Below are 56035 nucleotides of genomic sequence, written 5' to 3' on the forward strand. Positions count from 1 at the left end.
AGCGCACCCGGAAACGGGCGGACGGCGCCGGACGGGTCTCCCGTCCGGCGCCGTCGCCGTACCCTCCGGGGTCCGGCCCGGGATGCGCCCGCCGGTCAGTCGAACGCGGCGGCGAACATGCCCGGCTCGTAGGAGCCTCCCCGCTGGTGCACGATCACGGCGAGCCGGTTGGCCGCGTTGATCAGGGCGACCAAGGAGACCAGCGCGGCGGTCTGGTCGTCGTCGTAGTGCTTGCGCACCTGGGCCCAGGTCTCGTCGGACACGCCGTGGTGGGCGTCGGCGAGCCGGGTGCCCTCTTCGGCGAGCGCCAGCGCGGCCCGCTCGGCCTCGGTGAACACGGTGGACTCCCGCCAGGCGGCGACCAGGTGGAGCCGGACCGCGGTCTCACCGGCGGCTGCGGCCTCCTTGGTGTGCATGTCGATGCACCACCCGCAGCCGTTGATCTGGCTGGCGCGCAGCGACACCAGCTCCTGCGTGGACCTGGGCAGCGGCGACTGCTGGATCACCAGGCCGGCGTTGGCGAACCGCTTGGCGAACTTGGCGGCGACCTCGTTGTCGAACAGGTTGAATCGGGCGTCCATGATCTCGTCCTCACTCGTGGTGTGGCACCGAACGAACACGAGATGCCGGCGCCCCGCTCCTTGTGACGGGACGGCTGTGTGACGTACGCCACCGCTCGTGGGTGTCACAGGGCCGCGGGCACCGGCGTCTTGTGCGCGTGGCATCGTCGAGAGCGAAGAGGCAGGAGCAGCCGGTGAAGAGCGAGCGCGGCGAGCACACGGAGGACGGCGCCGGGCGGCCCGCCGGCGGCCGGCGCACGGACCCCGCCACCGAGGCGTTCGTCGTCCATCGCAATCTGCTGTTCACCGTCGCCTACGAGATGCTCGGCTCGGCCGCCGACGCGGAGGACGTCCTGCAGGAGACCTGGTTGCGGTGGGCGGGTGTCGATCTCGGCACCGTGCGGGACCAGCGTGCGTACCTGGTCCGGATCACCACGCGCCAGGCGCTGAGCCGGCTGCGCGCGCTCGGCCGCCGCAAGGAGTCCTATGTCGGTCCCTGGTTGCCCGAGCCGTTGCTGACCGCCCCGGACGTGGCCGAGGACGTCGAGTTGGCCGACAGCGTCTCGATGGCGATGCTGCTGGTGCTGGAGACGCTCACGCCCACCGAGCGGGCGGTGTTCGTGCTGCGCGAGGTGTTCGACCTCGGGTACGACGAGATCGCCGAGGCCGTCGACAAGAGCCCGGCCGCGGTCCGCCAGATCGCGCACCGGGCACGGGCGCACGTCGCGGCGCGCCGGCCGCGCGGGGTCGTCTCCCCGGCCGAGACCCGTGACGCGTTGGACGCGTTCCAGCGGGCGACCGAGACGGGTGATCTGCAGGGCCTGCTCGACATCCTCGCGCCGGATGTCGTCCTCCTGGGTGACGGTGGCGGAGTCAAGAAGGCCGTCCCGCGGCCCGTCGTGGGGGCCGACAAGGTGGCCCGCCTGCTGGTCGCGGGGCTTGGGAGGGTCAGCGGCGCGGTGTCGCTGCGACCGGCACAGGTCAATGGCCACCCGGCGCTGGTCCTGCGGCTCGACGGCGCGCTCGACGCCGTCGTGGCGATGCGCATCGACGACGGCCTCATCACCGGGCTCTACGCCGTGCGCAATCCCGAGAAGCTGTCGCGCATGCAGCAGCAGACCGCCCTGCGCCGCTGAGCGCGGCGCCGGATGCGGCCCGCGGGAACGGCACCCGCGGCCCGTCATGGGAAAGGAGGCCTTAGTGGCGCCTTAACGGGGCCGTAAAGATCGCCCACGGGTCCTCCGAACAGGGGTTCCGGGTCTTCGGCGGGGCTAGCGTGCTGGTTCGCCGGCGCCCGTCGGCGCCGCGCACGGGGGCGGCGCCGACGGGATTCCGGTGCCGTACGCGCAGGACCGCCACTCAAGGAGAAGCCCACGATGACCGCACGCCGAACGGCCGCCCTGGTCGCCGCCCTCGGAATCGGACCGCTCGCGCTGACCGGCCTGGCCGCGGGACCGGCGAGCGCGCACGGCACCATGGGCGGCCCGGTCAGCCGGGTGCTGACCTGCTACGCGGAGAACCCCGAGAACCCGACGTCGGCCGCGTGCAGGGCGGCGGTCGCGGCGGGCGGCACACAGGCCTTCTACGACTGGAACGGGGTGCGGATCGGCGACGCCGCCGGACGGCACCGCCAGTTGATACCGGACGGCAGGCTGTGCAGCGCGGGCAACGAGGAGTTCGAGGCGCTGGACCTGGCGCGGGCCGACTGGCCGGCGACGAGGATGACGCCCGGGCGGCAGGAGCTGGCGTACCGGGTGACGGCCCGCCACAAGGGCTCGTTCGAGCTGTACATGACGAAGGACGGCTACGACCCGTCGCGGCCGCTGACCTGGTCGGACCTGGAGGCGCAGCCGTTCGCGAAGGTCACCGACCCGGCGGTGCGGGACGGCAGTTACGTACTGCCGGTGGATGTTCCGGCGAAGTCGGGACGCCGGCTGATCTACGCGATCTGGCAGCGCTCGGACAGCCCTGAGGCCTTCTACTCCTGCTCCGACGTGGTCTTCGGCACCGGCGGCGGCAAGGCGCCCGCGGCGCCTGCCACGTCGGGCGCGGCCACCACCAGGGCCCCGGCCACGACCGCCCCCGCGCCCACCGCCTCCGTGCCGAGCGAGGCGCGGATCGCCGCCGGCGCGGACAAGTCGACGGTACGTCACGACCACGCGCACAGCGCGGCCGCCGCCGGCGGCTCGGCGAGCCCGCTCGCGGAGCCCGCCGCGGCGGCGGGCACGTCCCCGGCCGATGAGAACCTCGCGGAGACCGGAAGCAGCAGCACCGGGGCGACCTCGCTGATGGCGGCGGGTGCCGCCGCCGTCTCGCTCGGCGCTTCGGTGCTGCTGCTCGTCGCCCGCAGGCGCCGACCGCGGGTCGGCTGAGCCGGATCGGCCGTGGATCGGTCGTGAATCAGCCGTGGATCAGCCGCGGATCAGCTGAAGACGTCCCCGCAGTCGGTCGACGTGGCGTGCGCCGGGTCGAGGGCGTTGGCCGCCTCGTGGAACACGATGCGGTCGGTCAGCCCGACAAAGACGTGCTCGGACAGGTCGAGCGAGCACAGGTCCTGCAACACGACGTTGTGGACGTCGGGCCCGGACAGGAACTGCGAGGTGTACGGCGTGACGACCTCGTCGTACCTGGTCGCTATCACCGTGTAGTGGATGCCGGGGAGGGTGTCGCCGCCGGCGTTCAGCTTGGTCATGAAGGCCGATCCGGCCATCTGGTCCGTCAGTCCCTGCGGGGCGAGGTTCTGGATGGCCTCGGCCGCCCCGGGGAAGTACGGCAGCAGCTTGAGCAGCCCGTTGAGGTCGGTCCCGTGGTTGCTGGGGGCGATGCCGACGAGCGCGTTCACCTTGGGGGCACCGCCCAGGAACTTCATGTAGTAGCGCGGCATCATGCCGCCCTGGGAGTGCCCGACGATGTCGACCTTGCTCGCGCCGGTGGCCGCGAGGACCCGGTCGACGTAGTCGGCGAGCTGCTGGGAGGACGCGGCTATGGAGCCGAGCCCGTAGAAGAGGGGCACGCCGGACAGCTGGCCGTAGTCCAGGGAGTAGACGCAGTAGCCCCGCTTGACCAGATACGGCGCGAGACCGAGCCAGTTGTCGATGGAGTTGCCGAAGGTGCCGTGGACGAGGACGACGGGCCGCGGGTGGGCGGCGGACGGCTTGCAGGACCAGTTGTTCCAGCCGCTGCTCGCGGTGGCGTCGGCGGCGGTCGCGGCGGCCTTGGTGTCGGACGCGGGGGCCTTCGCCAGTGCGGTGGTGGCGGTGTCGGCCAGAACGGGGGTGGCCACGAGGGCCGCGGTGAGAGTCAGCGCGGAGAGGAGCCGGAGCGCTGATCGCGGTCTGAAGGGCAGCATCGAGCGATCTCCTCGCAGGTGGGGGAATGACTGGCTCCCGGGCGACCTGTGATCCGGATCACAAGAGTGCTGAGCTTCCGTCAATTTACGGAGGAGTAACAAAGGGCGCTAGCTACTGGTCGGTAAAGAATTCATCACATGGACTTCGGGTCACTGTGATGACGGACCGTCATGCCGCGCCCGACAGCGCCGCCGGCATCAGCGCACGCGGTCCGAAGCGGGCCCGCGCCCGGTCCGCGACCGCCTCGATCCGGCGCGCCTTCTCGTCCCCCGGATCCAGGCTGAGCTGCAGCGCGGCGAGCCCGGCGTCCGTCAGCCCCTCCGCGCGCAGTGCGAGACCGCGCACCCGGGCGCGCTGCAGCCCCAGCCCCTCGTACAGCCGGTACGCGGCCCCGGCGAGGGCGGCGCCGTGACCGGTCGGTTCGGGCAGTGCGCGGGTGCGGGTGGTCGTCGAGCGGTCGGCGTAGCGGACGGTGAGGGTCAGCGAGCGCGCGACCCGGCCCGACGCGCGCAGTTGGGAGCCCAGTTCCTCGGTGAGCGACAGCAGGGCGCGGCGGTGCCGGACGGGGTCCAATTCGTCGTGGCCGAAACGGCGTTCCGCACCGGCCGAGCGTGCGGGGGCGTTCGGGACGACCGGGGTCGGGTCGATGCCGCGGGCCCGTTCGTGCGTCCTCCGGCCCACCGCGGCACCCAGGATCCGCTGCAGGGTGCCCGGCGGCGCGGCCGCGACGCGCCCGACGGTGTCCAGCCCGTACGTCCCCAACTGCCGCGCCGTCGCCGGGCCGACGCCGTGCAGCGCCGCCACCGGGCGGTCCGCGAGGAAGGCCGCCACGGCCGCTGGGTCGGTGGGCGCGGCGCGTACCGCGCCCTCCGGCCCGTCCTGTGCCGCCATCCGGGCGAGCAGCGGGTTGGGGCCGACGCCGATCGTGCAGTCCACGCCGTGGAGCGCGAGCAGCCGCACCCGCAGCAGCGTGGCCAGTTCGCCGGCGTCCCGCCCGAAGTAGCGCAGCGCCCCGCGGACATCGGCGAGCGCGGCGTCGGGCGGCAGCGCCTGGACGACGGGGGTGAAGCCGCCGAGCAGCGCGAGGAGCCGCTCGTACAGCGCCTCGGCGGCATGGAAGTGCACGTACAGCACGTGCGAGATCTCCGGTCGGCTGTTCATCGTCCCGCGCTCCCCGGACTGGAGTGCCACAGCTTGCGGCCGGTCGGGATGCCCTCGCCCGCGGGCCGCAGATCGGCCCAGGGGTGCATCTCGTACCCGGTGGACATGCGGACCCGGCGGCCCTCGGGCGCGGGTGCGGGCAGTTCCGCGGGCTCGCCCGGGGTCTCGGCCAGCCGTGCCGCGACCGCCTCCAGGCCGCCCTTCTTGCGCAGTTCGACCAGTTCGGCGAGGTTCCAGGCGGCGGCGCCGACGACGGACAGGCTCTGCGGTCCGCGGCGCTGGACCACCCCGCGGACCAGCAGCAGCCAGGAGTGGAACACGGTGTGGGCGCACGCCTCGTGGCTGTCGTCGAAGAAGGCGAGGTCGACCAGGCCGGTGCCGTCGTCGAGGGTGGTGAAGACGACCCGGCGCCCGGAGCGGATGGGCGGGGTCTGGGTGGCCGCCTTGGCCCCGGCGACGAGGACGGTCTCGCCGTGCCGCACCTCGCGCAGCCGGTTCGCGGGGATCGCGCCCAGCTCCTCCAGGAAGGCGAGGTGATCGTCCATCAGGTGACGGGAGGCGTCCATGCCGAGGACGCCGAGCTCGGCACCGAGCCGCTCGCCGTCGTCCATGTCGGGCAGGCCGGCCGACGCGAACGCCGGCACCCCCTCGCCGCCGGCCAGGGTGAGCTGACCGTCGTACGCGGAGGCCCTGCCCTGCCGGTGCATCTCGGCGACCTGGAGCAGCAGGTCGCGGCGGTTGCCCCCGAAGGGGTCCAGCGCCCCGACCTGGACCAGGCGTTCGGCGGCGGCGCGCCCCGGGCGGGCACGCTGCCACAGGTCCTGGAGCGAGGAGTAGGGCTGCCCGGCGGTGATCCGGGCGACCTCGGCCTCGCTGATGCCGTGCACCTCGGAGAGCGCGAGCCGCAGCCCCCACACCTCCTCGCCACTCCCCTCGCCGGACACCAGTTCGATTCGATAGGCCGCGCCCGACCGGTTGACGTCCAGCGGCAGCACCGGCACCCCGCGCCGCCGGGCGTCCGCGAGCAGCAGCCGCTTGGGGTACATGCCGGGGTCGTGGGTGAGCACCCCGGCATAGAAGGCCGCCGGGTGGTGCGCCTTGAGCCAGGCGGACTGGTAGGTCGGCACGGCGAAGGCGACGGCGTGCGCCTTGCAGAAGCCGTACGCGCCGAAGGCCGAGACGATCTCCCAGGTGTGCCGGATGACCTCGCGGGAGTAGCCGCGGCCCCGGGCCGCGTCCGCGAACCAGGCCCGCAGCCGCCCCTGCCGGGCCTCGTCCGACAACGCGCGCCGGGCCTCGTCGGCGAACGCCCGGTCACAGCCGGTCATGACGCACATGATGTCGATGAGCTGCTCGTGGAAGACGACGACTCCGTGGGTCTCACGCAGCACCTCCTCCAGGTCGGGGTGCGGGTAGTGGACGGGCTTGCGGCCGTGCCGCGCGTCGATGAACGGCCGCACCATGTCGGCGGCGACCGGCCCGGGGCGGAAGAGGGAGATGTCGACGACCAGGTCGTGGAAGGTGCCTGGTTGCAGCCGCCCCACCAGGTCGCGCTGGCCCGGGGACTCGATCTGGAAGCAGCCCAGCGTCTCGGCGGTGCGGATCAGCTCGTACGTCGCCGGGTCGCCCTGCGGGATCCGGTCCAGGTCGATCCGGCCGCCGCCGGTCCGTTCCACCTCGTCCAGGGCGTGGGCCATCGCGGACTGCATGCGCACCCCGAGCACATCGAGCTTGAGCAGCCCGAGGTCCTCGACGTCGTCCTTGTCGAACTGCGACATGGGGAAGCCCTCGCCGCTGGTCGGCACGACCGGCGTGCGGTCCAGCAGTCCGGCATCCGACAGCAGCACCCCGCAGGGGTGCATGGCGACCCCGCGCGGCAGCGCGTCCAGTGCCTCGACCAGTTCCCACAGCCGGCCGTGGTCCTCCCCCGCCACCTGCCGCAGCTCGGGCAGTTCGGCGAGCGCGGCCCGCGCGTCGCGGGCCCGGATGTGCGGGAAGGCCTTGGCCAGCCGGTCGGTCTGCTCCGGATCCATCCCGAGGGCGGCGCCCACATCGCGCACGGCGTGGCGGACGCGGTAGGTCTCGGGCATGGCCACGGTGGCCACCCGCTCGCCGCCGAAGCGGTCCAGGATGCGCCGGTAGACCTCCAGCCGGCGGGCGGACTCCACGTCGATGTCGATGTCGGGCAGGGAGGCACGCCTGCCCGACAGGAAGCGCTCCATGAGCAGGCCGTGCTCGACGGGGTCGGCGGCGGCGATGCCCAGCAGGTGGTTGACGAGCGAGCCGGCGCCCGAGCCGCGCGCCGCGACCCGGATGCCCATCTCCCGCACGTCGTCGACGACTTGGCTGACGGTGAGGAAGTACGAGGCGAAGCCGAGCCGCTCGATGATCCGCAGCTCGTGGTCGAGTCGCGCCCAGTACTCCGGCTCCCGGTCGTGCCCGGTGCGGACCATCCCGGCGGCGCAGCGTGAGCGCAGCACGCGGTCGGCGGTGCGGGCGCCCGCGCCGACGACCTCCGGCTCGGGGAAGTGCACCTGCCCGAGCCCCAGGTCCTCCTCCGGGTCGACGGCGCAGCCCGCGGCGGTCTCCTCGGTGGCCCGCAGCAGCCGGCGGGCGTCGGTACGGGGGAAGCCGGCCGCCTCCATGACCCGTTCGGCGGTGCGCGCCATGTCCCCGGCGTCCTTCAGCCAGCGCTCCCCGCCGTCCAGGCTCCCCGCGTCGCGCACGTCGACGGGCACCAGGCGGCGCGCCGAGTCCAGGACGTCGGCCACCTCCCCCTGGCCGGGGTCGGCGTAGCGGACGGCGTTGGTCAGCACCGGGACGACGCCCTGCTCGACGGCGAAGCCGACGGTGCGGGCGGCCAGCCGCAGCGAGCCGGGCCCGGTGCCGGTGCGGCCGTGGTGCACGGCCTCCAGGCGCAGCGCGTCCCCGTACGCCTCGCGCCAGGGGCGCAGCAGCCGCGCGGCCCGGTCGGGGCGTCCGGCCGCCAGCGCCCGGCCGACCTCGGAGTCCGCGCCGAGCAGCACGTACAGTCCCTCCCGTCCCAGGTCCCCCCATCCGATGCCGCCGCCGGTGTGGGCGGCGCTGACCAGCCGGCACAGCGCGCCCCAGCCGCGGCGGTCCCGGGCGAGGAAGACCGCCCGGTCGGTCGCCTCGGGCACGAAGGCCCCGCCGCGCACCGGGGTGCGCCGCCGGGCGGCCGGCGAGGCGGTCCGAGGGGCGGCGCTCTCCCCCGCGTACGCCGCCGGCACCGCCAGGGACGCGCCGAACAGCGGCCGCACCCCGGCCCGCGCGCACGCCTTGGCGAAGCGCACCACGCCGGCCACCGTGTCCCGGTCGGTCAGCGCCAGCGCGTCCATCCCCCGTTCGGCGGCGCGCTCGGCGAGCCGCTCGGGGTGCGAGGCCCCGTAGCGCAGCGAGAAGCCGGAGACGGTGTGCAGGTGCGTAAAACCCGGCATACGCACCTCCGACCGTTCACGTCTCCCCCCTTCCGGACCCTCCGGAACCCACCATAGACCACTTGTCGAACACATGTACGAAGACACGCCGGATCCCTGTCCTCCGCCACCCTCCGCGTGGTTTCATGCACACGACGTCACCGTCGCTCGCACCCCCGTGGGGAGTCGCCATGCCGATGCTGCTGGTCAAGGGCTCTTTCCAGATAAAGAACACCGAACCGGACGGGGACACCGTGGGCTTCACCCCCACCCGCCACCCCGACTGGTACCGGGTCAAGGGCGGGCTCGGGCTCGACCTCACCAACTCCTGCCGGGGCAAGCTGCGCCTGGACGCCGTCGACGCGCTGGAGACCCACTACGGACCCACCTCGGCCCCGGCCCGCCAGCCGCTGCCGTTCGCCCACGCGGCCCGGGACGAGCTGCTGCGGTGGCTCGGCTTCACCGCCGTGGAGCGCGAGCCCGACGGCGAGCGGGTCGTCGCCGCCAGCCCCGAGAGCGTCCCCGGCTGGATCCTCACCGGCGGGGTCGACGTGCACGGCCGCTGCGTCGCCCTGGCCGGCCGGGGCCCGCTGCCCGAGGGCACGAAGAGCGGCCAGGAGGTCACGGTCGGCGTGCCGCTGCTGCGCGCCACCGTCAACCACCACCTGGTCACCGAGGGGCTGGCCTACCCGACCTTCTACAGCAACCTCTACGAGGACCTGCGGCGGGAACTGACCGACACCGCCCGGCAGGCCCGTGACGCGGGCAAGGGCCTGTGGCCCGACGACGTGAGCACCACCGGGGCGAAGATCACCGGGCTCTCCTCGCTCACCGACGACGCGACAGTGGTCCCCAAGCTCTTCCGGCGGCTCTTCGACTACCTCGCGCTCGGCGAGACCTCCCTCGCCGCCTTCCGCGCCTACCTGGCCGGAGCGGCCGACACGTACCGGATCCTGTCCTCGGACACCCCCCGCACGCAGGTGCGGGGGCTGCACCATGTCGTCGAGGTCACCGGCGACCACACCGTGCGGATGACCCGGCCGATCGAGGACCTGGTCTTCACCGAGGCATGACGACGGGGGCGAGTTCCGCCGCCCACCGCAGCAGTTCCTCGTCCTCGCCGGGCCGCCCGACGACCTGCAGACCCAGCGGCAGGCCGTTCGCGGCGTACCCGGCGGGCAGGCTCACGGCGGGGAAGCCGGCGTTGCTCCACGGCAGGCACATCACCGAGTCGCCGGTGCTGCCCAGGCCGAACGGGGCTGGGCCGGTGGCGGACGGTGCCAGCCAGACGTCGACCTCCCCCATGGCCTCCAGCAGCCGCTCACGGAAGACCCGGCGCTCGCCCACGGCCCGCTCGTAGTCGTCGCGGCCGACGGCGTGGCCCTCGCGGATGGCGGCGACCGTCTGCTCGCGGTACAGCCGGCCGTGCCGGGGGAACCAGTCGGCGTGCGTACGGGCCACCTCGTAGCGGTTCATGACGTACAACTGCCGCACGACCGCCTCGAACTCACCCGGGCCCGGCATCAGCGGCACCTCGCGCACGGTCCAGCCCGCCGCCTCCAGCCGCTTGGCCCGCGCCGCGAAGGCCTCCCGCGCCTCCGCCCCCGCACGGTCCAGGTACGGGCCGACGGGTATGCCGAGCACCGGCCGGCCGTCGTCGGCCGGCTGCTCCCGCCAGTCGTCGCACAGGACGGAGGCGCCGCGCGCCGCGGCCGCGACGTCGGAGGCGAGCACGCCCACCGTGTCGAAGCTCGGGGCGTTGGCGATCACCCCGTCCACCGGGACGCGTCCGAAGGTCGGCTTGAAGCCCACCACTCCGCAGAACGCCGCGGGGCGGATCACCGAGCCCACGGTCTGCGTCCCGATCGCCAGCGGCACCATGCCCGCCGCCACCGCCGCGGCCGAACCGCTGCTCGAACCACCCGGGGTGTGGGCGGTGTTGTGCGGATTGCGGGTCGGTCCCGGCGCGGTCACCGCGAACTCCGCCGTCACCGTCTTCCCCGCGATCAGCGCCCCGGCCGCCCGCAGCCGGTCCACGAGCGGCGCCTGCGGTCCGGCCAGCGCCTCCGGCGGCACCGCCGACCCGGCCCGGGTGTCCATCCCGTCGATCCGGACGATGTCCTTGACGCCCACCATCACCCCGGACAGCACACCCGGCGGCGCCGCGGCCGCCTCCGCCGCGAGCCGGCCCCGCCGGTCCGGCTCCCGTACGAACGCCTTGATCCTGCCGTCGAGTCGGTCGATACGATCACATGTCCGCGTCACCAAATCCGTCACGGCGGCCACGCTACGCCGAGAAGCCGCAGAAAAGCTCTGGCCTTCCTCAAGCCGGGCGTCATCGCCCTCCCCGCGGGCACACCGTCCCCAGGGGGTGATGGGACATGTCATGGCTCGCATGGACATATCTGGCGATCGCGACGGGAGTGCTCGCCGTGGCGGCCGCGCTGCTGCGGACGCCGCGCGCCACGGCCGACGAGTTGACGGACCCTTACGCGGCGGCCTATCTGCGCGACGGCCGCCGGGGGGCGGTGACCGTCGCGCTGATCGCGCTGCATCTGCGCGGCACGGTGGACGCCGGCCCGCCCGGTACCGCGCGCATCACCGGGCCGATGCAAGGGGTGTCCCAGCCGTTGCAACTGGCCGTGTACGGGGCGCTGTACCGGCCGTCGGGGGTGAACACCGTCGCCGCGTCCCGGCCGGTGCGGCGCGAGATGGACGCCCTGCGCGAGCGCATGGCCGAAGCGGGGCTGATCCGCCGCAACCGCCGTTGGCGCACCGCCCGCGTACTTCTGTGCGCGGCCGTGCTGACCGTGGTCTGGGAGCTGATGTCCAGCCCCCTGATGGCCTGGAACTCCCCGTTCCAGATGGCCGTCTCCGCGGTCCCCGTGGCGGCCGCCGTCGCGCTGTGGACGGTACCCCGCCGCACCCGGGCCGCTCGCCGGCTCCTCGAGCGGGCCCGCGAGCGCTTCCCGCGCCCGCGGACCCGGCGCGCGTCCCCCGAGTCCGTCCTGATGGCCGTCGCCCTCCACGGCGCGCCCGCCCTGCGGACGGCGGCACCGCACTTCACCCGCGACGCCCACCTGCTGGCCCGCCGCGACCGCACCGAGAGCCTCTACGGCGTCAACCACTGGAACAGCGGGGGCGGGGGCTGCGGCCTCTCCTGCGGAGGGACGAGCGCGGGCATCTGAGCGAGGCGCTCGCTACGCGGCCCCCCGCACGGCCCAAACACCGCATCGGTGCGAGATTCGTCACTTCCCGATGTCACATGCGTACTCGTGCGTCCCGTAGGTCAACGGGTGTCACGCACCCGTCACCCGGTGGCTCCTCAGGGGTTGCGAAGGCAAGGGGACGGCACGATTTACTGACCGCCATGACGGCGACCGACACCACTCCCAGACCCGTGGCGCACCCCGGACGGCTGCGCATGGTGAGCCACCTGCGCCGCCTGGCGGCCGCCGGTCTGGTGGAGCCGCCGTGCGCCGCACGGCCCCAGCAGCACCGGGCCGATGACGGCGAGGACGCCGAGGTCTGGGACGACTTCCGGCACCGGCTGGCGGCCCTGCTGGTCGGCCTGCACGAGGAGGCCAAGGCCCCGCGCCCGGCGCGCCGGGCCGTGCACGTCGGCGCGACGGTGATGGCCTTCCCCCTGCACCGCCGGGCCCGCTGAACCGGCCGGATCCGCCACCTCCACGGATCCGCCGCCTCCACGGATCCGCCGCGCCGCCGCCCGACGCGCGTGTCGCACAGACAGGCCCCGGGACTCCGCCGTAGTCCCGGGGCCGGTCCGAACCGCGTGACGTCAGCCGAGTTCCGCCCCGACCGCGGCCAGCGCCGTGGTCACCGGCTGGAAGAAGGTCTCCCCACCCGCCTGGCAGTCCCCGCTGCCGCCGGAGGTGAGGCCGATCGCGCTGCCGTCACGGGTGAACAGTGCGCCCCCGCTGTCCCCCGGCTCGGCGCAGACATCGGTCTGGATGAGGCCGGTGACGGTGCCCTCCGGGTAGTTGACCGTCGCGTCGAGCCCGAGGACGCTGCCCCCGTGCAGCCCGGTGGTGCTGCCCATCCGGAACACCTCCTGGCCCACGGCCGCCTCCGCCGCCCGGTTGATCGGCAGCGCCCGGCCGTTGCCGAGGTTGACCTGGCTGGGCGCGTCGGCGTTCGGGTCGTCGTACGTCACGAGGGCGAAGTCACCGTCGCCCGGGAAGGTCGCCTGCTGCACGGTCGCGATGAGTGCCCCGCCCTGGCTGTCCGACCAGTTCGCGAAGGCGACGCCGCAGTGGCCCGCGGTGAGGAAGGCCGGGGCGCCGTCCTTGACGACGTTGAACCCGAGCGAACAGCGCGCCCCGTCGGCGAAGATGGCGTCCCCGCCGGCCACGAGGGTCTTGAACTCGCCCGCGGACTTCTGGATCCGGGCCATGCCGGTGCCCAGGGAACGCACGGTGGACTCGAGGGTGTCCCACTTGCCCCCGGTGACGGTGCTGTCCGCGGTGACCAGGATCTGGTCGGTCCTGGGGTCGACGGCCCAGGCGGTGCCGGGGATCGTGGCCCGCTGCTTCAGCGTCCGCGCGGCGGTGGTCAGTTCGGCGGCGCTGTTCTCGACCGTCCGGGTCGCGGCGCCTGCCCTCCGGGCCTGCGCGATCACGTCGCCGTTGTCCCCGGCGACCACGTTCACGACGAGCTGCCCGCTCGCCTTGTCGTAGTACGCCCCGGCGACGGACGGGCCGAACCGCTCGCCGAGGCTGGAGGCGAGCTCGGCGGCAGACGCGGCGCCGAGCTTCTTCGGCGAGGCGGCTTCCCGGTCCTGCGACGGAGACTGCGACGCGTTGGCGTTGGGCAGCACAACGGCCGCTGCCGCGATGGCGGCGGCACCGGCCGTGGCGAACACGATCTTCCGTTTGGCTATGTGTTTGTGCTTCAACTCATGACCTCCTGTGGGGGGATACAGGTCGGATCGTCGGGCGCAGGGGGAAGCGTTCGTTCCGCCTGACATACGGAGGCCGGCCCCGTGGTGTTCACGACGGCCAATTCGCTCGCCGTCACGGCCGCGGTTGTGGTGGAATCCGCCCGATGAGCACTTTCGACCCCTCCCCCGTGGCGCAGGAGTACCGCGCCGCCTACGACCGTCAGCTGCGCGCCCGTGTCCCCGCCGACCTCTCGCGGTTCCGCTCGATGGAGCGCGACGGCCCGCTGCTGCGCAAGACCTACGAGCACGGGGAGGCGGGTTTCCTCGACTACCGCGACCTCGGCGGCCTGGACGGGCCGGAGCTGGACGCCCTGATCGCCCGGCAGCGGGACCACTACGCCGCGCTCGGCATGCCGGTGGAGTGGAAGTACCACGCGCACGACCTGCCCTCCGGGCTGCCGGACCGGCTGGTCGCGGCCGGCTTCGTACCGGAGGAGCCGGAGACCGTGCTGGTCGGCGAGGCTGCGGCGCTGACGGCGGCACCGGTGCTGCCGGAGGGCGTCACGCTGCGGGAGGTCACGTCACGGGCGGACTTCGAGCGCATCCGGGTCATGGAGGAGACGGTCTGGGGCGAGCCGCACGACTGGCTGCCGGGGATGCTGGAGAGCGAGGTGTCCGGGCCCGGCGATCCCTGCGCGGTGGTCGTCGCGGAGACCGCCGACGGCACGGTGGTCTGCGCCGGGTGGGCCCGCTTCCACGAGGGCACCGACTTCGTGTCGCTGTGGGGCGGCTCCACCCTGCCGCGGTGGCGCGGGCAGGGCGTCTACCGGGCGACGGTGGCGCACCGGGCCCGCCTGGCGGTCGCCGCGGGTCACCGCTTCGTGCAGGTCGACGCCTCGGCGGACAGCTCCCCGATCCTGGCCCGGCTGGGGCTGGTACCGGTGGCGGTGACGGTCCCGTACGTCTGGCGGCCGGACCTGACGCAGGCGGAGGGCGGGGTCAGCTGACGTCGGGCGGCCGCTGCGGCCGGACGATGTCCAGCAGCGGGTCCGCCGCGAGGGCCTCGCGGAGGTCGGCGGGAAGTTCCTCGGCGGGCTCCTTCAGGGTTCCGTCCGCCAGGGGCCCGTCCGCCAGGGGCGGGTCGGCGGCGGCCGGCGCGGCCCCGGCGGGCGCCGAGGGCGCGGATACCGGCGGCGCGGACGCGGGTGCGCGCTGCGGTTCGACCGCCGGGTACGGGGGGCCCGGCTGGGCGCGCTCGAGGAAGCGCAGCAGCTCCACCGGGAAGGGCAGGACCAGCGTGGAGTTCTTCTCCGCGGCGACGGCGACGACCGTCTGCAGCAGGCGCAGCTGGAGCGCGGCGGGGGTGTCGCTCATGACGCGGGCGGCGTCGGCGAGCTTCTTGGAGGCCTGGAACTCGGCGTCGGCGTTGATGATCCTCGCCCGGCGCTCCCGCTCGGACTCGGCCTGGCGGGCCATCGAGCGCTTCATCGTCTCCGGCAGCGAGACGTCCTTGATCTCGACGCGGTCGATCTGCACGCCCCAGCCGATGGCCGGGCTGTCGATCATCAGCTCCAGCCCCTGGTTGAGCTTCTCGCGGTTGGAGAGCAGGTCGTCCAGGTCGCTCTTGCCGATGATCGAGCGCAGCGAGGTCTGCGCCATCTGCGAGACGGCGAAGCGGTAGTCCTCGACGTTGATGATCGCGTCGGCGGCGTGGACGACCTTGAAGTAGACCACCGCGTCCACCCTGACCGTGACGTTGTCGCGGGTGATGCCCTCCTGGGCGGGCACCGGCATCGTCACGATCTGCAGGTTCACCTTCCGCATCCGGTCGACGATCGGAACGATCATGGTGAATCCGGGGTTCCGCACCCCGCCCCTGACCCGGCCGAGCCGGAACACCACACCCCGCTCGAACTGCTGCACCACACGGGCCCCGGCCACGAAGTACAACGCTCCTGCCGAGAGCACGGCGGCTATCAACTCGACGACCATCACGGCCCCCTGGGGTCCGGAATCGCAGTACTTCCACGGTACCTCGCGGGTAACCCGCCGGATACGGGCCGGGATGCCCCGTTACGGGCGACGGCGGCGGCCTACCGCGGCTCCCCCGCCGCCCGCGCGAGGCGGTCGGCGACGACCCGCAGCCGTTCGGCCAGCTCAGGCGGCTCCTGCACCTCGAAGTCGACGCCGAGCATGCCGATGTAGACGGCGAGCGCGTCGAGGGACTCGGAGCCCGTGCGCAGCACGCAGGTGTCCGGTCCGGTCGCCTCGACGGTCGCGTAGCCGTACGAGGTGTACTCGGCCATCGCCTCGGCGGGGGCGTGCAGGGTGACGACGGCCTGGTGGCGGTAGGCCCGCGAGCTGACACCGCGGGCGACGTAGGAGGCGGCGTCCGTCGGGGGCCGCCGGGGCTCGAAGCGGGGACCGGTCGGGGCCTTGGGGTCCATCCGGTCCACGCGGAAGGTGCGCCAGTCCTGCCGGTCGGTGTCCCAGGCGAGCAGGTACCAGCGGCGGCCGTGGTGGACCAGGCTGTGCGGCTCGACGGTGCGGCGGCTGGCGGTGCCGCCGTGCGCGAGGTAGTCGAAGCGCAGCCGTTCGCGGTCGCGGCACGCGGCGCCGATCGCGGTCAGCACGTCCTGGGCGACGGCGCTCGGCAGCGGCGCCGCGGGCCGGGACACCGCGACGGCCTCCATCGCCTGAGCCCGGCGGCGCAGCCGGGAGGGCAGCACCTGCTCCAGCTTGGCCAGGGCGCGCAGCGAGGTCTCCTCGATGCCCTCGACGCTGCCTCCGGCGCCGGTGCGCAGGCAGAGCGCGACCGCGATCGCCTCCTCGTCGTCGAGCAGCAGCGGGGGCAGCGCGGCGCCCGCGCCCAGCCGGTAGCCGCCGGCGGTGCCGGGGGCGGCGTGCACGGGGTAGCCCAGGGCGCGCAGGCGCTCCACGTCGCGGCGCACCGTCCGGGCGGTGACCTCGAGGCGCTCGGCGAGTTCGGGGCCCGTCCAGTCCCGCCGGGACTGGAGCAGGGACAGCAGGCGCAGCAGTCGGGCGGAGGTTTCCAGCACGGCATCAGTCTGTCAGCCGTCGCGGACGGTTCCTGTCCGCATTCGCTCCTACCGTGAGTTTCATGGAGACGATCCCCGAGGGCACCGTACTGGACCGCCGGACGCTCAACCGCTCGCTCCTGGCGCGCCAGTCGCTGCTGGCCCGGGTGCGCGCCGGCGCGGAGGAGATCATCGAGGGGCTGGTGGGCTGCAGGCGCAGGAGCCGCAGGACCCCTATGTCGCGCTGTGGTCCCGGATCGAGGGTTTCGCGCCGCGGGAGCTGTCCGCGATGCTCGAGGAGCGGCGGGCGGTGCGGATGTCCCTGCTGCGGTGGACCGTGCACCTGGTGACCGCGCGGGACTGCATGGCGCTCCGGCCGGTCGTGCAGGACGTGATCGAGCGGCGCCTGCTGGGGCAGTTCCGGCGGCAGCTGGCGGGGCTGGACCCGGCGGAGGTCGCCGAGGCGGGGCGGGCGCTCCTCCGGGACGGTCCGCTGCCGGCGAGCCGGCTCGGGGACGGGCTTCGGGAGCGGTGGCCGGACCGCGAACGGCTGCCGCTCAGCCTGGTCGTCACGGCGCGGGTGCCCACCGTGCAGCCGCCGCCGCGCGGGCTGTGGCGCGCCTCCGGGGCGGCGTTGCAGACCCCGGCCGACCGGTGGCTCGGCCGGGACTTCGACTTCGCGGGCGGCTCCGCCCCGGACGCCGCCGTCCTGCGCTCCCCTCCTACGCGGTCATGCGGTGCGTCGCGGAGTAGTCGACCACAGGCCGAGCGGACAACAGGGCCGTACGGGCCGTGCCCGGCGGCCGCGAGGCCACCGGGCACGGCCCGTACGGAAGGGAGGGCGTGGACCTCCCGAAGGTTCAGAAGACGCTGACGCCGTAGACGCTGAGCGCCTCCGTCACCGGCTGGAAGAAGGTCGTGCCGCCGACGCTGCAGTTGCCGCTGCCGCCGGAAGTCAGGCCCAGCGCGATGCCGCCGGAGGTGTACAGCGCGCCACCGGAGTCGCCGCCCTCGGCGCACACGTTGGTGCGGATCATCTGGTAGACCACGTCGCCGCCGCCGTAGTTGACGGTGGCGTTGAGGCCGGTGACCGAACCGCTGTGGATGCCGGTGGTGGACCCGTCACGCAGGACGGCCTGGCCCACGAAGGCGTTGCCGGCGCTGGTGATGTCGGTGTTGCCGGCCGTGCCGCTCTTGGTCACCGAGGTGTTGGTGTACCGGACCAGCGCGTAGTCGTTGGTCGGGAAGCTGTAGCTGACGTTCGTGCCCAGCACGGTGGACTGGCTGGAGTTGGAGTACCAGGTCGAGGCGACCTCGCCGCAGTGGCCGGCGGTCAGGAAGTAGTTGGTGCTGCCGCTGCGCACGTTGAACCCGAGCGAGCAGCGGTAGCCGCCGCCGTAGATGGCGTCGCCACCGGCGATCAGCCGCTTGAAGGTGCCGGCCGTGCGGCGGAAGGTGACCGCGTCGCCGTAGGCGGCGGTGGCCTTCCGCATCTTGCCGAGCTCGGCGCCGGTGACCGTGCTGTCGGCCGTGATCTCCAGGCGGTTGGACTTCGGGTCGACGACCCACGAGGTGCCGGCGATGTCCGCGGCGAGGGCGGCCTTCCCGGCCTTGTTCAGCTGGGCGGTGCTGTGCGCGACGAGCTTCGGCACCGCGCCCGCGGCGCTGACGGCCTGGGCGGCCTTGGCGTTGGTGACGTTGACGACCATGGCCTTGGCCTTGGCGTCGTAGTACGAGCCGGCGGTGGAGGAGGTGCCGAGGGACGTGGTGAGCGCGGCCGCGGCCTCGGGCGAGGCCTTGGGCGCGGGGGCGGCCTGGGCGGCGGGCAGGGTGAGCGCGGTGGCCGCCAGCAGACCGGACGCCACGGCGATCAGCCGTATGCGTCTCGAAACGGGGGTGTGGGTGGTGCGCTTGATCCTCACTCTTTTCCTCCTGTGGGGGAACGGAAGTTGACCCGCGTAGCGCGAGCCTGTGAGGCGCAGCGAGGGCGCCGCCGGACTGTGGGGAGTGGCGTGCCCCTGACAAGTGCTGCGCACACGGGAGTATTCAGAGTCACGCACAATCGCACAAGGGCGGGTTTCGGCCGCGTGACACTCCCGAAACGCGGCCACGGCCGCCGGGTCCCCGCACGGTGACGGCGTATCACCCGGTGAGCCCGTCGCGTGCCCCGGCCGCCGGTCCGGCCCACGACGGACCGCCGGTTGGCGGGAAGGAACGGCTGACGGCACGCCCCGGCCCGGGCCGGCCACGTCGCGTGAGCCCGGCCGCCCGCGAAACGCCTGACGACCGGCGCGGGACGAGCCGGCAGGACAGCGCACGGCCGGGCCCGCGCCGTCTCCGGCAACGGGACGCCGCGCCCGCCGGCCGGCCGCCGCCCGCGGTCGCCGCCGGCGCGCACAAGCCGGTACCCACCGACTGCGCCCGGCGGGGACCGCCAACCCGCCGGACGACCAACGGCGCATCGGCCCGCCGTCGCCCACCCCCCTCCGCAGAAAGGCACACAGCGCCGCACCGGCACGCCACTCGGTCACGAACGGACCCCGTCCGTTCTGCGGCCGCAGCCACAACCGCCCGCGCCCGGCGGGCCGGTCCCGAGCCGGTCCCGAGCCGGGCCCGGACCGCCCCCGAGCGCGCCACTCGGCGACGACCGGACCCCGCCCGTTCAGCAGTCGCAGCCGCAGCAGTCGCAGTCGCAGCAGCAGCCGTCCCCGCAGCCGCAGTCGCAGCCGGAGCAGTCGCAGCCGGAGCAGTCGCAGTTGGAGCACAAGCCCTCGCGGCGCTTGCCGTTCCAGGGGTCCTCGTAGTGGTCCCGGCAGCAGATCTGGCAGGTGCAGCACAGCCCCGCCCACACCGCGCAGCCCGCGAGCAGCCCGCGGCGGGGGCCGGGCCGGTGCGGCGGCCCGGGGGTCAGCCACGGCGACTGCTCAGGCGTCTTGGGGCCGCCCGGGTGGTGCGCGCACGAGGCCCCGAAGGCGCGGTCCACGGAACGTCGCAGTTCGTGCGCGAGCAGCAGGTGGGCGAGCGCGCCGTCGGTGAACTCCGCGTCCCGCAGCGCCAGCCGGACCCCGTGCACGGCGTCGTCGCACAGCCGCCGGGCCTCGTCCAGGCCCGTGCCGGTGGCGGTGAGCGGGTTCCACGCGCCCGCCGCGGTGTCGGCGTCGAGGTCCTCCACCGCGTCCAGCAGGTGCGCGAGGCGGCCGAAGAGCCGCCCCGCCTCCTCCAGCGGCGCCCGGTTGGCGGGACGTCCGGCCAGCACCGCCGTGTGGCCGAACGCGGCGGCGGTGGCGGTCTCGGTGGGCTCGGTGACGGTCAGCAGGGGGGTGCCGGCGCCCGCGGCCGCCTCGACGGCGGTCTGCCGGCCGACGGCGTCCACCAGGACCGCGGTGTCGAAGCCGACCCCCGCCCCGGTCGCCGCACCCGCCCGGTCCCAGCGCCGGGCCACCGTGCGCGCGGCCGCCGCCACCGGGCGGCGGGCCAGCAGCCCGTCCCCGTCGGCCGCGTGGTCGCGCATCTTCGCGGAGGCCAGCACCAGAGAGACCGCGGCGGCCAGCCGCGCGCCCTCCCCCTTGGCGACCGGCGCGGTCCGCATCGCGCGCAACGGGCACGGCCCGGCGGTCCTGCGCCCGCCGTCGTCCCGCGGGGCCTGGGCCTCGACGAGCACCGAGATGATCAGCCCGTCGTAGTTGGTGGCGATCCTGGCCAGTTGCCCGTGGTCGTCCCGCAGGGCGAGACACAGTCCGCACAGATGCGCCAGCCACGATGCGGCCAGTTTCTCCGGCAGACGGTGCCTGCATGGTCTGACGATTCCGAACATCGCAATCCCCCGTACGTCATGCGCGGTGATGGAGCACGCCATCGGCTGGTCGTTCGCTGCGCCGGCCGTTCGGCTGTCCGGCGGCGCCCCGTCACTCTACCGAGCGGGATCCTTTCCGATGATCCGTCAGAAGCCTGGTTTATCGGGGTGATCTGGGGGCCACTAGTGCGATTTATGCACCAGGTCTGTCACGAATCCACCCCACGGTGGGTATCCGCTTGGCGCATCATCCGCATCATGGACGACCATAGGGGTGCGGACGGCAAACTGACCGCGTGTGAGAGGAGGCGTCCATGGGATCGGTACGACGGGCGAGCGCCTGGCTGGGACTCGTCGACGACAACAGCGCCGAGGAGTACTACGACGAGGACTACGCCGACTACGGCGACGGCGCCGAGACGTCCTCCCCCGACTCCTGGGTCACCGACCCCCGCGTGCGCGTGGCCTCCGAATCGGCCGAGGAGCAGGGCCGCCGGATCGCCACGGTCACCCCGGACGGATTCCGGGACGCCCGCGGCATCGGCGAGCTCTTCCGGGACGGCGTCCCGGTCATCGTGAACCTGACGGCCATGGAGCCCGCCGACGCCAAGCGGGTCGTCGACTTCGCGGCCGGCCTCACCTTCGGCCTGCGCGGCTCCATCGACCGCGTGGCCAACCGTGTCTTCCTGCTGACACCGCCCGACTACCTGGTCGTCAACGCGGACAGCAAGCGCGGCGGCGACGGCTTCTTCAACCAGAACTGACCCTCGGCGGCGGCGACGGTGCCGGCGCCGCCGCCGAGGGCTACCGGAACGCGTCGAGGCCGGTGAGCGCCTTGCCGAGCACGAGCTGGTGCATCTCGACCGTGCCCTCGTAGGTGAGCACGGACTCCAGGTTGGTCGCGTGCCGCATGACGGGGTACTCCAGCGAGATCCCGTTCGCGCCCAGGACGGTCCGGGCCGTGCGGCAGATCTCGATCGCCTCGCGCACGTTGTTGAGCTTGCCGAAGCTGACCTGCTCGGGCCGGAGCGTGCCCGCGTCCATCCGGCGCCCGAGGTGGTGGGCGAGGAGGATGCCCTTGTGCAGTTCGAGCGCCATGTCGGCGAGCTTGGCCTGGGTGAGCTGGAAGCCGCCGATGGGCCGCCCGAACTGCTCGCGGGTGCGGGCGTACTCCAGGGCGGCCTCGAAGCTGCTGCGCGCGGCGCCCATCGCGCCCCAGACGATGCCGTAGCGGGCGTGGTTCAGGCAGCTGAGGGGGCCGCGCAGGCCGGTGACCTCGGGGAGGACGGCGTCGGCGGGGAGGCGTACGTCGTCCATGACCAGCTCACTGGTGACGGAGGCGCGCAGCGACCACTTGTGCTTGATCTCCGGCGCGGAGAAACCCGGGGTGTCGGTGGGCACGGCGAAACCGCGGATGCCCTCGTCGGCGCGGGCCCACACCACGGCGACGCCGGCGACCGAGCCGTTGGTGATCCACATCTTGCGGCCGTTGAGGATCCAGTCCGAACCGTCCCGCTTGGCGTGGGTGCGCATGCCGGCCGGGTCGGAGCCGTGGTCGGGTTCGGTGAGCCCGAAGCAGCCGATGACCTCGCCGGCGGCCATCCGCGGCAGCCACTGCTGCTTCTGCTCCTCCGAGCCGTAGCGGTGGATGGCGTACATCGCCAGCGAGCCCTGGACGGAGACGAGCGAGCGGATGCCGGAGTCGGCCGCCTCCAGCTCCAGGCAGGCCAGGCCGTACTGGACGGCGGTGGCGCCCGCGCAGCCGTAGCCGGTCAGGGACATGCCCAGCGCGCCGATCGAGCCGAGCTCCCGGGCCAGCTCGCGGATCACCGGCAGCTCGCCGCGCTCGTACCACTCCGCCACGTGCGGCAGCACGCGGTCGGCGGCCCAGCCGCGCACCGTGTCCCGCACGGCGCGGTCCTCGTCGCCGAGCAGGTCGTCGATGCCGAGCGGGTCGTGCGGGTCGAACTGCGGCTTTCCAGCGGACATCGTCGTCCCCTCCGGTGATCACTGCGCTTCGCGCACGAAGCTACTTCCGTGGCGGGAGCACGTAAAGCCCCCGCCGGTGCTCAGCGTGACGCGTCCGCCCCGGCCAGGGCGTGTTCGCGCGGCGTCGGGATCCCGGGGGCGGTGGGCCGGGAGGCCGCCGCCGTACCGCACTCCATGCGGCGGGGCAGCCGCAGCGCGGCGACCGCGCCCAGGAGCAGCAGGCCGGCGCTGACCAGCAGGGTGATGTGCATCCCGTGGACGAAGGCGTGCCGCGCGGCGTGGCGCAGGGAAGCGCCGGCGGAGCCGCCGAGGTGGCCGGAGACCTCGTAGGCCTCGCCGAGGGACTTGCCGGCCGAGGCGCCGGCGGCCCGCGGCACACCGGGAACCCGGGCGACGCCGGGAGCGTAGGCGGCGTTCATGACGCTGCCGAGCAGGGCGATGCCGAGGCCGGCGCCGAGCTGGTAGGAGGTCTCGCCGATCGCGGCGGCGCCGCCCGCCTGCTCGGCGGGGGCGTCGCTGAGCATGGACTCGTACGCGCCGAAGAGCGTGACCTCCAGTCCGAAGCCGAGGAGGACGAAGCCCGCGGTCAGCACGCCGGGGCGGTCGTGCTGACCCATGAGGGTCAGGGCGGCCACCGCGCAGGCGGTGAGGACGAAGCCGGTGCTGACCATCACGCGCGGCCCGAAGCGGCCGAGCATCCGGGAGCCGAGGAGGCCGGCTCCCATGGCGGCGAAGGTCAGCGGCAGCAGCCGCAGACCGGTCGCCAGGGGGCTGAGGCCGAGGACCAGCTGCAGGTACTGGACGGCGATCAGCTCCAGGCCGACGAGGGCGAGCATCGCCAGCACGATGCAGCCCACGGAGGTGCCGAACGCGGGGCGGCGGAACATGCCGATGTCGATCAGCGGGTGGGCCCGTCCGCGCTGCCGCCGTACGAACAGCACCAGCAGGGCCAGGCCCGCCAGCAGTGGGACGAGCGCGGAGGGGGCGTACGGGCTGGCGCCGCCGCCGATCTGCTTGACGCCGAGGATGGCGCCGAGGATGCCCAGGGCGGCCATCACGGCGCCCAGGACGTCCCAGGGGCCGTCCAGCTCACCGCGGGACTCCGGCAGCAGCCAGCGGGCGACCGGGAGTATCACCGCCATCAGCGGGATGTTGATCAGGAAGACCGAGCCCCACCAGTAGTGCTCGACGAGGAAGCCGCCGAGGACCGGGCCGACGGCGGCGCCGACGGCCGCCACGGCGCTCCACACCCCGATGGCGACGGCCCGCTCACGGCGGTCCGGGAAGACCTGCCGGAGGATCGACAGCGTGGCCGGCATGATCATCGCACCGCCGACGCCGAGCAGGGCCCGGGCCGCGATGAGCACGCGCGGGTCCGGCGCGAAGGCGGCAACCGCCGAGGCGGCCGCGAAGATCGTGTAGCCCAGCAGCAGGATCCGGCGTCTTCCGACACGGTCGCCGAGGGTGCCGAAGAGGATCAGCAGGGATGCCGCGACGAGTGGGTAGGCGTCGACGATCCACAGCAGCTCTATCGCGCCGGGGCGCAGGTCCTCGCTCACCGCGGGAACGGCGACGTGCAGCACGGTCGCGTCGAGGGCGACGAGCAGCAGACTGACGCAGAGGACGATCAGCACGGTCCAACGGTTGACCGGCCGAGTGTGCTGTGGGACGGCAGCCGGCCCGGGAATGCCGGCCGAGGACGTCCCTGCCATGTACGTACCTCCCAGCGGTGCGCTCGCGGTGTCCCTGGGCAGGACGAGGGGACGATCCCGGGGGAACCCAGCGACGAGGGCGAGTGAAGTCGTCAGACTACGCGAGTCCGGGCCGCCGGTACGTGGCGTGGGTCACGTTCCGACGTGGCGGTCGTCACGTGACGGCCATCCACCGGAGACCTGCCGGACATTTCCGGTGGCCGCCTACGCATGATCGTCGCGGCTTTCCGGTGCCGTTCCCGTACCGGGCGCCCCGCCGGGGGCCGGATCTCCCCGTCCTCCGACTCAGTGCCGTGTACCCGCCGGCTCCGGCCGTACGCACCGGTGGCGCGGTGTGCCCGCGTCCTTCAACACACGCGCCCCGGAAGGGTTCAGCACGCTCCCCGGATCCGGAATTCGCCCACGTCAACCGCCCGCCCGGGACCGGTGACGTGGGCGTTCACAGGAACCGGCCCACCGGGCGAACGGCAGGGCGAACCCCAGGAGAAGTGACGGGCAATCAAAGATAAACGGAGAGCACGGAAATCGAACGCGAGATTTTCCAAGATCCTCCACATGCACTTCGAAACATAAAATCAAGGAGTTCCCGCATTCGGCTCAATGAGTCCGTCGGCACTACAGCCAATGGATGGAGTGAGACGCAATCCACATCACATCGTCATTACGAACCCCGCCTTCCGGCCGAACTCCGCCATCACACGCTGTAACGTCGATTGAGTGCGTACCGATGACAAGCTTCGCCTCATGGAGGAGCCCGAGACAGCCCAGGCGCCACCGGGCATGAGCCGAACACGCGTGCTGCTGTTCGGCTCGACGCTGGTGGCCTATGTGGCCATCGTCGTAGCCGTCCTGACCACGTCCAAGCTCGTGACCCTGGACTGGCAGGTCATGATGTGGCGGCCGTACAAGCAGTGGCCGCAGATCCACGCGTTCCTGGACTACTTCGTGGTCCTCGGCCAGCGCGGCCCGACCGCCGTGATCGTCGCCGCCTGGCTCGGCTGGCGCGCCTGGCGCCAGCGCACCCTGCACCCGCTGCTGGTGCTGGGCACGTCGCTGCTGCTGCTCAACGTCACCGTGGGTTCGGTGAAATACGGCCTCGGCAGGCTCGGCCCGCACTACGCGACCAGCGCCGGATCGGCCGAACTCTTCGCCGGCGGCGATATATTTCCCTCCGGTCACACCGCGAACGCCGTGGTGACCTGGGGCGTCCTGGCCTATCTGGCCACCACCCCATGGGTCCGCCGGGTCACCTCCGTGATCGCGGCGCTGCTGGCGCTGGGCGTCGGCATGACCACCATCTACCTCGGCACCCACTGGGTCAGCGACGTCCTGCTCGGCTGGGCGGCCGGTCTGCTGATCCTGCTGGCGCTGCCCTGGTTCGAGCCCCTGATGGCCTCGGCCGAGCAGTGGATCACGACCGCTTGGGCGCGCCGCCGCGGCACCGGCGCGGTGCCCGCCGCGACCCCTCTCGCGAGCACGGCCACGGCCTCCACCCAGCTCGCCGACCACCCGGACGGCGTACTCGAGCCCGTCGTTCTCGGCGGCCGCGCGACGACTCCCGCGTCCGGGATACCGCACCACCCGGCACGCCCGCACACCACCCGGCACGAGCGCACCCCGGTCACCCCGGTCGGCAGCCGCCGCCCGCCCGCCGACCGCCCGGCCCGCCCGGCACCGCTCGGCCAGGCCGGCGTGGCCCGCGGCCGCGGAGCCACCGGCTGACCGGCGGCGGGGCAGGTACGCACGCCTCCCGCCCCGCCCTCCGCCCGCACGACGGCCCCGGCGCTCCCCCAGGGAGCGCCGGGGCCGTTGTCGTACGCGGGCCGCACGGCGGGCGTTCAGCCGCTCCAGCAGCGGGTCACCCGGCCGTCCGCGACGGTGAAGTTGAGACGTCCCACGCGGTACTCCATGGTGATGATGGCGCCCGGCGGAAGGGCGCGCACCGTGCTCCAGCCGCGCTCGGTTGCCCGGCGCCCGGCCTCGTCGGCGGGGAGGCCGACGTAGGCCTCGGGTTCGTCCTGCGGTTGCCGTGCGGGAGTCCGATCGGTTGCCATGTGAGCAACCGTAGGCGCACACGAGCCGTGACGGAAGCGGCGGCGGACTTGATCGTCACACTTCTGTCACAGAATCCCGAGTGGCGTTTGGCGTGCACCGTTCACTCTTTGGGGGTGACTTTTCCAATCGGCCACCGAATTTGCGGACCCGACCGCCGAAAACCGGCCGGGCCGACTTCCGGGGAATTCCGGGAAACGGCCCACACACTTCCCTCACATCACATCCCCAGCGTCGCCAGCTCCTCGTCCGTCAGCAACCGGGACCGAATGAGAAACCGGTTGCCCGTCGGCGCCTCCAGTGAGAAGCCGCTGCCGCGCCCGGGCACCACGTCGATCGTCAGATGGGTGTGGCTCCAGTACGCGAACTGGTCGCGCGACATCCACACCGGCACCGGATCGATGCCCAGGACGTCGAGGTCGCCCAGATGCACGTCGGAGTCCCCGGTGAGGAACTCCCCGAGCGGATAGCACATGGGCGAGCTGCCGTCGCAGCAGCCGCCGGACTGGTGGAACATCAACGGGCCGTGCTGGTCGGCGAGACGCCGCAGCAGCCCCGCGGCCTCCTCGGTGACGGCGACTCGGCCGGCCCTTGGTGCGATAGAGGTCATGCCGTCAGAGTGCTCCCGCCGAGCGCCGCCCGCCAGACCCTCCCAGGACATGTCTGCGGGCGGAGCCGACCGTCGACTCCGCCTCGCGCTCCGACAGGCCGGTGCTGACCGCCGCGCCGACCATCTCGGCGGCGACCCGGTCGCCGTGCCCGTTCTCGAACGCCCGGCAGGCGGCCCAGAAGAGCCGCTCGTTGCGCTCCCCCACCGCCGAGCCGAGGACGAAGCGGATCAGCGGCTCGGCCGCGCCCCCGCTCGCCCCGGCGCCCGCCGGCGCGCGTGCCGCCCGGCGCTGCGGGGTCGTCAGCAGCAGCCGCAGCAGCCGTTTGGGCACGGCGGCCGGCGGCATCGACGCCGTCGGCGGATCCCAGCGGTAGAGCCCGCCGGTGGTGACCGAGCCCGGGCCGACGAGATAGCCGCCGCTGCCGCGCACGTCGATGCCGCCTCCCAGCCGGCGTACGGAATTGGGCACGATCACCTCGGCGGGGCCGCGCAGCCACAGGTGCCGGCCACCGCTCGGGGTGATCACCGTCCGCGTCCACGGCACGGCGAAGCCGTACCGCGCCGCCAGGTCCACCAGATCGGTCACACCGTCGACGCCGTCCTTGCGGTCCAGGTCGAGGCCGATCAGATAGTGCGGCGAGCGCCCGCACGCGATCCCGTAGCCGGTGGCCCAGGGGGCCGCCGCGAACAGCTCCGCTATCCGGGCGGGGTCGGTGGCGGCGTCGTGGACACCGTGACCGAGCCGTCCGCACTGCCCCCGGCACATCCCGCGCCCGGTCTCCCCCCGGTGCGGCGAGCGGACCGCCGGAAGCTTGGTCCGCGACAGCGGGATGACGGGGAAGCCGCGCCGTGCGGCGGCGAGCGCGCACTCCAGCGCGCGGTCGTGGTCCGGGTGCGTCACGGGGTGCCCCCTCGCTGCGCTACGGCATGACCCCTTTATCGTACTTTCGTTCGACCACCCGCTCAATGCCGCCCCGAACAGGTCCCCAACAGGCCCGGGGCCTCCGGGGAGCCGTCCAGGGAGCCGTTCGCCCCCGTCAGGCACCAGGTGCCTGACACGCCCTCACGTACGCGTTCCTCCGGGAGAGCCACCTCCATGGTGCCGCTTCCCGGGCCCGCCCGGCTACGACGCGCGATGGCCGTCCCGTACCGGTACGTCACATGATGGGTCGTCTGCCCGAGACTGTACGAAAGGTCGACTGCCGGCAGGATCTCCTACAGCGAGGGAGCGCGCGGATGGGGACGTACGCGGCGCGGACCACCGCCGAGCGGGCGGCGGCACCGCGGCGACCGGGACGGCTGGTGGTGGACTGGCTGACCACCACCGACCACAAGAAGATCGGTCACCTCTACCTGGTCACGTCGTTCGGGTTCTTCCTGGCCGCAGGAGTCATGGCGCTGCTGATGCGCGCCGAGCTCGCCCGTCCCGGCCTGCAGCTGATGTCGAACGACGAGTTCAACCAGCTGTTCACCATGCACGGCACGATCATGCTGCTGCTCTTCGCCACCCCGACCTTCGCGGGGTTCGCCAACGAGATCATGCCCTTGCAGATCGGCTCGCCCGACGTGGCCTTCCCCCGGCTGAACATGCTGTCGTACTGGCTCTTCCTCTTCGGCGGGCTGATCGTGCTCGGCAGCTTCCTGACCCCCACCGGCGGGGCCTCCTTCGGGTGGTTCGCCTACGCGCCGCTGAACAGCCTGACCCGCTCGCCGGGGATCGGCGCCGACATGTGGATCATGGGGTTGGTACTGGCCGGCTTCGGCACCATCCTCGGCGCGGTCAACTTCGTCGCCACGATCGTCGGGATGCGGGCGCCGGGGATGACGATGTTCCGTATGCCGGTCTTCACCTGGAACGTGCTGTTCACCTCGGTGATGGTGCTCATGGCCTTCCCGGTGCTGGCGGCGACGCTGCTGGTGCTGGAGGCGGACCGGCGCTTCGGCTCGGTGGTCTTCGAGCCCGCCAACGGCGGCGCGCTGCTGTGGCAGCACCTGTTCTGGTTCTTCGGCCACCCGGAGGTCTACATCATCGCGCTGCCGTTCTTCGGCATCATCACCGAGATCATCCCGGTGTTCTCGCGCAAGCCGATCTTCGGCTACATGACGCTGATCGGCGCGACGATGGCCATCACCGGGCTGTCCATGGTGGTGTGGGCGCACCACATGTTCGTGACCGGCGCCGTGCTGCTGCCCTTCTTCTCGCTCCTGTCGTTCCTGATCGCGGTGCCCACCGGAGTGAAGTTCTTCAACTGGATCGGCACGATGCTGCACGGCTCGCTGTCCTTCGAGACGCCGATGCTGTGGGCGGTCGGCTTCCTGGTGAGCTTCCTCTTCGGCGGCCTCACCGGGGTGGTCCTCGCCTCGCCCCCGCTGGACTTCCAGGTCAGCGACTCGTACTTCGTGGTGGCCCACTTCCACTACGTGGTCTTCGGGACGGTGGTCTTCGCGATGTTCGGCGGCTTCTACTTCTGGTGGCCGAAGTTCACCGGGAAGATGCTCGACGAGCGGCTGGGCAGGATCCAGTTCTGGACGCTGTTCACCGGCTTCCACACCACCTTCCTGGTCCAGCACTGGCTGGGCGTGGAGGGCATGCCCCGGCGGTACGCGGACTATCTGGCGGCGGACGGCTTCACCGTGCTCAACACGATCTCGACGATCGGGGCGTTCCTGCTGGGCCTGTCCACCCTGCCGTTCCTCTACAACGTCTGGCGGACCGCCAGGTACGGACGAAGGGTGGAGGTCGACGACCCCTGGGGGTTCGGCCGTTCACTGGAGTGGGCGACCTCCTGCCCGCCGCCGCGGCACAACTTCACGACGCTGCCGCGGATCCGCTCCGAGTCCCCCGCCTTCGACCTCCACCACCCGGAGATCGCCGAGCGGGCCGAGAAGCGGGGGTGACCACGGGGAACGGCCTCGGCCGGTCCCCGGGCGGCCCGGCTAGGCACCGTCCTCCGCGGCGCCCTCCTGGGCCGCCCGCCTGCCGAGTCCCGCCGCCACCTTGGCCCTCAGCCGCTTGCGGACCCTGCGGGCCCTCCGCTGCGCCTCCCTGGCGAGGTCCCTGCCCGAGTACACCAGCCCCAGCCCCATGCCCGCGACGTACAGGCTCCCCGCGTGCAGCCGGCCCCTGGGGCCCGAGCGGCGCTCCAGCAGTTCCTGCAACAGCCTCTCGCAGGCACCGGCGACCTCCGCCGGGTCGTACCGGACGCCCTTCTCCAGGGCCGCCCGGCCCATCCGCTTGCGCAGTTCCCCGTCGTTGATCAGCCGGAGCAGCGCGCCGGCCAGCGCGTCGGTGTCCCCGGGCGGCACCAGCAGGCCGTCCACCCCGTCGCTGATGATCTCGCCCGGGCCCAGCGGGCAGTCGGTGCTGACCACCGGCAGCCCCACCCGCATCGCCTCCACGATGGTCATGCCGAACGACTCGAGGCTCGAGGAGACCGCGAGCAGCGAGCCCTTGGCCATCTCCGGCTCGATCGGCGCCGCCATGCCCATCAGTTGCACATGCTCACCGAGCTCCAGCCGCTCGATGAGCCGCTCCAGCTTCTCCTTCTGGGCGCCCGAACCGTACAGCCGCAGGCCCCAGTCCGGGCGCTCGGCCGCGACCTTGGCGAAGGCCCTGATCAGGTCCCCATAGCGCTTCACCGGGGCGAGCCGGCCCGCCGCGACCACGTACTTGGCGTCCAGCGTGCTCGGGGCGACCCCAGGGTCGGGGCAGCTGTTCGGCAGGGCGGCCACCCGTACACCGGGCAGACGGAGCCTGCGGCGGTACGCGGCGGCGTCGGCCTCGGTCGTCGTGGTGACCGCGTCCAGCCGCGGGTAGAGCCGGCGCAGCCGGAGGATCAGCGGCGTGGAGTGGGTCTCCAGCGTCAGGTGTTCCTGGGCGACCCGCACCACGTGACGCGGCGCCTGCAGTGCGATGTGGACGTTCAGGCCGGGACGCGTGCCGATCACGACGTCGGCGTCCAGCGCCGCGAGATGGGCCGCGATCCGCTGGTCCGTGAGGCCGTTGTACTGGCCGTAGCGGTTCTCGCCGGACGGGAAGACCTTGGCCGGCCGCTGGTACAGCGGGTCGTCCAGGTCGCACGTCGCGCTGCCGCGGCGCAGGTCCACAAGGTGGCGCAGTACCACCCGCGGGTCGAGGCCGAGTACCGGATCCTTCCGGTGACGGAAGACCGAGACGATCTCGACCTCGTGCCGCTCGGCGAGCGCCCCGGCCAGGTTGAAGGTCGTCCGGATGGTCCCGCCCACCCCGTACGCGTTGTGGATCAGGAATGAGATGCGCATCCGTCGTCCCCGTGTTCTCCGCCCCGCCACGGACTCGACGTCCGCTCCTCGTGATCAGCAAGACCGGGTGGTTGACCCTCGGGTTGCATACGTTCACCTTCCTGTGTTCCCACTGTGTCCGGGCTGTGATATTTGGCGCGACCGTGCGGCGTCCTTCCGGGATCGCACCTCTCAGGCGCGATAGGGCGGCTGCGGCACGTCGAAGCAATTGCGCTCCATATCGTCTCCGTTGGCGATCCAGGCGTCCCCGCCGCCGTCCGCCGTGTCACTCCACCGGGCTACCGACAGACAGGCCCGCCGGGCGACGGGCGGCTCGGCGAGCGCCCTGAAGCGCACCGGGATCAGCAGGCCCCGCGCGTCGCAGGGGGCGCCGTGCCCGACGAAGCGCTCGACGCAAGCGCGGGTGGGCTCGGCGCCGGCGGCGGTGCAGGACGCGAGGGCGTCGGCGAACCACACGGCCCCCGCCCAGCCCTCGAGTTGCCACTGGGACAGCCTGCCCCCGTCCTCGGCGGCGAGCCGGGTGAGCTCACCGCGGCAGGCGCAGCAGTGTTCCGGGAGTGAGCTGCCGGGTCGGGTCCGACCCGATCACGTCCTGGTTCGTCCGGTACAGCTCGGCCGCGCCTCCGCTGATGCTGAAGCGCCGGGCGATGCTCTCCAGGGTCTCGCCGGGCTGGACCGCGTGCGCCCGGCCGGACAGCCGCAGCCGCTGCGCGCAGGTCGGCCAGGCCTCCCAGCCCTGGTCGCGCAGGATCTCCTCGGCGACGGTCATCTGCTGGTCGGGAGTGGCGCGGTCGGGCCTGGCGGCCAGGTCGAGGCCGCCGTGCTCGACCCAGGTGGGCTGGAAGATCTGCAGCCCGCCGTAGAAGCCGTTGCCGGTGTTGGTGTTCCAGCGGTTGCTGCTCTCGCACGTCGCCAGTTCCAGCCAGACAGGAGCGTGCCCGTCGGCGTTGGCGGCCCCGGGAGCGAGGGCCGCCCAGGTGGCGAGCAGAACGAACGCGGTCACCGCGAGACGGCGGGGACGGGACATGGGGGCCAGAGTAGGGACGGCGTGGCGGGCGTCGCCGCCCGCCACGCCATGTGCGCGTCAGGCCCACCCGGTCGGAGCACAGCCGCCGGGGTGGGCCGGTGATGCGCGGAGGATCAGACCGACAGGCGCTGACCGGGGTGGATCAGGTTCGGGTCGGCACCGATGACGGACCTGTTGACGGCGTAGAGCTTCTTCCAGGTCGTCCCGTGGGCGGCCGCGATGCCGCTCAGGGTGTCGCCGGGGCGGACGCCGTAGTCGCCGTGCCCCTTCGCACGGTTGCGGCCGCGGTCGGCGTGGCCGGTCGCGCCGCGCGCGGGCGCGGGCGCCGAGGTGCTCTGCCGCTTCGCCTCGGGCGTCGCCGGGGCCGTGCCGCGGCCGGGCGCGCTCCCGTAGGCGCCGGCGCGGGCGGAGCAGGTCGGCCAGGCACCCCAGCCCTGCGCCCGCTGCACCTTGGTGGCGACGGCGATCTGCTGCTCCCGGCTCGCCCGGTCAGCGGTCGCCGCGTACGCGGTGCCGCCGTAGGCGCGCCAGGTCCCGGCCGAGAACTGGAGTCCTCCGTAGTACCCGTTGCCGGTGTTGATGTGCCAGTTCCCACCGCTCTCGCAGCTCGCGATGCGGTCCCACACCCCACTGCCGGCGGCCTTCGCGGGTCCCGCGACGGCCATGAGGGCCAGCGGGGTCAGCACGGTGACGCCGGCCATGACTGCGGACTGACGGTACTTGGCTGATACGGCCATGGAATCCCTCTCCACGGACCCGGGGTTCCCCCTTGGCGCCGTACCCGCGGTACGGCACCCGACGGACGGGGGCCCCACGCATCCGGCGCGGTTCCCGTCCCCTTCGCCCGCCGGCCGATGACCTTCCGATTCACCGTCACCCTCCGTGCGAGCTCTCCCGGGCGGTGCTCTCTGCACACGGCGGGCAAATCTAGGCAGCGTCGCGTTCAGTCACCAAACAAATTCCTCTCATCGCAGGCCACTTGAGGGTTACCTGAAGTAAGAACCTATTCTGGACACCGGATTGATGGCGTTTTTTACGGCATATCAGTGCAGTGCATATGCGCCATGTGACCCGTCTCATAGGCACGGGGGCGTCCCGCGGTGAAAGGTGGGACGGGGAGTGACCGGCTCCGCACCGCCGTTCACCCTCCGCACGCGGACACATGAGCGCGCGCGAAGAAGGCCGTGACTCCCGCCACAGATCGGCCGTTGTCACTATGTGCCGGGCGAGGCCCGGCAAAGGAGCCCGTAGCCGTACATTTCCAAGGAGGCTTCAGTGCCGCCCATGCTCGACGTCAGCGACGAGGTACGAGCCGAGATCGGCGATGAGGAGGCGGCACGCCTGCTGGCCGGCGAAAGCGCGCCCGGCACGTACGACTGCACTTCCTGCCGCACCCCCGGTGACACCTCCAAGGAGCGCACCAGCACGGTGCTCTTCGTCGGGGAGGAGACCGCCGTGCTCGCCTTCGCCCACGCGACCTGCATCCCCTCCCAGGTCGTGCCGGTCTCGGAGGAGCAATTGCAGGGCGCGGTGCAGAGCATCGCCGGCGAGGACCAGGCCGGAGCCGCCGAGGCGGCCGCCGCACCGCGCCAGGCGGTGCTCGGCATCACCTGCGGACTGGTCCTGGTCAAGGACGAGGTGTGCCCGGCCCTGGTCATCGAGCCCACCGGCCCGATCGCCCGCCCCGGCGAGACCGGCCCCGGCGACGACTTCCTGCCGATCCTCATCGAGCAGGGTTTCCTCCCGGTGAGCGACATGACGACCCCGCCCTCCCCGCTGCCCGGCTGGTCCGTGCTGCTCGCCATGGGGCAGTTGCACGCGATCCTGCAGCCGGGCTCGGCCGGGGCGTGGTGGCAGGCCCACCAGCCGCTCGCGGTGAGCGAGGGCTGGCGCCAGGCGGTCAACAAGTCCAACGAGGTCTACGTGTACGCCGCCCCGCACGGCTCCATCGGCCAGCAGCCCCGCGAGGACCTGCTGCGCGACGCCCTGGAACGCGCCTGCGGACACGGACTCCTGGTCGCGGCGACGATGCCGCTCTCCGGTACCTGATCCGTTCCGGCTCCGGTCAAGGCGCGTACGGCTGCCCGTACGCGCCTTTGGCCTGTGGCAGTGCATATGCGTGATTCATCCGTACGACCCGCATCCCCGCAGATGAGCCGCTCGTTGGCACGACGTGCACACCTTTGACGCTTCCTCACGAGCCCAGTACCGAAGCCCCATTCCCCCCATGCGCACCGCGCAGGAGGCGTCCGCGAGTGAGGGCACGCCGATCTACGACGCGCTCTACTCGGAATACCGCAGGCTCTTCCGCACCCTGCCCGGCGACCGCACCGGCGAGGAGGACCTGCAGTTCAACGGCTTCGCCGACCGCGGGGGTTCCTCCTCCCCCTACCGCTCCGGCCGCCACCGCGGCGACCTCCCGGCCCTCCCCCCGGGCCTCGCCGAGAACCGCATGCACGGCCTCTAGTGCCGTACGACGAACCGCCCGCCCGGACGCCCACGCTGGGGCGACCGGGCGGGCGGCATCATGTCCGGCCCTGACGGGGCTACTTCTTGCGGCCGCGCTTCTCCCGCACCCGCACCGAGACCTGGATCGGCGTGCCCTCGAACCCGAACTCCTCACGCAACCGGCGCTCGATGAAGCGGCGGTAGCCCGCCTCGAGGAAGCCGGAGGCGAAGAGCACGAAGCGCGGGGGCTTGGTGCCGGCCTGGGTGCCGAAGAGGATGCGGGGCTGCTTGCCGCCGCGGATCGGGTGCGGGTGGGCGGCGACGAGCTCGCCCAGGAAGGCGTTGAGGCGGCCGGTGGGGACCCGGGTCTCCCAGCCCGCCAGGGCGGTCTCGATGGCCGGGACCAGCTTCTCCATGTGGCGGCCGGTGCGGGCGGAGACGTTGACCCGGGGCGCCCACTGGATCTGGACGAGGTCCTTCTCGATCTCGCGCTCCAGGTAGTAGCGCCGCTCCTCGTCGAGCAGGTCCCACTTGTTGTAGGCGATGACGAGGGCGCGGCCCGCCTCCACGGCGAGCGAGATGATCCGGGTGTCCTGCTCGGCGAGCGTCTCGCTGGCGTCGATCAGGACGACGGCGACCTCGGCCTTCTCCAGGGCGGCCGCGGTGCGCAGCGAGGCGTAGTAGTCCGCGCCCTCCTGGAGGTGGACGCGGCGGCGGATGCCCGCGGTGTCCACGAACTTCCAGGTCTTGCCGCCGAGCTCGATGAGCTCGTCGACCGGGTCGCGGGTGGTGCCTGCCAGCTCGTTGACGACGACGCGCTCCTCGCCTGCCACCTTGTTCAGCAGCGAGGACTTGCCGACGTTCGGGCGGCCGATGAGCGCGACCCGGCGGGGGCCGCCGATGGTGTTGCCGAAGGACTGCATCGGCGCCTCGGGGAGCGCCTCCAGCATCGCGTCCAGCAGGTCGCCCGTGCCGCGGCCGTGCAGCGACGAGACCGGGAAGGGCTCGCCGAGGCCGAGGTTCCACAGCATGGCGGCGTCCGCCTCGCCCGAGGGGCCGTCGACCTTGTTGGCGCACAGCACGACCGGCTTCCCGGCCCTGCGCAGCAGCTTGACGACGGCCTCGTCGGTGTCGGTCGCGCCGACCGTGGCGTCGACCACGAAGACGACCGCGTCGGCGGCCTCGATCGCGAACTCGGCCTGGGCGGCCACGGACGCGTCGATGCCGAGCACGTCCTGCTCCCAGCCGCCGGTGTCGACGATCTTGAAGCGGCGTCCGTTCCAGTCGGCCTCGTACGTGACGCGGTCGCGGGTGACGCCGGGGCGGTCCTCGACGACCGCCTCGCGGCGGCCGATGATCCGGTTGACGAGCGTCGACTTGCCGACGTTCGGGCGGCCGACGACCGCGACGACCGGGAGCGGGCCGTGGCCCGCCGCCGCGAGGTCACCCGCGACGTCGTCGAGGTCGAAGCCCTCTTCGGCGGCGAGCTCCATGAACTCGGCGTACTCGGCGTCGTCGAGCGCGCCGACTTCGCCGTACTCGTTCTCGATGTCCATGAAAGCTTCTCCGTCGATCGTCAATGTGCGGGGGGCTGCAAGCCCCAGTGTGGGACAGGCCGGCGCTACGACGCGCGGCCCGTGGTACGCCGGGCGTACTCGAGGTGGCCGGTCAGGTGCTTCTGGATGCGCACGGTGGCGGCGTCCAGCGCCGTACGGGTACGGCGCCCGGTGCCGTCACCGGCGTCGAACGGGTCGCCGAAGACGACGTCGACCCGGCCGCGCAGCGGCGGCAGGCCGCGGATCAGCCGCCCCGGCCGGGACGTGCCGAGGACCGCGACCGGCACTATGGGCGCGCCGGAGCGCACCGCGAAGTACGCCAGGCCCGCCCGCAGGTCGGCGAAGTCGCCCTCGCCCCGGGTGCCCTCCGGGAAGATCCCGAGCACCCCGCCGCGCTCCAGCACGCCGAGCGCGGTCGTCACGGCGGTGCGGTCGGTGCTGTGGCGGTCCACCGGGAGCTGGCCGATCCCGCGCAGGAACGGGTCCAGCGGCCCGACGAACGCCTCCTTCTTGATCAGGAAGTGCACCGGGCGCGGGCAGGTGCCCATGAGCACCGGACCGTCCACGTAGTGCGAGTGGTTCACGGCCAGGATCACCGGACCCGTGGCGGGCAGCCGCCAGCCGCCCAGCACCCTGGGGCGCCACAGGCCGTTGATGATCCCGATGCCGAGGCGGCGGCCGACCGCCGCGCCCCTCGGCCCCGGAACCGCGGAGGTGCCGCTCACGAAGCCGCCCGCTTCTCCTCGATCAGGGTGACGACGCACTCGATGACCTGGTCGAGGGTGAGCTCGCTGGTGTCGACCTCTATGGCGTCCTCCGCCTTCGCCAGCGGGGAGGTCTTGCGGCCGGCGTCGGCCGCGTCACGCCGCACGAGGGCGTCCCGGGTCGCCGCGAGGTCGACCTCGGCGCTGCCGGTGGCCTTCAGCTCGCCGCCGCGGCGGGCGGCGCGGGCCTCCGGGGAGGCGGTGAGGAAGATCTTCACGGTGGCGTCCGGCAGCACGGTCGTGCCGATGTCGCGGCCCTCGACGACGATGCCCTCGGCTGCTCCGGCCGCCGCGTCGCGCTGCAGCCCGACCAGGCGGGTGCGCACCTCGGGCACCGCGCTGACGGCGCTGACCGCGGCGGTGACCTCGTGCGTGCGGATCGGGCCGGAGGCGTCCAAGCCGTCCACCGTGATCGTGGGCGCCGCCGGGTCGGCCCCGGAGACGATCACCGGCTTCTCGGCGGCGGTCGCCACGGCGGCCGCGTCGTTCACGTCGACGCCGTTGCTCAGCATCCACCAGGTCATCGCCCGGTACTGGGCCCCGGTGTCGAGGTAGCTCAGGCCGAGCTTGGCCGCGACCGCCTTCGAAGTGCTGGACTTGCCAGTGCCCGAGGGGCCGTCGATCGCGACGATCACCGGATTCGACACAGTCGGGGGACCTTCCTTGTGCGCGGAGCGAAGACTCGGTTGGCGCAATGCCATCCCCACAAGGTTACCGGCCCACCCATTCGGCTCCGTACCATCGAATTCCGCGGGCTCCCCCTCAGACGCGCGGCGACCGGCCCCGCTCCCGCAGCGCCACCGACAGACGCGCCGCCGCGTCCGCGAAGAGCGGCGCGAGCTTCCCGGGCCGGGCCCCATCCCCCGACGCCGCACTCGCACCACTCGGCCCCGAAGGGGCCTCCCGGGCTTCGCAGGCTGCGCCGCACTCCGTCCGCCGACCCCCTCAGACGCGCAGCGACCAGCCCCGCTCCCGCAGCGCCACCGACAGACGCGCCGCCGCCGCGGGCTCCACCATCAGCTGCACCAGACCGGCCTGCTGCCCCGTGGAATGCTCGATCCGCACATCCTCGATGTTGACCCCCGCCGCCCCAGCGTCCGCGAAGAGCCGCGCGAGCTCCCCGGGCTGGTCGCCGATGAGGACGGCGACGACGTCGTAGGCCTTGGGCGCGGAGCCGTGCTTGCCGGGGACCTTGGCCTGGCCTGCGTTGCCGCGGAGCAGCAGGTCCTCGATGCCGGAGGCGCCGTCGCGGCGCTTGACGTCGTCGGCGGACTGCAGGGCCCGCAGGGACTCGACGGTCTCCGTCAGATCGGCGGCGATCTCGGCGAGGACGTCCGCGACCGGGCCGGGGTTGGCGGAGAGGATGTCGATCCACATCCCGGGCTGCGAGGCCGCGACACGGGTCACATCGCGGATGCCCTGGCCGCACAGGCGCACCGCGCTGTCCTCGGCGTGCTGGAGACGGGCGGCGACCATGCTGGAAACGAGGTGCGGGGTGTGCGAGACGAGCGCGACGGCACGGTCGTGGGCCTCGGCGTCCATCACCACCGGGACGGCGCGGCAGAGCGCGACCAGCTCCAGTGCGAGGTTGAGCACCTCGGTCTCGGTGACCGGGGTCGGGGTGAGCACCCAGGGGCGGCCCTCGAAGAGGTCGGCGGTCGCCGCCAGCGGTCCGGAGCGCTCACGGCCGGACATGGGGTGCGTGCCGATGTACGAGGTCAGGTCGCAGCCGAGCGCCTCCAGGTCGCGGCGCGGCCCTGCCTTGACGCTGGCGACGTCGAGGTAGCCGCGGGCGAGCCCGCGGCGCTGGGCGTCGGCGACGGTCGTGGCGACGTGGGCCGGCGGCACGGCGACGATCGCGAGGTCCACCGGTCCGGCCGGGGGCTCGTCGGTGCCCGCGCCGAGCGCTGCGGCGGTGCGCACGGCGCCCGGGTCGTGGTCCTCCAGGTGGACCTCGACGCCGCGCGCGGCGAGCGCGAGGGCGGCGGAGGTGCCGATCAGGCCGGTGCCGATGACGAGAGCGGTTCTCACTGGGCGATGTCCTTGCGGAGAGCGGCCGCGGCGCCGAGGTAGACGTGGGAGATCTCGCCCTTGGACAGGTCGGACTCGACGTGGGCGAGGATGCGCACGACGCGCGGCATGGCACCGGCGATGTCGAGTTCCTGCGCGCAGATCAGCGGCACGTCGGTGATGCCGAGCTTGCGCGCGGCGACCGCCGGGAAGTCGCTGTGCAGGTCGGGCGTGGCGGTGAACCAGACGCTGATCAGGTCGTCCACCGCGATGCCGTTGCGCTCCAGGATGGCGGTGAGCAGCTCGGCGACCTGCTCGTGCATGTGCTCGGCCTCGTCCCGCTCCAGCTGGACGGCTCCGCGGACCGCTCGTACCGCCACGTCATCGCTCCCTGTGTTGCTGCGCGTACGTACCTGGTCAGCGTAGTCGCGGTGGACGGGGCGCGGCGGACACGCCCGCCCTGCGAGACGCCGGGGGTGCTGCGGTACACCATGAAGCATGATCTTCCACCTGGTTCCGCTGGACGACTGGCTGCGCGACCCGGACCGTCCGTACGCGCCCGCGTCGCTCGCCGAGGACGGGTTCGTGCACTGCGCGCCCGACGAGGCGGTCGCGCTCGCCGTCGCCGACGCCTTCTACCGGGCCACCCCGGGCCCGCTGATGGTGCTGCTGATCGACGAGGAGGCCCTGGAGGCCCGCGTGCTGTGGGAGGAGGCCGATCCGGTGCCGCCGCCGGGGGTGCCGGAGGAGACGCGCTTCCCGCACGTGTACGGGCGGATCAACCGCAGCGCGGTGGTCGGGATGCTGGAGGTGCAGCGCGACGCGGAGGGCCACGCCGTGGCGCTCGTGGTGTGGTCGTAAGCGCCGCTTTGTCCTGACACGCCCCTGGACGCGAGGGCCGCCGATCCGCTTCGATGGTGCCCTGACCGCGCGGCCTCGGGGGAGGCGGACATGCAGCGTTCCGGACCGCTCTACACGCTCTTCGCGGGGCTGGCACTCGCACTGATCATGATCTCGCTCAACGCGACGACGAGCACCCGCCCGGTGGTGGACGTGAAGGAGGGCGGCAAGCCGCCCGCGACCCGGTCGCCCGCGTCCGCCCCGGCGTCCTCCGCCGCTCCGCCGGCCTCGGCTTCGGCCGCCCCCTCCCGCACGACCCGGGCCCCGCGTCCCGACGCGGACTACGCGGGCCGCACCGGCGACGGCGCGGCGAGCGTCGCGATCGCGCTGCGCAAGGGCAAGGCCGTCGCGTACGTCTGCGACGGACGCACCAAGGAGGCGTGGCTGCGCGGCGACGTGGAGGACGACGGCGCCATGCGCCTGACCGACGGCCACGGCGCCCGCCTGGACGGCACCCTCAAAGGCGCCCGCATCACCGGCGAGGTGCGGCTGGCCGGCCTTGACCAGCCCTTCCGCGCGGACCGGGCGGTCAAGCCCTCCGGGTTGTACCGGGCGACGGCCTCCGTGCGCGGGGCTCGGGTCGTCGGCGGCTGGATCGTGCTGCCGAACGGCAAGCAGGTCGGCATCGTCTCCCGCGACGGCGAGCCGTCCGCGGCGCCCGCCATCGACACCGCCACCGGCGCCGTGACCGTCGACGGCGAGCAGCTCACCGCACGGCCGATCCCCTGACCCCTCCGTCCGTCCGCAGGCAGGAGCAGGAGCGTCCCATGAGTGTGGACCCGAACGCCGCCACCACGTCCTTCCCGGCCCCGCCGCCGCGCCCCTCGGGACGGCGGGGCGCCGTCGTCCACCTGGTCCCCGCGCTCACCGCCGCGGCGGTCGCGGTCGCCCTGGGCGCCTACGGCAAGGTGCACGATCCGGCGGGCACCGCCTTCAATCTGGCCGGCTTCTCCAGCACCGGCGCGGTCAAGTCGTGGCTCGCCACCGCCGCCTTCGCCTTCGCCCTCGTGCAGCTCGCCTCCGCCCTGGTGATGTACGGCAAGGTGCCGGGCGTGCGCGCCCCGTCCTGGACCGGGGGGCTGCACCGCTGGTCGGGGCGGATCGCCTTCCTGCTGGCGGTGCCGGTCGCCGTGCACTGCCTCTATGCGTTGGGCTATCAGACGTACAGCAGCCGCGTAATGTGGCACTCGCTGCTCGGATGCTTCTTTTTCGGGACATTCAGCGCAAAGATGCTGCTGTTGCGGGCCGAGCGACTGCCGAACTGGTTGCTGCCGGTCGTCGGCGGGCTGGTCTTCACTGCGCTGACGGTGCTGTGGCTGACGTCCGCGTTGTGGTTCTTCCGAACGGTCGGGGTGACGACATGAAGCGACGCGTGGTGCTGCTGTCGACGGTGGCGCTGGCGGGATGCAGCAAGTACGGCGACGAGAGCGCGCCGCAGGCCGCGGCGACCTCGGCGCCACCGGCTTCGAAACCGGCCTCCGCGCCGTCCTCGGCGCCGGCGTCGGCTCCCGCGTCCGCGGACGGCGAGGTGCTGGTGAAGGCGGCAGACGTGCCCGTGGGCGGCGGCACGGTGATCAGGGACAAGAAGATCGTGGTGACCCAGCCGGTGGCCGGCGAGTTCAAGGCCTTCTCCGCCGTCTGCACCCACGAGGGCTGCCTCGTGAACAGCGTCTCCGGGGGCACCATCAACTGCCCCTGCCACGGCAGCAAGTACCGGATCACCGACGCCTCCGTGGTCGCCGGACCGGCCCCGAGGCCGCTCCCCGCCGAGGCGATCACCGAAAAAGGCGGCGCGATCCTCCTCGCGTAGCCCGTACGATCCGCGTTCATGCGCGACCACGACCTCGTACACCACCACACCGTCTACGCCTGCGTGATGGGCTCGCGCGCCTTCGGACTGGCCACGGACGGCAGCGACACCGACCGGCGCGGGGTGTACGTCGCGCCGACGCCGCTGTTCTGGCGCTTCACCAAGCCGCCCGGGCACGTCGAGGGCCCGGCCGAGGAGCAGTTCTCCTGGGAGGTGGAGCGCTTCTGCGAGCTCGCCCTGCGCGCCAACCCCAACATCCTGGAGTGCCTCCACTCCCCCCTGGTCGAGCACGCCGACGACACGGGGAGGGAACTGCTCGCCCTACGCGGCGCCTTTCTCTCCCGGCAGGTCCACGAGACCTTCGGCCGCTACGCCACCGGCCAGCTGCGGAAGCTGGAGGCCGACGTCCGCACGCACGGCGCGCCCCGCTGGAAGCACGCCATGCACCTGCTCCGGCTGCTGATCAGCGCCCGCGACCTGCTGCGCACCGGGGAACTGCGCGTCGACGTCGGGGAGCACCGCGAGCGGCTCCTGGCCGTCAAGCGCGGCGAACTCCCCTGGGCCGAGACGGAGTCCTGGATGCTCCGCCTGTACGACGAGGCCGACGCCGCCGCCCTGCGCAGTCCGCTCCCGGCCGAGCCGGACCGCGCCCGGGTCGAGGACTTCCTGATCCGCGTCCGGCGCGCGTCAGCCGCCGGCGCCGTCCCAGAGCGCGCCGAGGGCCAGTAGTTCCTCGCGGTACTCGATGCGCTGCACCCACTCGTCCGGCCAGGCCGCCAGACCGTGGTGCGCGCCCGCGAAGGCGCCCGCCAGGCAGGCGATGGAGTCGGAGTCCCCGGAGGAGCACGCCGCCCGCCGCACGGCCGTGACCGGCTCGTCGGGGAAGAGCAGGAAGCACAGCAGGCCGGTCGCCAGGGCCTCCTCGGCGATCCAGCCGGCTCCCGTGGCGAGGCACGGGTCGGCCTCGTGGTCCGGCGCCGCCAGCGCGGCGTCCAGGCGGTCGAGCACGGCGAGGCACTCGTCCCAGCCGCGGCGGATGAAGTCCACCGGGCCATGGTCGTGGGCGAGCCGCCACAGGTCGCCGAGCCACCACTCGTGGTACGTGTCGCGCTGGTCCGCCGCGTAGGCGCGCAGCAGACCGGTCAGCTCGCCGGGGGCCGCGCCCTGCGCCAGCAGGTGGACCGTGTGCGCCGTCAGGTCGCTCGCCGCCAGCGCGGTGGGGTGGCCGTGGGTGAGCGCGGACTGCAACTGCGCCGCACCCGCCCGTTCGTCGGGCCGCAGCCCGGGGGCGAGACCCACCGGGGCCACCCGCATGTTCGCGCCGCAGCCCTTGGAGCCGGTCTGGCTGGCCTCCTGCCAGCACGTGCCGTCGTGGTTCAGCTTCTCGCAGGCGATCAGGCAGGTGCGGCCGGGGGCTCGGTTGTTGTCGGGCGAGTGGTACCAGTCCACGTACTCCTCGCGCACCGGCCGGGCGAGCCGGGACGGCGTCAGCGGGCCGCGCTCCATCGCGGTGCGCAGCCCCCGCGCGAGGGCGAGCGTCATCTGCGTGTCGTCGGTGACGAAGGCCGGGCGGGGCAGCTCCATCTCCCGCCACGGGCCGCACTTGGCGAGGATCGACGGGACGTCGTTGAACTCCGTGGGGAAACCGAGCGCGTCGCCGATCGCCAGCCCGGCCATCGCCCCGGAGGCGGCCAGGGTCACGCGGCGGCCACCCGGGTGCGGACGACGAGGTCGTGGAGAGCGTCGTAGGCCGTCGGCTCGGCGGGCAGGCGGGAATCCCGCTGGGCCTCGTCCAACGCGGCCTGGAGGGCTTCGACGTCGGCCTGGACGCGGCGCGGGTCGAGGTCCATGGCGAGGCCGTGCTCGGCGACGGCCTTGTCGTGGATCAGGTCGCGGACGTACGCGGGGGCGGCGACGTGCTCCAGCAGCGTCGGCAGGTGCGCCTCGACGGTGCCGCTGCGCATGAGGTGGATCCCGGTCAGCAGCACCCGGAAGGTGTAGAGCAGCGGCTTGAGCTCGCCGGTCTTCTCGTACAGCTCCCACTGGGTACGGGCGAAGCCCCGGTAGTGGTGGGCGTGGTGGCTGGTGACCACGCCGGGGGCCAGGTCGACCAACTGGGCGTGCACGCCGCTGGTGTGCACCACGAGCGGCGACAGCAGCTGCTCCAGCACATAGCCGTTGCGCCGAAGCATGAGCCGGGCGAACTTCAGCAGGTCGTGGGTGACCAGGTCCAGTTCGAGCCCGTCCTGCTCCCACATGCGGGTCTGGGTCTCCTCGCCCTCCCGCAGCCCGATGAGGTCGGGCAGCGGGAGGAGGTGGACACCGCGCAGGTCCACGTCCGAGTCACGGGACGGAAAGCCGTACAGGTGCGCACCGGAGACGGTGGCGAACAGCAGCGGGTGTCCCTGCTGGGCGAGGACCGGGGAGAGTTCGGGCAGCCCGGCCTCGCGCAGACGGTCGGCGTGGATGGTCATGGCGCCATCCTTCCCGGAACCACGGCTTCCGGGAAAGCCTTTATGCGATGAGAAGTCGGTCAGAAGGGCGATCCGGGACCAATCGGCGGCCGACCGGCGCCCTGCCGGAACCGGTCAGGGCCGGTCGGGACCGGTCGGGCTCAGAGGTCCACCTCGCGCATCAGCATGCCCACCTCGGTGTTGGTGAGCCGCCGCAGCCAGCCCGACTTCTGGTCGCCGAGCGCGATCGGGCCGAAGCTGGTGCGGACCAGCTTGTCGACCGGGAAGCCCGCCTCGGCCAGCATGCGGCGCACGATGTGCTTCCGGCCCTCGTGCAGGCTGACCTCGACGAGGTAGTTCTTGCCGGTCTGCTGCACGACGCGGAAGCTGTCGGCGCGGGCCCAGCCGTCCTCCAGCTCGATGCCGTTCTTCAGCTGCTTGCCGATGTCGCGCGGCAGCACGCCGCTGATCGCGGCGAGGTAGGTCTTCTGGACGCCGTAGCGGGGGTGGGTCAGGCGGTGGGCCAGCTCGCCGTGGTTGGTGAGCAGGATGATGCCCTCGGTCTCGGTGTCCAGCCGCCCGACGTGGAAGAGCCGGGTCTCGCGGTTGGTGACGTAGTCGCCGAGGCACTGGCGGCCCTCGGGGTCCTCCATCGTGGAGACGACGCCGGCCGGCTTGTTCAGGGCGAAGAACAGGTACGACTGCGTGGCCACGGTCAGCCCGTCGACGCGGACCTCGTCCTTGTCCGGGTTCACGCGCAGGCCCTGCTCGGTGACGATCTTGCCGTTGACCTCGACCCGGCGCTGCTCGATCAGCTCCTCGCACGCGCGGCGCGAGCCCATGCCCGCCCGGGCCAGGACCTTCTGCAGCCGCTCGCCCTCCTGCTCGGCGCCGGGGAAGGTCTTGGGGAGGTTCAGCTTGGGCTTGCTGTGCCGCTCGCGGTTGCGCTCCTCGATCTGGGCGTCCAGCTCGCGGGGGCGCGCCGGGGCGGACTTGCGGGGCTTGCCGGAGGCACCGCCCGGGTTGCCGCCGGTCCTGCCCTTCCCTGCCCCGCCCGGGGCGCCGCCGACGTCGTAGCGGCGCTCCTCGGGACGCGGCCGGCGCGCACGCTTCTGCTGGTCGTCGCGCTGCCCCCCGGTCCTCGACCGGGAGCTGCCCCCATCGGCCCCCCGGGAATTCCGGTTGCCGCCACTGTTCCTGCCGCTGCCGCTACTGCTTCGCATCAAGTATCCGTCGTCGAGTCCGGGTCGAATGAGGGGACGCCCTCCAGGGAGTCCGCCTCGACGGCGTCCGCCTCCGGGAGGAACGGGGCGAGCTCGGGCAGCTCGTCCAGGCCGCGTAGGCCCATCCGCTCCAGGAAGTAGTTCGTCGTCCTGTACAGGATCGCACCTGTCTCGGCTTCCGTCCCACTCTCCTCCACCAGACCCCGCTGCAGAAGGGTGCGCATGACGCCGTCGCAGTTGACACCGCGCACCGCGGAGACCCGCGAGCGGCTGACCGGCTGCCGGTACGCGACGACCGCGAGCGTCTCCAGCGCGGCCTGCGTCAGCCGGGCCTGCTGGCCGTCCAGGACGAACTTCTCCACGGCGGGCGCGTAGGCGGGCCGCGTGTAGAAGCGCCAGCCGCCGGCGATCAGCCGCAGGTCGAAGCCGCGTCCCTGCGCGGCGTACTCCTCCGCGAGGTCGTGGAGGGCGACGGCGATCTCCCGCCGCGGGCGGTCCAGCACCTTCGCGAGGGTCTCCTCGGTGACGGGCTCATCCACGACCATCAGGACCGCCTCCAGGGCGGGCCGGAGCTCCAGCTCCGCCACGGACAGCAGCCCCGCGGGCGCGGCCTCCGTCGTTTCCTCGGTCATTCCTTCCCGTCCTTCCCGGCGGCCGGCTCCTGGTCGAATTCATCGGTGACGAGCGGCTGGTCCGGTGCCTCCTGGCCGCCCGTCCAGCGGACCTGGAGCATACCCAGGGCCTCCTCCTGGTCGAGCGCGACCGCCTTCTCCCGGTACAGCTCCAGGAGCGCCAGGAAACGCGCCACGACCGTCAGCGTGTCAGGGGCGTCGAAGGTGAGCTCGCGGAAGCTCGCCTCACCGCGCTCGCGCAGCATGGCGATCACGTGCTCGGCCTGCTCGCGGACGCTCACCAGCGGCGCGTGGATGTGGTCCACGTACACCTGCGGCTTCGGCTTCGGCTGCATCGCCTTGACGGCGAGCTGCGCGAACCGCTCCGGCCCGATGCTCAGCACCACCTCTGGCAGCAGCTCCGCGTGCTGCGGCTCCAGCCCCACGGTGCGCGGGTGGTGCAGCGCCTCCGCCTCCAGGCGCTCGGCGAAGATCGCCGCGATCTGCTTGTACGCGCGGTACTGCAGCAGCCGCGCGAAGAGCAGGTCCCGGGCCTCCAGCAGGGCCAGGTCCTCCTCGTCCTCCACCTCGGCGGCGGGCAGCAGCCGCGCGGCCTTCAGGTCCAGCAGCGTCGCCGCGACGACCAGGAACTCGGTCGCCTGGTCCAGGTCCCAGTCCGGGCCCATGGCGCGGATGTGGGCCATGAACTCGTCGGTGACCTTGGAGAGCGCGACCTCGGTCACGTCCAGTTTGTGCTTGGAGATCAGCTGCAGCAGCAGGTCGAACGGCCCCTCGAAGTTCGCCAGCCGCACGGTGAACCTGCCGTCGCCCGCGGCGGCGTTCTCCGTCTCCTCCGTCTCCCCCGCGTCCGCCGCCTCCCCCGCAGACGGCGGTTCGGCCTCCGGGGTCTTCGGCGCGGGCGCGACCAGGACGCCGGCAGCCACCACGGACGCCGTGTCCGCCGGCGTCGCGGGAGCGGGCGGCACGGCACCGGCGGGCTCCGCCCCCGCCGGGGGCGTCCCCGTCCCGGGCGCGAGCAACCGCCCCAGGGCCCGGCCTGCCGCCTCCACGGCACCTGGTGCGGCGAAGAGGTCCGCCGCGGCCGGGACGGACACCCCGGACGCCGCTTCCCCGGTGGAGGGAGTTTCGCCCCGCGACTCCGGGTCGGGCTCCGCGTCGGCGGGTGGGGGCTGCACCGGCGGGGTGTCCGCCGTCGCCTCGGGCGCGGAAGGGGTGTGGCCGAACTCACTGCCCGCGTCCCCGGCGCCCTCGTCGGCCGCGGCCGGGGACGGTGGAGGGGTCGCGCCGGGACCGCGGCCGAGGAGGCGGCGGGAGCGCTGCGGGCTGGAGCTGTCGTCGGGGGGCATCGGGGTCCAGGTGGTGCTGACGGGGCCGTACGGAGGACGGCACCGTATCGCGCGGAGCGCGTCAGCGGCCCCGCAGGCGGCGTACGAGGATGCTCGCGTCGCCGCGGGACTCGAGGTCGGCCAGGACCACCGCGACCGCCTCGCGGACGATCCGCCCGCGGTCCACGGCGAGCCCGTGCTCCCCGCGCAGGACGAGGCGGGCGTGCTCGAGGTCCATCAGCTCCTCGGCGGAGACGTAGACGGTGATCTTCTCGTCGTGGCGCTCGCGTCCGCTGGGCCGCCTGGGGGCCCGTCCGGACTTGCGGCGCGGCTGTGGGGGCTGCGGCGGCTGCGGGGCCGCCTGGGGGCCCGTGGAGCCCGCTGCGGGCGGCTGCAGGCCGCGCCGCACCGGCGAGTTGGACGGGCCCGCCTGCTCGGGGACCGAACGGGCCGCCGGGGCGGTCGTGGCGCCGGGGTCGGTGTCGGTGTCCCGGCCCCCGTGCTCGTCCGCCTCGGCGGGCGCCGCGGATTCCCGTACCGGTGCCTCTTCCGGCGCCGGCTCCTCCGCGGGGGCCGGCACCGGCCGCAGCGGGCGTTCGGCGGCGGCGGCGGAGCCCGGGCCGGTGCCCGCACCCGCGCCTGTGTCCGTGCCGGGAGTCTCGCCGTTGGCGTGCTGCCGCGGCGTCGAGGACTGCAGCCCCCGACCCCCTGTGGTCCGGAACAGTTCGTCGGCCCCCGGGAGACTCACTCGGCGTGACACCGGGCGAGCACCTCCCTGGCGAGCTGGCGATAGGCGGCGGCTCCGACCGAGTTGGAGGCGTAGGTGGTGATCGGCTCACCGGCGACCGTGGTCTCCGGGAAGCGGACGGTCCGCCCGATGACGGTGTGGAAGACGTGGTCGTCGAAGGCCTCGACGACACGCGCCAGCACCTCGCGGCTGTGCACCGTGCGCGAGTCGTACATCGTGGCGAGGATGCCGTCCAGCTCCAGCTCGGGGTTGAGCCGCTCCCTGACCTTCTCGATGGTCTCGGTGAGCAGCGCGACACCGCGCAGCGCGAAGAACTCGCACTCCAGCGGCACGATCACCTGGTGGGCCGCGGTCAGCGCGTTGACGGTCAGCAGGCCGAGCGACGGCTGGCAGTCGATGATGACGTAGTCGTAGTCGGGCAGCAGCGGCTTCAACGCGCGCTGCAGCGAGGACTCCCGCGCCACTTCGCTGACCAACTGGACTTCCGCGGCCGACAGATCGATGTTGCTGGGCAGCAGGTCCATGCCGGGCACCGCGGTCTTCAGCAGCACCTCGTCGGCCGAGAGCCCGCGCTCCATCAGCAAGTTGTAGACGGTGACGTCCAGTTCCATCGGGTTGACGCCGAGGCCGACGGAGAGCGCGCCCTGCGGGTCGAAGTCGACCAGCAGCACACGGCGGCCGTATTCGGCGAGCGCGGCACCGAGGTTGATGGTCGACGTCGTCTTGCCGACGCCGCCCTTCTGGTTGCACATGGCGATGATCTTCGCCGGGCCGTGGTCCGTCAGCGGGCCCGGGATCGGGAAGTACGGCAGCGGGCGGCCGGTGGGGCCGACGCGCTCGCGGCGCTGGCGCGCCGCGTCGGGCGCGAGCGTGGCCGCGTACTCGGGATCGGGCTCGTACTCCGCGTCGGGGTCGTAGAACTGACCGTCCTGCAGCTCTTCTTCGTAGTGCGCCATGGGGTTCGCGTTGCGCGTCTCGTTGTCTGTCCCGGTCCGGCGCGCCTCGAACGTCCGGACGGCCACGGAGGCCACCGGTTCGAGCCGCGCGGAGCCCTCGGTCTGCACGGTCATTCCTGGCTGACCACCCCCGGGAGCAAATGTCGACTCATTCACAAGTCGTCTTACCTCCTTGGTGACCAGGAAACTTCTCAATAGGTCAGCGTTGCAGCATGCCGACGGTTGGCGACTCTATGGCGTGTCGGTGGTTCACAGCAACACAATCCACCGGACACGGCACGATGTGTCGGCAACCGAACGTCTCGCTGTCAAGGGTGTAACGACGACGCCGCGGATGTTTCGCCGGGGTACGAATCGGCAAAACAGTACGGTTCCACGCGAACGGCCGGGCCTTGAGACTCAAGGCCCGGCCGCGCGTACCGGATTGGCGACATGTTGACGCCAACGCGAAAATCGATCAATCGACCAGTCGGCCGTCAGCCGTCAGCCGTCAGCCGTCAGCCGAGAACGGTGGCCGGATCCACCGCGTCCAGGCCGTGCGCCTCGGCGACCGGACCGTAGACGACCTGGCCCTCGTGGGTGTTGAGGCCCTTGGCGAGCGCGGCGTCGCGGCGCAGCGCCTCGCGCCAGCCGCGATTGGCCAGCTCGACGATGTACGGCAGCGTCGCGTTGGTCAGCGCGTAGGTGGAGGTGTTCGGCACCGCGCCCGGCATGTTGGCGACGCAGTAGAAGACCGAGTTGTGCACCGTGAAGGTCGGCTCGGCGTGCGTGGTGGGACGGGAGTCCTCGAAGCAGCCGCCCTGGTCGATGGCGATGTCGACGAGCACCGAGCCAGGCTTCATGCGGGAGACCAGCTCGTTGGTGACGAGCTTGGGGGCCTTGGCGCCCGGGATGAGGACCGCGCCGATGACGAGGTCGGCGTCGAGTACGGCCTTCTCCAGCTCGAAGGTGTTGGAGACGATGGTCTGCACCTTGGTGCCGAAGATCTTGTCGGCCTCGCGCAGCTTGTTGATGTCGCGGTCGAGCAGGGTGACATGGAAGCCCATGCCGATGGCGATCTGCGCGGCGTTCCAGCCGGAGACGCCGCCGCCGATGACGACGGCCTTGGCCGGGGCCACGCCCGGGACGCCACCGGGGAGCACGCCGCGGCCGCCGGCCGAGCGCATCAGGTGGTACGCGCCGACCTGCGGGGCGAGCCGGCCGGCCACCTCGGACATCGGGGCGAGCAGCGGCAGCTGGCGGTTGGCGAGCTCGACGGTCTCGTACGCGATGGCGGTGGTGCCGGACTCCAGCAGCGCGTCGGTGCACTCACGGGACGCGGCCAGGTGCAGGTAGGTGAAGAGGGTCTGGTCCTTGCGCAGGCGGTGGTACTCCTCCGCGATCGGCTCCTTGACCTTCAGCACCAGGTCGGCGACGGCCCACACCTCGTCGGCGGTGGGGAGGATGGTCGCGCCGGCGGAGACGTACTCCTCGTTCGGGATGGACGAGCCGATGCCGGCGTCCTGCTCCACGAACACCTCGTGGCCGCCTCGGACGAGCTCGTGCACGCCGGCGGGGGTGATGGCCACGCGGAACTCGTTGTTCTTGACTTCGCGGGGGATGCCGACCTTCACGTCGATCACGGTCCTGTTCACGGGAGTGGAGGGTTTTTGCAGGTCTCCGGACATGTCACCCCATTGCGGGGTACGTCGGACCTGACCGCGATGTTCCGCGGTGTGACCAAGTGTAGTGAAGGAAGAGTCGCTGTCCAGCCTTACAAAGTGACTACTTTCAGCGAAGACATTGGCAGTTTCGTAGGTGCACGTGGTGGATGGCGTGATGTGACGGCCCCCGCACGGTCCTTGGGGCCCTGGAATGCCGGGCGCTCAGTCCTCGTCGGCCTGCGGAATCTCCTCGGCGGGCAGCAGCCGCCGTGCCGCGGCACGCTGCAGCCGGGCGCCCGCCGTGTCCCCGAGGCGGTCCAGCGTGTCGGCCATGCGCAGCAGCACCGCGCCCTCCAGCCGCCGCTCCCCCGCCTGCCGGGCCCAGTACAGGGCGTCGCGGCAGGTCCGCAGCGCGTCCTCGGGATGACCCGCGTACTCCTGGACCCGGGCCACCTCGCTCAGGGCGCGGGCCTGCGCGGGCAGGTCCTTCAGCCGGCGGTGGGCGGCGGCCGCGGCACGCCACTCGCGCAGCGCGTTCCCGTAGTGCGCCGCGTAGGTGAACAGGGCGCCGAGCCTGGCGTGCAGCCGGGCCTGGTGGACCAGCTCCCCACGGGCCTGGCGCAGGGCCAGCGCCCTGCCGTACCAGTCGGAGGCGCGCTGCGGGTCGTCCAGCTCCAGATAGGTCCCGGCGATGGCCTCCAGCGCGCGGCCCTCGGCATCCCCGTCGAAGGCCTCCCGGGAGGCCACCAGCGCGGCCCGGTAGCGGTCGAGGGCGTCCAGCGGCCGGGCCGCCTCGACGTCCAGGTCACCGATGTTCAGCAGGGCCGCCGCCTTCTCCCGGTGCAGCCCGCGCCGCTCGGCCACGTCCAGCACCAGGTGGTGGAGCCGGTAGCGCTCCGGCGCGGTCTCCCCTCCGTCGGGGTCCGCGGCCAGGGCCCGGACGAGCGCGGCCATGAGGCGGCGGGCCAGGGTGTCCAGCTCCCCGTCCGCGACCGCCAGCCGCGCCGCGGCCAGCAGCACGGGCAGCCGTACGCGCAGCCAGCCGGCGGCGACCGGACGGCTGGGGAAGCGCAGCGACTTCGGCAGGCCGTCCGGCTCCTCCTCGCCCTCCAGGCACAGCCGGCACGCGTGCAGCAGCCGAACCGTGCGCTCCAGCATCCGTGCGCGGGCGAGCTGCACCTCGGACGGCTTCTCCGTACTGTCCAGCAGCGCCCGCAGCGGCGGGGTCAGCCAGCCGGGCACCCGGTACAGCGCCGGCAGTCCGCCGGTCACCGGCTCGGCGTGCAGCAGCCCGCAGCCGGTCAGGTCCTCCAGCGTGGCCTGAGCCGTCTCGACCGAGCAGCCGCCCAGCGCGGAGGCGGTCTGCGCGTCGGTCAGGCCCGAGGGGGCGAGCGCGAGCAGGCGCAGCATGCGGGCCACCGCCGGGGACAGCGCGCCGTAGACGAACCGGAAGGCGCGCAGCAGCTCCGGAGCGGCGGTGGCACGCGGGGCGGGCCGCGCCGCGGCGCCGCCCTTGCCCTCCCCGTCCCGGGAGTCCCCGGAGCCGTGGGCATTCCCGCCGCCCTTGGCGGACGGCTCCGCGGGCGCGCCCGCCCGGCGCAGCACGCGGGCCTGACCGTCCACGGCCACGCCGCGCAGCGCCTCCGGCAGCGGGTGGCCGCCCGTACGGTGCCCGACGTCGGCGCGCAGCGTGCCGGCGCCTCGGCTGGCCGTGCCCTCGAAGGCCCCGGAGGCCCCCGGGGTCGCGGGTCCCGCGGCCGCGGGCTCGGCGGCGTCGGCGCGCAGCCTGCGGGTGGCCTCGGCGACGGAGATGCGGGGCTGGGTGGCGAGCCAGGCGGCGACGAGCCGCAGTGCCGCGGGATGGCCGCCGCACTCCTGCGCGAGGCCCTCCGCCGCGCGGGGGTCGTTGGTGATCCGGACCCGGCCCACGGCCTCGGCCAGCAGATCGACGCAGGCGGCCGGGTCGAGCCCGCCGAGGGTGCACGGGCGCACGTCGGGGACGCCGGACAGCGGCCCCTCGGACGTGGCGACCAGCAGATTGCCGGAACCCTTGGGCAGCAGGTCCAGCAACTGCCGGGAGTCCACCACGTCGTCCAGGACGAGCACGGCCTTGCGCCCGTTCAGGGCCGTGCGCAGCGCGGCGAACAGCTCCTCGCGCTCCGCGCCCGGCTCGGCCTCCACGTCCAGCGCGCGCAGCAGCGCGCGGGCGGACTGTTCGGGCGGCACCGGCTCGCCGTCGTTCTCGCTGAGCCGTACGTAGAACTGGCCGCCGGGGTAGCGGTCTGCGACCTCGTGGGCGAGCCGTACGGCCAGTGCCGTACGCCCCGAGCCGGGCCGGCCGGCCACCAGGAGCACGCGGCTGCCGTCGGGCGACCGGCCGCGCAGGGTGGCCAGAGACGGCCGGTCGATGTCGGCGCGCAGTTCCTCCAGCTCGCGGCGGCGGCCGACGAAGGCCGGCAGGCCGGGGGGCAGCGTGCCGTGTGCCGGGGCCTGTGACGCCGGCCCCCACAGGCCGTCGTCAGAGGCCGCCGCCGATGCGTCGGCGTCCAGCACGTGATCCGCCACGGGCCCACTCCCGTTCTCCTACGAACGGGATGAGCCTAGTTCACGGTGCAGGTCCAACCCCCGTGCGCGACGCGGCGGATCCGGCCAATGATCACCCTCTCGGACGATCCGATGGTCAGACCGAACGGGTCATGCGGAGTACGGCCGCGCCGGCCACTCCGCCTCGGCCGGCCGCAGCGCCTCCAGCCCGTCCCCGCTCCGCGCGGCGTGCAGCGCGAGCACGCCGACCACGAGGCAGTTGTTGTGCAGTTCCCCCGCGAGGACGCCCCGGACCAGCTCGTCCACCGGGACCCGGGCGAACTCCATGTCGGCCTCTTCCTCCGACACCTCGAAACGCTCGCCCTCCACGTCGGACAGGCCGCGGGCGAGGAAGATCCGCACGGCCTCGTCGCAGCCGCCGGGCGTGGTGTACACGTCCGTGAGCACCCGCCACTCCTCGGCCTTGACGTGGGCCTCCTCGTACAGCTCGCGCTGGGCGGCGTGCAGCGGGTTCTCGCCGGGGACGTCGAGCAGCCCGGCGGGGATCTCCCAGAGCTTCATCCGTACGGGGTGGCGGTACTGCTTGAGGACCAGCACCCGGTCCCGGTCGTCGAGGGCGAGCACGGCCACCGAGCCCGGGTGGACCTGGTAGTCGCGCCGGGCGACGCTGCCGTCGGGCATGACGACGTCATCGGTGCGGACGCTGGTCTTCTTCCCGGTGAAGGGGGTGGCGGTGGCGGTGACCCGCCACTCCTCGGGAGTGTCCTTCAGCATGCTGCCCTCCGTACGCGGTGCCGGGCGGGCCGTCGGCCGGCCCACCCCCGCAACCGTATCGATCAACCCTGGCGGCGCTTGACGGCGGCCGCGACCAGACCCGCGAACAGGGGGTGCGGACGGGTCGGGCGGGACTTGAGCTCCGGGTGCGCCTGAGTGGCCACGAGGTACGGGTGCACGTCGCGGGGGTACTCGACGTACTCGACCAGCGTGTTGTCCGGGGAGGTGCCGGAGAAGAGCAGACCGGCCTTCTTCTCCAGCTCGCCGCGGTAGGCGTTGTTCACCTCGTAGCGGTGGCGGTGGCGCTCCTCGACGTAGGGCTCGCCGCCGTAGACCTCGCGGACGATGGAGCCCTCGGCGAGCTTGGCCGGGTACAGGCCCAGCCGCATGGTGCCGCCGAGGTCGCCCTGGCCGGCGACGATGTCGAGCTGCTCGGCCATGGTGGAGATCACCGGGTGGGCGGTCGCCGGGTCGAACTCGGTGGAGTTGGCGTCCGGGATGCCGGCCAGGCTGCGGGCCGCCTCGATGACCACGCACTGCAGGCCCAGGCACAGGCCCAGGAGCGGGATGCGGTTCTCGCGGGCGTAGGTGATCGCCGAGACCTTGCCCTCCACGCCACGGTCGCCGAAGCCGCCGGGCACGCAGATCGCGTCCACGTCGGCGAGCTGCCGGGCGGCACCGGCCGGAGTCTTGCAGTCGTCGGAGGTCACCCACTTGATGTTGACCTTGGCGTTGTTGGCGAAGCCGCCGGCGCGCAGCGCCTCGGTCACCGACAGGTAGGCGTCCGGCAGGTCGATGTACTTGCCGACGAGGGCGACCTTCACCTCGTGCTGGGGCTGGTGGACCCGCTTGAGCAGGTCGTCCCACTGGGCCCAGTCCACGTCGCGGAACGGCAGGTTCAGCTTGCGGACGACGTACGCGTCCAGGCCCTCGGTGTGCAGCACCTTGGGGATGTCGTAGATCGACGGGGCGTCGATCGCGGCGACCACGGCCTCCTCGTCGACGTCGCACATCAGCGAGATCTTGCGCTTGATGGAGGTCGGCACGTCGCGGTCGGCGCGCAGCACGATCGCGTCGGGCTGGATGCCGATGTTGCGGAGCGCGGCCACGGAGTGCTGGGTCGGCTTGGTCTTCAGCTCGCCGGAGGGGCCGATGTACGGCAGCAGCGAGATGTGCATCACAAAGACGTTGTCCCGGCCGACCTCGTGCCGGACCTGGCGCACCGACTCCAGGAACGGCAGCGACTCGATGTCGCCGACGGTGCCGCCGACCTCGGTGATCACCACGTCCACGTCCTCGGTCGCCATGCGCCGGATGCGGGACTTGATCTCGTTGGTGATGTGCGGGATGACCTGCACCGTGTCGCCGAGGTACTCGCCGCGCCGCTCCTTGGCGATCACCGAGGAGTAGACCTGGCCGGTGGTGACGTTGGCCGAGCCGGCGAGGTTCACGTCAAGGAAGCGCTCGTAGTGGCCGATGTCCAGGTCGGTCTCGGCGCCGTCGTCGGTGACGAACACCTCACCGTGCTGGAACGGGTTCATCGTGCCCGGGTCCACGTTGAGGTACGGGTCGAGCTTCTGCATGGTGACGCGCAGACCCCGGGCCTTGAGCAGCGCGCCGAGGCTGGAGGCCGTCAGTCCCTTGCCGAGCGAGGAGGCGACACCCCCGGTGACGAAGAGGTGCTTGGTCGTCGTGGATTTGGGCGGCAGTGCCAAGAGGGGGCTCCCGTGGTCGCGAGGTGGTGGTCGGGACGGCACCATGGTGGTGATGAGGGGTGGTGTCGTCGCGGCGGTTCAGTGGTTCAGCCCACCGGCCCACGGGCTACCAGGGTATCAGTGACCCGCACCAGACGCCTCGGGCGGCTCTCTGACGAAAAACGCGGTCACCGGGAGATTGGTACGACAAAATGCACCCGACCGGCCCAGCGGGGGTGGTCGCCGCTTCCGCACAGCCCGCGTTGACGTCGTATCCTGCTCGGACACATCGATTCGATGCGAGTGAACCGGCACGGCACTACCCCGCCCGCTCCCGGGAAAGAGCTCGTCGACAGATCCACAGACCGCAATCACCGCCCCAGTCCCAAGGGGCGCCGCCGTCGTTCGACTGGGAGACCTACGTGGCCGGGCGTATCGAGGACTACGCACTCATCGGCGATATGCAGACCGCCGCCTTGGTGTGCCGGGACGGCACGGTCGACTGGCTGTGCCTGCCCCGCTTCGACTCCCCCGCGATCTTCGCGGGCCTGCTCGGCACCGAGGAGCACGGATACTGGCGGCTCGGCCCCGCCTTCGCCAACGGCACCCGGCCGCCCGGCGCCACCCGGCGCCGCTACCGGGGCG

The 56035-nt window shown here is 72.9% G+C and carries 53 protein-coding genes (1 of these 53 only partly in view); 18 read left to right on the forward strand and 35 right to left on the reverse strand.

Going from position 1 to position 56035, the window contains the following annotated elements; all coding sequences use genetic code 11:
- Positions 1 to 95: 95 nt before the first annotated feature.
- Entirely contained in the window at positions 96 to 581 is a 486-nt protein-coding gene (locus ACWDAS_RS01870) for a carboxymuconolactone decarboxylase family protein (protein ID WP_450386469.1), read from the reverse strand.
- 173 nt (positions 582 to 754) lie between these two features.
- Here ACWDAS_RS01870 and ACWDAS_RS01875 point away from each other — a divergent pair, with 173 nt between their 5' ends.
- Both ACWDAS_RS01875 and ACWDAS_RS01880 read left to right on the forward strand, forming a co-directional pair.
- Entirely contained in the window at positions 755 to 1696 is a 942-nt protein-coding gene (locus tag ACWDAS_RS01875) for an RNA polymerase sigma-70 factor (RefSeq protein WP_450386471.1), read from the forward strand.
- A gap of 240 nt (positions 1697 to 1936) precedes the next feature.
- Positions 1937 to 2932 (forward strand): lytic polysaccharide monooxygenase auxiliary activity family 9 protein, encoded by a 996-nt coding sequence (locus ACWDAS_RS01880; RefSeq protein ID WP_450386474.1) that lies wholly within the window; start codon positions 1937 to 1939, stop codon positions 2930 to 2932.
- 50 nt (positions 2933 to 2982) lie between these two features.
- Here the strand turns inward: ACWDAS_RS01880 and ACWDAS_RS01885 are convergent, their stop codons facing one another.
- The 3 genes from ACWDAS_RS01885 to ACWDAS_RS01895 form a co-directional block, all read right to left on the reverse strand.
- Positions 2983 to 3909: an esterase/lipase family protein gene (locus ACWDAS_RS01885; protein WP_450386476.1), complete on the reverse strand. Its 927-nt coding sequence runs from the start codon at positions 3907 to 3909 to the stop codon at positions 2983 to 2985.
- 169 nt (positions 3910 to 4078) lie between these two features.
- Positions 4079 to 5071, reverse strand: a complete 993-nt coding sequence (locus ACWDAS_RS01890; protein ID WP_450386478.1) for a DNA polymerase Y family protein — start codon at positions 5069 to 5071, stop codon at positions 4079 to 4081.
- Positions 5068 to 8529: a DNA polymerase III subunit alpha gene (locus ACWDAS_RS01895; protein ID WP_450386479.1), complete on the reverse strand. Its 3462-nt coding sequence runs from the start codon at positions 8527 to 8529 to the stop codon at positions 5068 to 5070. The genes ACWDAS_RS01890 and ACWDAS_RS01895 overlap by 4 nt, the downstream gene beginning before the upstream one ends.
- A gap of 170 nt (positions 8530 to 8699) precedes the next feature.
- On the opposite strand from ACWDAS_RS01895, the gene ACWDAS_RS01900 reads away from it, so the two are divergent.
- On the forward strand, positions 8700 to 9581 hold the full coding sequence (locus tag ACWDAS_RS01900) for a nuclease (protein ID WP_450386480.1): 882 nt from the start codon (positions 8700 to 8702) through the stop codon (positions 9579 to 9581).
- On the opposite strand, the gene ACWDAS_RS01905 is transcribed toward ACWDAS_RS01900, so the two are convergent.
- Complete coding sequence (locus tag ACWDAS_RS01905; protein ID WP_450386482.1) at positions 9568 to 10785, reverse strand: amidase; 1218 nt, start codon at positions 10783 to 10785, stop codon at positions 9568 to 9570. The two genes, ACWDAS_RS01900 and ACWDAS_RS01905, sit on opposite strands and share 14 nt — an antisense overlap.
- Positions 10786 to 10889: 104 nt before the next feature.
- Between ACWDAS_RS01905 and ACWDAS_RS01910 the strand changes: the two genes are divergently transcribed.
- Positions 10890 to 11696, forward strand: coding sequence for a TIGR04222 domain-containing membrane protein (locus tag ACWDAS_RS01910; protein ID WP_450386484.1), 807 nt, complete (start codon positions 10890 to 10892; stop codon positions 11694 to 11696).
- A gap of 182 nt (positions 11697 to 11878) precedes the next feature.
- The gene (locus ACWDAS_RS01915; RefSeq protein ID WP_450386486.1) at positions 11879 to 12175 is read left to right on the forward strand and encodes a hypothetical protein; all 297 of its coding nucleotides are present in this window, start codon (positions 11879 to 11881) and stop codon (positions 12173 to 12175) included.
- A 132-nt stretch (positions 12176 to 12307) separates the two neighbouring features.
- Here the strand turns inward: ACWDAS_RS01915 and ACWDAS_RS01920 are convergent, their stop codons facing one another.
- Positions 12308 to 13423, reverse strand: coding sequence for a S1 family peptidase (locus tag ACWDAS_RS01920; protein WP_450386488.1), 1116 nt, complete (start codon positions 13421 to 13423; stop codon positions 12308 to 12310).
- A 149-nt stretch (positions 13424 to 13572) separates the two neighbouring features.
- Here ACWDAS_RS01920 and ACWDAS_RS01925 point away from each other — a divergent pair, with 149 nt between their 5' ends.
- Positions 13573 to 14415 (forward strand): GNAT family N-acetyltransferase, encoded by an 843-nt coding sequence (locus tag ACWDAS_RS01925; protein WP_450386490.1) that lies wholly within the window; start codon positions 13573 to 13575, stop codon positions 14413 to 14415.
- On the opposite strand, the gene ACWDAS_RS01930 is transcribed toward ACWDAS_RS01925, so the two are convergent.
- Positions 14408 to 15400 (reverse strand): slipin family protein, encoded by a 993-nt coding sequence (locus ACWDAS_RS01930; RefSeq protein ID WP_450386492.1) that lies wholly within the window; start codon positions 15398 to 15400, stop codon positions 14408 to 14410. The two genes, ACWDAS_RS01925 and ACWDAS_RS01930, sit on opposite strands and share 8 nt — an antisense overlap.
- Before the next feature lie 101 nt (positions 15401 to 15501).
- Positions 15502 to 16467 (reverse strand): helix-turn-helix transcriptional regulator, encoded by a 966-nt coding sequence (locus ACWDAS_RS01935; RefSeq protein ID WP_450386494.1) that lies wholly within the window; start codon positions 16465 to 16467, stop codon positions 15502 to 15504.
- Between ACWDAS_RS01935 and ACWDAS_RS01940 the strand changes: the two genes are divergently transcribed.
- A complete protein-coding gene (locus ACWDAS_RS01940) occupies positions 16370 to 17320 on the forward strand; it encodes a DNA glycosylase AlkZ-like family protein (RefSeq protein WP_450386496.1) in 951 nt (316 codons plus the stop codon). The two genes, ACWDAS_RS01935 and ACWDAS_RS01940, sit on opposite strands and share 98 nt — an antisense overlap.
- Here the strand turns inward: ACWDAS_RS01940 and ACWDAS_RS01945 are convergent.
- Together ACWDAS_RS01945 and ACWDAS_RS01950 are read right to left on the reverse strand one after the other, a co-directional pair.
- Positions 17307 to 18368 carry a S1 family peptidase gene (locus tag ACWDAS_RS01945; protein ID WP_450386498.1) on the reverse strand — a complete coding sequence of 354 codons (1062 nt, stop codon included), beginning with the start codon at positions 18366 to 18368 and terminating at the stop codon, positions 17307 to 17309. The two genes, ACWDAS_RS01940 and ACWDAS_RS01945, sit on opposite strands and share 14 nt — an antisense overlap.
- Positions 18369 to 19108: 740 nt before the next feature.
- Positions 19109 to 20260, reverse strand: a complete 1152-nt coding sequence (locus tag ACWDAS_RS01950) for a DUF5685 family protein (protein ID WP_450386500.1) — start codon at positions 20258 to 20260, stop codon at positions 19109 to 19111.
- A 293-nt stretch (positions 20261 to 20553) separates the two neighbouring features.
- Here ACWDAS_RS01950 and ACWDAS_RS01955 point away from each other — a divergent pair, with 293 nt between their 5' ends.
- The gene (locus ACWDAS_RS01955; protein ID WP_450386502.1) at positions 20554 to 21003 is read left to right on the forward strand and encodes a cell division protein SepF; all 450 of its coding nucleotides are present in this window, start codon (positions 20554 to 20556) and stop codon (positions 21001 to 21003) included.
- A gap of 40 nt (positions 21004 to 21043) precedes the next feature.
- Here ACWDAS_RS01955 and ACWDAS_RS01960 read toward each other — a convergent pair whose 3' ends face one another.
- Positions 21044 to 22228, reverse strand: a complete 1185-nt coding sequence (locus ACWDAS_RS01960) for an acyl-CoA dehydrogenase family protein (RefSeq protein WP_450386504.1) — start codon at positions 22226 to 22228, stop codon at positions 21044 to 21046.
- 80 nt (positions 22229 to 22308) lie between these two features.
- Entirely contained in the window at positions 22309 to 23940 is a 1632-nt protein-coding gene (locus ACWDAS_RS01965; RefSeq protein WP_450386506.1) for an MFS transporter, read from the reverse strand.
- A gap of 717 nt (positions 23941 to 24657) precedes the next feature.
- Here ACWDAS_RS01965 and ACWDAS_RS01970 point away from each other — a divergent pair.
- Complete coding sequence (locus ACWDAS_RS01970; protein ID WP_450386508.1) at positions 24658 to 25662, forward strand: phosphatase PAP2 family protein; 1005 nt, start codon at positions 24658 to 24660, stop codon at positions 25660 to 25662.
- A gap of 116 nt (positions 25663 to 25778) precedes the next feature.
- Here the strand turns inward: ACWDAS_RS01970 and ACWDAS_RS01975 are convergent, their stop codons facing one another.
- From ACWDAS_RS01975 to ACWDAS_RS01985, 3 genes are all read right to left on the reverse strand, one after another.
- Positions 25779 to 25994, reverse strand: coding sequence for an I78 family peptidase inhibitor (locus tag ACWDAS_RS01975; protein ID WP_450386510.1), 216 nt, complete (start codon positions 25992 to 25994; stop codon positions 25779 to 25781).
- Positions 25995 to 26212: 218 nt separating this feature from the next.
- Complete coding sequence (locus tag ACWDAS_RS01980; protein WP_450386512.1) at positions 26213 to 26602, reverse strand: DUF779 domain-containing protein; 390 nt, start codon at positions 26600 to 26602, stop codon at positions 26213 to 26215.
- 4 nt (positions 26603 to 26606) lie between these two features.
- Positions 26607 to 27503 carry a bifunctional DNA primase/polymerase gene (locus ACWDAS_RS01985; RefSeq protein ID WP_450386514.1) on the reverse strand — a complete coding sequence of 299 codons (897 nt, stop codon included), beginning with the start codon at positions 27501 to 27503 and terminating at the stop codon, positions 26607 to 26609.
- A gap of 335 nt (positions 27504 to 27838) precedes the next feature.
- Here ACWDAS_RS01985 and ctaD point away from each other — a divergent pair, with 335 nt between their 5' ends.
- Positions 27839 to 29500 (forward strand): aa3-type cytochrome oxidase subunit I, encoded by a 1662-nt coding sequence (ctaD, locus tag ACWDAS_RS01990; RefSeq protein WP_450386516.1) that lies wholly within the window; start codon positions 27839 to 27841, stop codon positions 29498 to 29500.
- 39 nt (positions 29501 to 29539) lie between these two features.
- Here ctaD and ACWDAS_RS01995 read toward each other — a convergent pair whose 3' ends face one another.
- From ACWDAS_RS01995 to ACWDAS_RS02010, 4 genes are all read right to left on the reverse strand, one after another.
- A complete protein-coding gene (locus ACWDAS_RS01995; protein WP_450386517.1) occupies positions 29540 to 30883 on the reverse strand; it encodes a glycosyltransferase in 1344 nt (447 codons plus the stop codon).
- Positions 30884 to 31054: 171 nt separating this feature from the next.
- Complete coding sequence (locus ACWDAS_RS02000; protein WP_450386519.1) at positions 31055 to 31339, reverse strand: hypothetical protein; 285 nt, start codon at positions 31337 to 31339, stop codon at positions 31055 to 31057.
- A 70-nt stretch (positions 31340 to 31409) separates the two neighbouring features.
- Entirely contained in the window at positions 31410 to 31910 is a 501-nt protein-coding gene (locus tag ACWDAS_RS02005; RefSeq protein ID WP_450386521.1) for a LysM peptidoglycan-binding domain-containing protein, read from the reverse strand.
- Positions 31911 to 32023: 113 nt separating this feature from the next.
- Positions 32024 to 32647: a LysM peptidoglycan-binding domain-containing protein gene (locus tag ACWDAS_RS02010; RefSeq protein WP_450386523.1), complete on the reverse strand. Its 624-nt coding sequence runs from the start codon at positions 32645 to 32647 to the stop codon at positions 32024 to 32026.
- A 547-nt stretch (positions 32648 to 33194) separates the two neighbouring features.
- Between ACWDAS_RS02010 and ACWDAS_RS02015 the strand changes: the two genes are divergently transcribed.
- Both ACWDAS_RS02015 and ACWDAS_RS02020 read left to right on the forward strand, forming a co-directional pair.
- The gene (locus tag ACWDAS_RS02015) at positions 33195 to 33959 is read left to right on the forward strand and encodes a hypothetical protein (RefSeq protein ID WP_450386525.1); all 765 of its coding nucleotides are present in this window, start codon (positions 33195 to 33197) and stop codon (positions 33957 to 33959) included.
- A 178-nt stretch (positions 33960 to 34137) separates the two neighbouring features.
- A complete protein-coding gene (locus ACWDAS_RS02020) occupies positions 34138 to 34377 on the forward strand; it encodes a hypothetical protein (protein ID WP_450386527.1) in 240 nt (79 codons plus the stop codon).
- A gap of 79 nt (positions 34378 to 34456) precedes the next feature.
- On the opposite strand, the gene der is transcribed toward ACWDAS_RS02020, so the two are convergent.
- The 5 genes from der to aroH all read right to left on the reverse strand — a co-directional run bounded on the left by der (position 34457) and on the right by aroH (position 39068).
- Positions 34457 to 35914, reverse strand: a complete 1458-nt coding sequence (gene der, locus ACWDAS_RS02025) for a ribosome biogenesis GTPase Der (protein WP_450386529.1) — start codon at positions 35912 to 35914, stop codon at positions 34457 to 34459.
- 65 nt (positions 35915 to 35979) lie between these two features.
- Positions 35980 to 36678, reverse strand: coding sequence for a lysophospholipid acyltransferase family protein (locus ACWDAS_RS02030; RefSeq protein WP_450386531.1), 699 nt, complete (start codon positions 36676 to 36678; stop codon positions 35980 to 35982).
- On the reverse strand, positions 36636 to 37379 hold the full coding sequence (gene cmk, locus ACWDAS_RS02035) for a (d)CMP kinase (RefSeq protein WP_450386533.1): 744 nt from the start codon (positions 37377 to 37379) through the stop codon (positions 36636 to 36638). The genes ACWDAS_RS02030 and cmk overlap by 43 nt, the downstream gene beginning before the upstream one ends.
- A 244-nt stretch (positions 37380 to 37623) precedes the next feature.
- Complete coding sequence (locus ACWDAS_RS02040) at positions 37624 to 38709, reverse strand: prephenate dehydrogenase (protein WP_450386535.1); 1086 nt, start codon at positions 38707 to 38709, stop codon at positions 37624 to 37626.
- Positions 38706 to 39068, reverse strand: coding sequence for a chorismate mutase (aroH, locus tag ACWDAS_RS02045; protein ID WP_450386537.1), 363 nt, complete (start codon positions 39066 to 39068; stop codon positions 38706 to 38708). The genes ACWDAS_RS02040 and aroH overlap by 4 nt, the downstream gene beginning before the upstream one ends.
- A 118-nt stretch (positions 39069 to 39186) precedes the next feature.
- Here aroH and ACWDAS_RS02050 point away from each other — a divergent pair, with 118 nt between their 5' ends.
- The 5 genes from ACWDAS_RS02050 to ACWDAS_RS02070 all read left to right on the forward strand — a co-directional run bounded on the left by ACWDAS_RS02050 (position 39187) and on the right by ACWDAS_RS02070 (position 42127).
- Positions 39187 to 39549: a DUF952 domain-containing protein gene (locus ACWDAS_RS02050; RefSeq protein WP_450386539.1), complete on the forward strand. Its 363-nt coding sequence runs from the start codon at positions 39187 to 39189 to the stop codon at positions 39547 to 39549.
- 90 nt (positions 39550 to 39639) lie between these two features.
- Entirely contained in the window at positions 39640 to 40317 is a 678-nt protein-coding gene (locus ACWDAS_RS02055) for a hypothetical protein (protein ID WP_450386541.1), read from the forward strand.
- 38 nt (positions 40318 to 40355) lie between these two features.
- Positions 40356 to 40952 (forward strand): DUF6529 family protein, encoded by a 597-nt coding sequence (locus tag ACWDAS_RS02060; RefSeq protein WP_450386543.1) that lies wholly within the window; start codon positions 40356 to 40358, stop codon positions 40950 to 40952.
- A complete protein-coding gene (locus ACWDAS_RS02065) occupies positions 40949 to 41398 on the forward strand; it encodes a Rieske (2Fe-2S) protein (protein ID WP_450386544.1) in 450 nt (149 codons plus the stop codon). The genes ACWDAS_RS02060 and ACWDAS_RS02065 overlap by 4 nt, the downstream gene beginning before the upstream one ends.
- An 18-nt stretch (positions 41399 to 41416) precedes the next feature.
- Positions 41417 to 42127: a nucleotidyltransferase domain-containing protein gene (locus ACWDAS_RS02070; protein ID WP_450386546.1), complete on the forward strand. Its 711-nt coding sequence runs from the start codon at positions 41417 to 41419 to the stop codon at positions 42125 to 42127.
- On the opposite strand, the gene ACWDAS_RS02075 is transcribed toward ACWDAS_RS02070, so the two are convergent.
- From ACWDAS_RS02075 to ACWDAS_RS02125, 11 genes are all read right to left on the reverse strand, one after another.
- On the reverse strand, positions 42086 to 43075 hold the full coding sequence (locus tag ACWDAS_RS02075; protein WP_450386607.1) for an ADP-ribosylglycohydrolase family protein: 990 nt from the start codon (positions 43073 to 43075) through the stop codon (positions 42086 to 42088). The genes ACWDAS_RS02070 and ACWDAS_RS02075 overlap by 42 nt on opposite strands.
- Positions 43076 to 43095: 20 nt before the next feature.
- Positions 43096 to 43872 (reverse strand): nucleotidyltransferase domain-containing protein, encoded by a 777-nt coding sequence (locus tag ACWDAS_RS02080; RefSeq protein ID WP_450386548.1) that lies wholly within the window; start codon positions 43870 to 43872, stop codon positions 43096 to 43098.
- 140 nt (positions 43873 to 44012) lie between these two features.
- Positions 44013 to 45074 carry a pseudouridine synthase gene (locus tag ACWDAS_RS02085; RefSeq protein ID WP_450386550.1) on the reverse strand — a complete coding sequence of 354 codons (1062 nt, stop codon included), beginning with the start codon at positions 45072 to 45074 and terminating at the stop codon, positions 44013 to 44015.
- The gene (scpB, locus tag ACWDAS_RS02090; RefSeq protein ID WP_450386551.1) at positions 45074 to 45706 is read right to left on the reverse strand and encodes an SMC-Scp complex subunit ScpB; all 633 of its coding nucleotides are present in this window, start codon (positions 45704 to 45706) and stop codon (positions 45074 to 45076) included. The genes ACWDAS_RS02085 and scpB overlap by 1 nt, the downstream gene beginning before the upstream one ends.
- On the reverse strand, positions 45703 to 47052 hold the full coding sequence (locus tag ACWDAS_RS02095; RefSeq protein ID WP_450386553.1) for a segregation and condensation protein A: 1350 nt from the start codon (positions 47050 to 47052) through the stop codon (positions 45703 to 45705). Before ACWDAS_RS02095 ends, scpB begins: the two co-directional genes overlap by 4 nt.
- A gap of 61 nt (positions 47053 to 47113) precedes the next feature.
- The gene (locus tag ACWDAS_RS02100; RefSeq protein WP_450386554.1) at positions 47114 to 47791 is read right to left on the reverse strand and encodes a hypothetical protein; all 678 of its coding nucleotides are present in this window, start codon (positions 47789 to 47791) and stop codon (positions 47114 to 47116) included.
- Positions 47776 to 48849, reverse strand: a complete 1074-nt coding sequence (locus ACWDAS_RS02105) for a ParA family protein (protein WP_450386556.1) — start codon at positions 48847 to 48849, stop codon at positions 47776 to 47778. Before ACWDAS_RS02105 ends, ACWDAS_RS02100 begins: the two co-directional genes overlap by 16 nt.
- 383 nt (positions 48850 to 49232) lie before the next feature.
- Positions 49233 to 50348 (reverse strand): alanine dehydrogenase, encoded by a 1116-nt coding sequence (gene ald / locus ACWDAS_RS02110; protein ID WP_450386608.1) that lies wholly within the window; start codon positions 50346 to 50348, stop codon positions 49233 to 49235.
- 252 nt (positions 50349 to 50600) lie between these two features.
- Positions 50601 to 52943 (reverse strand): NB-ARC domain-containing protein, encoded by a 2343-nt coding sequence (locus ACWDAS_RS02115; RefSeq protein WP_450386558.1) that lies wholly within the window; start codon positions 52941 to 52943, stop codon positions 50601 to 50603.
- Between the two features lie 129 nt (positions 52944 to 53072).
- Positions 53073 to 53696, reverse strand: a complete 624-nt coding sequence (locus ACWDAS_RS02120; protein WP_450386560.1) for an NUDIX domain-containing protein — start codon at positions 53694 to 53696, stop codon at positions 53073 to 53075.
- 62 nt (positions 53697 to 53758) lie between these two features.
- Positions 53759 to 55405 (reverse strand): CTP synthase, encoded by a 1647-nt coding sequence (locus ACWDAS_RS02125; RefSeq protein WP_450386610.1) that lies wholly within the window; start codon positions 55403 to 55405, stop codon positions 53759 to 53761.
- Positions 55406 to 55851: 446 nt separating this feature from the next.
- Between ACWDAS_RS02125 and ACWDAS_RS02130 the strand changes: the two genes are divergently transcribed.
- Positions 55852 to 56035, forward strand: partial view of a glycoside hydrolase family 15 protein gene (locus ACWDAS_RS02130; RefSeq protein ID WP_450386612.1) — the beginning only. It continues 1586 nt past the right edge of the window; only the first 184 of its 1770 coding nucleotides appear in the window; the start codon lies at positions 55852 to 55854; its stop codon lies beyond the right edge, outside the window.

Source organism: Streptomyces sp. NPDC001070, from assembly GCF_053598835.1.

Bases quoted from the DNA above. Each gene is read 5' to 3' on its own strand.
- ACWDAS_RS01870 (WP_450386469.1), bottom strand. From the start codon at position 581: ATGGACGCCCGATTCAACCTGTTCGACAACGAGGTCGCCGCCAAGTTC.
- ACWDAS_RS01880 (WP_450386474.1), top strand. From the start codon at position 1,937: ATGACCGCACGCCGAACGGCCGCCCTGGTCGCCGCCCTCGGAATCGGA.
- ACWDAS_RS01885 (WP_450386476.1), bottom strand. From the start codon at position 3,909: ATGCTGCCCTTCAGACCGCGATCAGCGCTCCGGCTCCTCTCCGCGCTG.
- ACWDAS_RS01890 (WP_450386478.1), bottom strand. From the start codon at position 5,071: ATGAACAGCCGACCGGAGATCTCGCACGTGCTGTACGTGCACTTCCAT.
- ACWDAS_RS01895 (WP_450386479.1), bottom strand. From the start codon at position 8,529: ATGCCGGGTTTTACGCACCTGCACACCGTCTCCGGCTTCTCGCTGCGC.
- ACWDAS_RS01900 (WP_450386480.1), top strand. From the start codon at position 8,700: ATGCCGATGCTGCTGGTCAAGGGCTCTTTCCAGATAAAGAACACCGAA.
- ACWDAS_RS01910 (WP_450386484.1), top strand. From the start codon at position 10,890: ATGTCATGGCTCGCATGGACATATCTGGCGATCGCGACGGGAGTGCTC.
- ACWDAS_RS01915 (WP_450386486.1), top strand. From the start codon at position 11,879: ATGACGGCGACCGACACCACTCCCAGACCCGTGGCGCACCCCGGACGG.
- ACWDAS_RS01925 (WP_450386490.1), top strand. From the start codon at position 13,573: ATGAGCACTTTCGACCCCTCCCCCGTGGCGCAGGAGTACCGCGCCGCC.
- ACWDAS_RS01930 (WP_450386492.1), bottom strand. From the start codon at position 15,400: ATGGTCGTCGAGTTGATAGCCGCCGTGCTCTCGGCAGGAGCGTTGTAC.
- ACWDAS_RS01950 (WP_450386500.1), bottom strand. From the start codon at position 20,260: ATGTTCGGAATCGTCAGACCATGCAGGCACCGTCTGCCGGAGAAACTG.
- ACWDAS_RS01955 (WP_450386502.1), top strand. From the start codon at position 20,554: ATGGGATCGGTACGACGGGCGAGCGCCTGGCTGGGACTCGTCGACGAC.
- ACWDAS_RS01960 (WP_450386504.1), bottom strand. From the start codon at position 22,228: ATGTCCGCTGGAAAGCCGCAGTTCGACCCGCACGACCCGCTCGGCATC.
- ACWDAS_RS01965 (WP_450386506.1), bottom strand. From the start codon at position 23,940: ATGGCAGGGACGTCCTCGGCCGGCATTCCCGGGCCGGCTGCCGTCCCA.
- ACWDAS_RS01975 (WP_450386510.1), bottom strand. From the start codon at position 25,994: ATGGCAACCGATCGGACTCCCGCACGGCAACCGCAGGACGAACCCGAG.
- ACWDAS_RS01980 (WP_450386512.1), bottom strand. From the start codon at position 26,602: ATGACCTCTATCGCACCAAGGGCCGGCCGAGTCGCCGTCACCGAGGAG.
- ctaD (WP_450386516.1), top strand. From the start codon at position 27,839: ATGGGGACGTACGCGGCGCGGACCACCGCCGAGCGGGCGGCGGCACCG.
- ACWDAS_RS01995 (WP_450386517.1), bottom strand. From the start codon at position 30,883: ATGCGCATCTCATTCCTGATCCACAACGCGTACGGGGTGGGCGGGACC.
- ACWDAS_RS02005 (WP_450386521.1), bottom strand. From the start codon at position 31,910: ATGTCCCGTCCCCGCCGTCTCGCGGTGACCGCGTTCGTTCTGCTCGCC.
- ACWDAS_RS02010 (WP_450386523.1), bottom strand. From the start codon at position 32,647: ATGGCCGTATCAGCCAAGTACCGTCAGTCCGCAGTCATGGCCGGCGTC.
- ACWDAS_RS02015 (WP_450386525.1), top strand. From the start codon at position 33,195: ATGCTCGACGTCAGCGACGAGGTACGAGCCGAGATCGGCGATGAGGAG.
- ACWDAS_RS02020 (WP_450386527.1), top strand. From the start codon at position 34,138: ATGCGCACCGCGCAGGAGGCGTCCGCGAGTGAGGGCACGCCGATCTAC.
- der (WP_450386529.1), bottom strand. From the start codon at position 35,914: ATGGACATCGAGAACGAGTACGGCGAAGTCGGCGCGCTCGACGACGCC.
- cmk (WP_450386533.1), bottom strand. From the start codon at position 37,379: ATGGCATTGCGCCAACCGAGTCTTCGCTCCGCGCACAAGGAAGGTCCC.
- ACWDAS_RS02050 (WP_450386539.1), top strand. From the start codon at position 39,187: ATGATCTTCCACCTGGTTCCGCTGGACGACTGGCTGCGCGACCCGGAC.
- ACWDAS_RS02055 (WP_450386541.1), top strand. From the start codon at position 39,640: ATGCAGCGTTCCGGACCGCTCTACACGCTCTTCGCGGGGCTGGCACTC.
- ACWDAS_RS02060 (WP_450386543.1), top strand. From the start codon at position 40,356: ATGAGTGTGGACCCGAACGCCGCCACCACGTCCTTCCCGGCCCCGCCG.
- ACWDAS_RS02065 (WP_450386544.1), top strand. From the start codon at position 40,949: ATGAAGCGACGCGTGGTGCTGCTGTCGACGGTGGCGCTGGCGGGATGC.
- ACWDAS_RS02070 (WP_450386546.1), top strand. From the start codon at position 41,417: ATGCGCGACCACGACCTCGTACACCACCACACCGTCTACGCCTGCGTG.
- ACWDAS_RS02075 (WP_450386607.1), bottom strand. From the start codon at position 43,075: ATGGCCGGGCTGGCGATCGGCGACGCGCTCGGTTTCCCCACGGAGTTC.
- ACWDAS_RS02080 (WP_450386548.1), bottom strand. From the start codon at position 43,872: ATGACCATCCACGCCGACCGTCTGCGCGAGGCCGGGCTGCCCGAACTC.
- ACWDAS_RS02085 (WP_450386550.1), bottom strand. From the start codon at position 45,074: ATGCGAAGCAGTAGCGGCAGCGGCAGGAACAGTGGCGGCAACCGGAAT.
- scpB (WP_450386551.1), bottom strand. From the start codon at position 45,706: ATGACCGAGGAAACGACGGAGGCCGCGCCCGCGGGGCTGCTGTCCGTG.
- ACWDAS_RS02095 (WP_450386553.1), bottom strand. From the start codon at position 47,052: ATGCCCCCCGACGACAGCTCCAGCCCGCAGCGCTCCCGCCGCCTCCTC.
- ACWDAS_RS02105 (WP_450386556.1), bottom strand. From the start codon at position 48,849: ATGACCGTGCAGACCGAGGGCTCCGCGCGGCTCGAACCGGTGGCCTCC.
- ACWDAS_RS02120 (WP_450386560.1), bottom strand. From the start codon at position 53,696: ATGCTGAAGGACACTCCCGAGGAGTGGCGGGTCACCGCCACCGCCACC.